The sequence below is a fragment of the Anaerotruncus sp. G3(2012) genome (assembly GCF_000403395.2).
In the GTDB taxonomy this organism is placed as follows: Bacteria; Bacillota; Clostridia; order Oscillospirales; family Ruminococcaceae; genus Anaerotruncus.
The window spans coordinates 5,001-62,671 of the sequence record NZ_KE159680.1 but is presented as its reverse complement, the minus strand read 5'-3'; the positions used below and the strand labels follow the sequence as shown (position 1 = coordinate 62,671).

At 53.2% G+C, this 57,671-nt stretch carries 50 protein-coding genes and 2 tRNA genes (2 of these 52 cut by a window edge); 19 read left to right on the top strand and 33 right to left on the bottom strand.

Features of this window, described 5'->3' with window-relative positions; translation table 11 throughout:
• The 18 genes from C814_RS21445 to rpmH form a co-directional block, all read right to left on the bottom strand.
• Positions 1 to 820, bottom strand: the beginning of a protein-coding gene (locus tag C814_RS21445) for an SPASM domain-containing protein (RefSeq protein ID WP_016317556.1). 962 nt of this gene lie to the left of the window's left edge; the window shows 820 of its 1,782 coding nt (coding positions 1–820); its start codon is at positions 818 to 820; its stop codon lies off the left edge, out of view.
• Positions 821 to 998: 178 nt separating this feature from the next.
• Entirely contained in the window at positions 999 to 1,559 is a 561-nt protein-coding gene (locus tag C814_RS21440; RefSeq protein ID WP_016317555.1) for a YdeI/OmpD-associated family protein, read from the bottom strand.
• Between the two features lie 99 nt (positions 1,560 to 1,658).
• Positions 1,659 to 3,407: a Na/Pi cotransporter family protein gene (locus tag C814_RS21435; RefSeq protein ID WP_242829035.1), complete on the bottom strand. Its 1,749-nt coding sequence runs from the start codon at positions 3,405 to 3,407 to the stop codon at positions 1,659 to 1,661.
• Between the two features lie 429 nt (positions 3,408 to 3,836).
• Positions 3,837 to 3,911 (bottom strand) — tRNA-Glu (locus C814_RS21430).
• Positions 3,912 to 3,950: 39 nt separating this feature from the next.
• Positions 3,951 to 4,027: transfer RNA gene (locus C814_RS21425), tRNA-Met, on the bottom strand.
• Positions 4,028 to 4,110: 83 nt separating this feature from the next.
• The gene (locus C814_RS22705; RefSeq protein ID WP_016317553.1) at positions 4,111 to 4,842 is read right to left on the bottom strand and encodes an acyl-[acyl-carrier-protein] thioesterase; all 732 of its coding nucleotides are present in this window, start codon (positions 4,840 to 4,842) and stop codon (positions 4,111 to 4,113) included.
• A 226-nt stretch (positions 4,843 to 5,068) separates the two neighbouring features.
• Positions 5,069 to 6,361, bottom strand: a complete 1,293-nt coding sequence (serS, locus tag C814_RS21420; RefSeq protein ID WP_016317552.1) for a serine--tRNA ligase — start codon at positions 6,359 to 6,361, stop codon at positions 5,069 to 5,071.
• A gap of 27 nt (positions 6,362 to 6,388) precedes the next feature.
• A complete protein-coding gene (locus C814_RS21415; protein ID WP_016317551.1) occupies positions 6,389 to 7,243 on the bottom strand; it encodes a ParB/RepB/Spo0J family partition protein in 855 nt (284 codons plus the stop codon).
• A gap of 126 nt (positions 7,244 to 7,369) precedes the next feature.
• Positions 7,370 to 8,137, bottom strand: coding sequence for a ParA family protein (locus C814_RS21410; RefSeq protein ID WP_016317550.1), 768 nt, complete (start codon positions 8,135 to 8,137; stop codon positions 7,370 to 7,372).
• A 388-nt stretch (positions 8,138 to 8,525) separates the two neighbouring features.
• Positions 8,526 to 9,359, bottom strand: coding sequence for a ParB/RepB/Spo0J family partition protein (locus C814_RS21405; RefSeq protein WP_016317549.1), 834 nt, complete (start codon positions 9,357 to 9,359; stop codon positions 8,526 to 8,528).
• A gap of 113 nt (positions 9,360 to 9,472) precedes the next feature.
• On the bottom strand, positions 9,473 to 10,186 hold the full coding sequence (gene rsmG / locus C814_RS21400; protein ID WP_016317548.1) for a 16S rRNA (guanine(527)-N(7))-methyltransferase RsmG: 714 nt from the start codon (positions 10,184 to 10,186) through the stop codon (positions 9,473 to 9,475).
• On the bottom strand, positions 10,183 to 12,072 hold the full coding sequence (gene mnmG / locus C814_RS21395; protein ID WP_016317547.1) for a tRNA uridine-5-carboxymethylaminomethyl(34) synthesis enzyme MnmG: 1,890 nt from the start codon (positions 12,070 to 12,072) through the stop codon (positions 10,183 to 10,185). Before mnmG ends, rsmG begins: the two co-directional genes overlap by 4 nt.
• 14 nt (positions 12,073 to 12,086) lie before the next feature.
• On the bottom strand, positions 12,087 to 13,454 hold the full coding sequence (mnmE, locus tag C814_RS21390; protein ID WP_016317546.1) for a tRNA uridine-5-carboxymethylaminomethyl(34) synthesis GTPase MnmE: 1,368 nt from the start codon (positions 13,452 to 13,454) through the stop codon (positions 12,087 to 12,089).
• Between the two features lie 197 nt (positions 13,455 to 13,651).
• On the bottom strand, positions 13,652 to 14,902 hold the full coding sequence (gene jag, locus C814_RS21385) for an RNA-binding cell elongation regulator Jag/EloR (protein WP_016317545.1): 1,251 nt from the start codon (positions 14,900 to 14,902) through the stop codon (positions 13,652 to 13,654).
• Between the two features lie 54 nt (positions 14,903 to 14,956).
• Positions 14,957 to 16,027: a membrane protein insertase YidC gene (yidC, locus tag C814_RS21380; RefSeq protein WP_016317544.1), complete on the bottom strand. Its 1,071-nt coding sequence runs from the start codon at positions 16,025 to 16,027 to the stop codon at positions 14,957 to 14,959.
• The gene (gene yidD / locus C814_RS0105900) at positions 16,028 to 16,297 is read right to left on the bottom strand and encodes a membrane protein insertion efficiency factor YidD (RefSeq protein ID WP_196809963.1); all 270 of its coding nucleotides are present in this window, start codon (positions 16,295 to 16,297) and stop codon (positions 16,028 to 16,030) included.
• Positions 16,291 to 16,626, bottom strand: coding sequence for a ribonuclease P protein component (rnpA, locus tag C814_RS21375; RefSeq protein ID WP_016317542.1), 336 nt, complete (start codon positions 16,624 to 16,626; stop codon positions 16,291 to 16,293). Before rnpA ends, yidD begins: the two co-directional genes overlap by 7 nt.
• A gap of 102 nt (positions 16,627 to 16,728) precedes the next feature.
• Positions 16,729 to 16,863: a 50S ribosomal protein L34 gene (gene rpmH / locus C814_RS21370; protein WP_016317541.1), complete on the bottom strand. Its 135-nt coding sequence runs from the start codon at positions 16,861 to 16,863 to the stop codon at positions 16,729 to 16,731.
• 745 nt (positions 16,864 to 17,608) lie between these two features.
• On the opposite strand from rpmH, the gene dnaA reads away from it, so the two are divergent.
• The 8 genes from dnaA (at position 17,609) to gyrA (ending at position 27,487) form a co-directional block, all read left to right on the top strand.
• Positions 17,609 to 18,931, top strand: a complete 1,323-nt coding sequence (dnaA, locus tag C814_RS21365; protein ID WP_016317540.1) for a chromosomal replication initiator protein DnaA — start codon at positions 17,609 to 17,611, stop codon at positions 18,929 to 18,931.
• A 370-nt stretch (positions 18,932 to 19,301) separates the two neighbouring features.
• A complete protein-coding gene (gene dnaN, locus C814_RS21360; RefSeq protein WP_016317539.1) occupies positions 19,302 to 20,408 on the top strand; it encodes a DNA polymerase III subunit beta in 1,107 nt (368 codons plus the stop codon).
• Positions 20,409 to 20,472: 64 nt separating this feature from the next.
• A complete protein-coding gene (locus C814_RS21355; protein WP_016317538.1) occupies positions 20,473 to 20,688 on the top strand; it encodes an RNA-binding S4 domain-containing protein in 216 nt (71 codons plus the stop codon).
• Between the two features lie 6 nt (positions 20,689 to 20,694).
• Positions 20,695 to 21,798, top strand: a complete 1,104-nt coding sequence (recF, locus tag C814_RS21350; RefSeq protein WP_147407936.1) for a DNA replication/repair protein RecF — start codon at positions 20,695 to 20,697, stop codon at positions 21,796 to 21,798.
• 89 nt (positions 21,799 to 21,887) lie between these two features.
• On the top strand, positions 21,888 to 22,163 hold the full coding sequence (remB, locus tag C814_RS21345) for an extracellular matrix regulator RemB (RefSeq protein ID WP_016317536.1): 276 nt from the start codon (positions 21,888 to 21,890) through the stop codon (positions 22,161 to 22,163).
• Positions 22,164 to 22,207: 44 nt separating this feature from the next.
• Positions 22,208 to 24,154 carry a DNA topoisomerase (ATP-hydrolyzing) subunit B gene (gyrB, locus tag C814_RS21340; protein ID WP_016317535.1) on the top strand — a complete coding sequence of 649 codons (1,947 nt, stop codon included), beginning with the start codon at positions 22,208 to 22,210 and terminating at the stop codon, positions 24,152 to 24,154.
• Between the two features lie 12 nt (positions 24,155 to 24,166).
• Positions 24,167 to 24,853, top strand: coding sequence for a YcxB family protein (locus tag C814_RS21335; RefSeq protein WP_016317534.1), 687 nt, complete (start codon positions 24,167 to 24,169; stop codon positions 24,851 to 24,853).
• Positions 24,854 to 24,937: 84 nt separating this feature from the next.
• The gene (gyrA, locus tag C814_RS21330; RefSeq protein ID WP_016317533.1) at positions 24,938 to 27,487 is read left to right on the top strand and encodes a DNA gyrase subunit A; all 2,550 of its coding nucleotides are present in this window, start codon (positions 24,938 to 24,940) and stop codon (positions 27,485 to 27,487) included.
• 55 nt (positions 27,488 to 27,542) lie between these two features.
• On the opposite strand, the gene C814_RS24365 is transcribed toward gyrA, so the two are convergent.
• The 5 genes from C814_RS24365 to C814_RS21310 all read right to left on the bottom strand — a co-directional run bounded on the left by C814_RS24365 (position 27,543) and on the right by C814_RS21310 (position 32,165).
• Complete coding sequence (locus C814_RS24365) at positions 27,543 to 27,800, bottom strand: hypothetical protein (RefSeq protein WP_196809960.1); 258 nt, start codon at positions 27,798 to 27,800, stop codon at positions 27,543 to 27,545.
• 3 nt (positions 27,801 to 27,803) lie between these two features.
• Positions 27,804 to 28,274: an FUSC family protein gene (locus C814_RS21325; protein ID WP_016317532.1), complete on the bottom strand. Its 471-nt coding sequence runs from the start codon at positions 28,272 to 28,274 to the stop codon at positions 27,804 to 27,806.
• A 52-nt stretch (positions 28,275 to 28,326) separates the two neighbouring features.
• Positions 28,327 to 28,950: a hypothetical protein gene (locus C814_RS21320; RefSeq protein WP_016317531.1), complete on the bottom strand. Its 624-nt coding sequence runs from the start codon at positions 28,948 to 28,950 to the stop codon at positions 28,327 to 28,329.
• A 240-nt stretch (positions 28,951 to 29,190) separates the two neighbouring features.
• The gene (locus tag C814_RS21315; RefSeq protein ID WP_016317530.1) at positions 29,191 to 30,678 is read right to left on the bottom strand and encodes a UxaA family hydrolase; all 1,488 of its coding nucleotides are present in this window, start codon (positions 30,676 to 30,678) and stop codon (positions 29,191 to 29,193) included.
• Entirely contained in the window at positions 30,675 to 32,165 is a 1,491-nt protein-coding gene (locus C814_RS21310) for a tagaturonate reductase (protein ID WP_016317529.1), read from the bottom strand. Before C814_RS21310 ends, C814_RS21315 begins: the two co-directional genes overlap by 4 nt.
• A gap of 626 nt (positions 32,166 to 32,791) precedes the next feature.
• On the opposite strand from C814_RS21310, the gene C814_RS21305 reads away from it, so the two are divergent.
• From C814_RS21305 to C814_RS21285, 5 genes are all read left to right on the top strand, one after another.
• Positions 32,792 to 33,784, top strand: a complete 993-nt coding sequence (locus C814_RS21305) for a LacI family DNA-binding transcriptional regulator (protein WP_016317528.1) — start codon at positions 32,792 to 32,794, stop codon at positions 33,782 to 33,784.
• 50 nt (positions 33,785 to 33,834) lie between these two features.
• Positions 33,835 to 35,244 (top strand): glucuronate isomerase, encoded by a 1,410-nt coding sequence (gene uxaC / locus C814_RS21300; protein WP_016317527.1) that lies wholly within the window; start codon positions 33,835 to 33,837, stop codon positions 35,242 to 35,244.
• A gap of 288 nt (positions 35,245 to 35,532) precedes the next feature.
• Positions 35,533 to 36,915, top strand: a complete 1,383-nt coding sequence (locus C814_RS21295; RefSeq protein ID WP_016317526.1) for a carboxyl transferase domain-containing protein — start codon at positions 35,533 to 35,535, stop codon at positions 36,913 to 36,915.
• Positions 36,916 to 36,993: 78 nt separating this feature from the next.
• Entirely contained in the window at positions 36,994 to 37,389 is a 396-nt protein-coding gene (locus tag C814_RS21290) for a biotin/lipoyl-containing protein (protein WP_016317525.1), read from the top strand.
• Between the two features lie 14 nt (positions 37,390 to 37,403).
• Positions 37,404 to 38,804: an oxaloacetate decarboxylase subunit alpha gene (locus C814_RS21285; RefSeq protein ID WP_016317524.1), complete on the top strand. Its 1,401-nt coding sequence runs from the start codon at positions 37,404 to 37,406 to the stop codon at positions 38,802 to 38,804.
• Positions 38,805 to 38,994: 190 nt separating this feature from the next.
• Here the strand turns inward: C814_RS21285 and C814_RS21280 are convergent, their stop codons facing one another.
• The 3 genes from C814_RS21280 to glsA all read right to left on the bottom strand — a co-directional run bounded on the left by C814_RS21280 (position 38,995) and on the right by glsA (position 42,740).
• A complete protein-coding gene (locus tag C814_RS21280) occupies positions 38,995 to 40,065 on the bottom strand; it encodes an alanine/ornithine racemase family PLP-dependent enzyme (RefSeq protein WP_016317523.1) in 1,071 nt (356 codons plus the stop codon).
• A gap of 45 nt (positions 40,066 to 40,110) precedes the next feature.
• Entirely contained in the window at positions 40,111 to 41,523 is a 1,413-nt protein-coding gene (locus C814_RS21275) for an alanine/glycine:cation symporter family protein (protein WP_016317522.1), read from the bottom strand.
• Positions 41,524 to 41,804: 281 nt separating this feature from the next.
• Entirely contained in the window at positions 41,805 to 42,740 is a 936-nt protein-coding gene (gene glsA, locus C814_RS21270) for a glutaminase A (protein ID WP_196809961.1), read from the bottom strand.
• A 301-nt stretch (positions 42,741 to 43,041) separates the two neighbouring features.
• Here glsA and C814_RS21265 point away from each other — a divergent pair, with 301 nt between their 5' ends.
• A complete protein-coding gene (locus C814_RS21265) occupies positions 43,042 to 43,974 on the top strand; it encodes a LysR family transcriptional regulator (RefSeq protein WP_022788616.1) in 933 nt (310 codons plus the stop codon).
• Positions 43,975 to 44,141: 167 nt separating this feature from the next.
• Here C814_RS21265 and C814_RS21260 read toward each other — a convergent pair whose 3' ends face one another.
• The 6 genes from C814_RS21260 to C814_RS21240 all read right to left on the bottom strand — a co-directional run bounded on the left by C814_RS21260 (position 44,142) and on the right by C814_RS21240 (position 50,259).
• Positions 44,142 to 44,969 (bottom strand): metallophosphoesterase, encoded by an 828-nt coding sequence (locus C814_RS21260; protein WP_016317518.1) that lies wholly within the window; start codon positions 44,967 to 44,969, stop codon positions 44,142 to 44,144.
• Positions 44,966 to 46,120, bottom strand: a complete 1,155-nt coding sequence (gene hemW, locus C814_RS21255; RefSeq protein ID WP_155846460.1) for a radical SAM family heme chaperone HemW — start codon at positions 46,118 to 46,120, stop codon at positions 44,966 to 44,968. The genes C814_RS21260 and hemW overlap by 4 nt, the downstream gene beginning before the upstream one ends.
• A gap of 194 nt (positions 46,121 to 46,314) precedes the next feature.
• Positions 46,315 to 48,129 carry a translation elongation factor 4 gene (gene lepA / locus C814_RS21250; RefSeq protein WP_016317516.1) on the bottom strand — a complete coding sequence of 605 codons (1,815 nt, stop codon included), beginning with the start codon at positions 48,127 to 48,129 and terminating at the stop codon, positions 46,315 to 46,317.
• Between the two features lie 563 nt (positions 48,130 to 48,692).
• Positions 48,693 to 49,223 (bottom strand): Chromate resistance protein ChrB, encoded by a 531-nt coding sequence (locus C814_RS22700; protein WP_016317515.1) that lies wholly within the window; start codon positions 49,221 to 49,223, stop codon positions 48,693 to 48,695.
• Positions 49,224 to 49,341: 118 nt separating this feature from the next.
• Positions 49,342 to 49,740, bottom strand: coding sequence for a GNAT family N-acetyltransferase (locus C814_RS21245; protein ID WP_016317514.1), 399 nt, complete (start codon positions 49,738 to 49,740; stop codon positions 49,342 to 49,344).
• 30 nt (positions 49,741 to 49,770) lie between these two features.
• Positions 49,771 to 50,259: a hypothetical protein gene (locus C814_RS21240; RefSeq protein WP_016317513.1), complete on the bottom strand. Its 489-nt coding sequence runs from the start codon at positions 50,257 to 50,259 to the stop codon at positions 49,771 to 49,773.
• A gap of 187 nt (positions 50,260 to 50,446) precedes the next feature.
• Here C814_RS21240 and asnA point away from each other — a divergent pair, with 187 nt between their 5' ends.
• The 5 genes from asnA (at position 50,447) to C814_RS24360 (ending at position 55,914) form a co-directional block, all read left to right on the top strand.
• Positions 50,447 to 51,460, top strand: coding sequence for an aspartate--ammonia ligase (gene asnA, locus C814_RS21235; RefSeq protein ID WP_016317512.1), 1,014 nt, complete (start codon positions 50,447 to 50,449; stop codon positions 51,458 to 51,460).
• A 312-nt stretch (positions 51,461 to 51,772) separates the two neighbouring features.
• Positions 51,773 to 53,878, top strand: a complete 2,106-nt coding sequence (locus C814_RS21230; protein ID WP_016317511.1) for a glutamine synthetase III family protein — start codon at positions 51,773 to 51,775, stop codon at positions 53,876 to 53,878.
• Between the two features lie 77 nt (positions 53,879 to 53,955).
• Entirely contained in the window at positions 53,956 to 54,273 is a 318-nt protein-coding gene (locus C814_RS21225) for a PH domain-containing protein (RefSeq protein ID WP_158604978.1), read from the top strand.
• Between the two features lie 78 nt (positions 54,274 to 54,351).
• On the top strand, positions 54,352 to 54,534 hold the full coding sequence (locus C814_RS21220) for a DUF4177 domain-containing protein (RefSeq protein WP_016317509.1): 183 nt from the start codon (positions 54,352 to 54,354) through the stop codon (positions 54,532 to 54,534).
• Between the two features lie 120 nt (positions 54,535 to 54,654).
• The gene (locus C814_RS24360) at positions 54,655 to 55,914 is read left to right on the top strand and encodes a hypothetical protein (protein ID WP_016317508.1); all 1,260 of its coding nucleotides are present in this window, start codon (positions 54,655 to 54,657) and stop codon (positions 55,912 to 55,914) included.
• An 882-nt stretch (positions 55,915 to 56,796) separates the two neighbouring features.
• Here the strand turns inward: C814_RS24360 and C814_RS21215 are convergent.
• Positions 56,797 to 57,671 carry the 3' portion of a PH domain-containing protein gene (locus C814_RS21215; RefSeq protein ID WP_016317507.1) on the bottom strand. Its footprint extends 694 nt past the window's final position, so only the last 875 of its 1,569 coding nucleotides appear in the window; its start codon lies beyond the right edge, outside the window — the gene reads right to left on this strand; the stop codon is at positions 56,797 to 56,799.

Sequence of the window (57,671 nt, the reverse complement as noted above, 5' to 3'; positions counted from 1 at the left end):
GACCGAGATGGATTGCTCTGGTTACCACTACAAAGGAAATACTGCTTTCCCTTGATTCGAGCAACCGGTAGTCTTGCTCAATGAACGTGCTGACCCTATCCGGATTTGTACAGGATTTACATACATCCGGACATCTTTCGAGATCCAAAAGAGGCTGGTTTACAGATGCCTCGAAGTTCAGGAAAGCCTCTGATTGGATAATCTCGCTCAATGGGGTTTCTTTAATATTTCCGATGCGATAGGTATTATCCCAGTCCCTACAGCACAAATGCACATCCCCATAACAATCAATGGGCAGTTCAATATTGATTGGCCTACAGCAGCCATATTTGTTTCTCACCTCGTTTGTATAGATTTCCTTCCGATCATCCAGATCGTCTAAAGACTGATAATTGATAATTCGAGTGATATTGGGGTATCTTTTTTGCAGCTCACAGTAGAAACGATAGCGGCTTTCCCCTCCGTAATTGGAAATGACGATACTGTGAAACAAGTTTAAATACGCATTCTCCTCTATATCGTCTTTTAATAATTCCCCATTTGTCCACAAAAGATAGTCCATCTGCGGTCTTGCTTCGATGATGCTCTGTATCTGATCCAGATATAATAACGGTTCATTATAATAGTGGAATGCAATTTCTCCGGAAAAATGGTGTTCCGCCACGTCGTCAATCACCGAAAGAATTTGATCCATCGTTATGATCTCTGTTTTGTCTTTTTTTAACCGGGCTGATGAAGGACATTTTTGATGCTGATTACTAAGATTGCATTTTTCACCCAATTCTATAGAGATGATTTTTACTGTACTGAAATCCTTCATCTGATAAACTTCCTTTCTTTCATGGAAGTTTTACTGCTTTCTTTTGAAAGCAGTAAAACGGACGTCCGTTTTACTGCTTTCTTTTGAAAGCAGTAAAACGGACGTCCGTTTTACTTTTTTGAACCATATTTTTCGCCGGGACAAAAAGGTAAAAAACTACCAAAGGTGCGCCTAACAGCTACATCGGTTTGAGATTCTGATTGAGCCTATCCACCATCCAAGCGATCCGTTTTTCCCGTCCGGCATCTGTTTTTGCGTCAAGATATGCCCGCGTATAGGTTTTCTTGACAGATAAGGGCATCGCCTGAAAATTCGTGCAGGCAGGCTCATACTCCTCCAGCTGTGCGGATAGGCAAGCAATCTGCTCCTCTGTAATCTCTGTGGGTTTGGGAGCGTACCACTGGCCATTTCTTTTGGCTTCCTCTATTTTCCTTCTGCCGAAGTCGGTCATAAGCCCCTGCTCTTCGAGGCTTTCAGCCAATCTCTTATTTTTCTCTGACCACTTGCTCTTCTCCCTGCGCATAGAAAAATATTTCTTGTACGCTTTGTCATCAATACTTTGCATCTGCCCGTCAATCCATCCAAAACAGAGTGCTTCTTCAAGCGCTTCCCCTGCTTTTATCGTTTTCGGTCCGCCAGCCTTCCCAAACAAAAGCCAAATCCCGGCATTTGACAGACAATGATCAGAAAGCCATTTTCGAAATGCCTCCCTGTTGGCAAACTCTATAATATCATCCATCGTGCGCCCTCCTCTGGCTTACCCTGTCCACCGAAGGCGAAAAAACACGCAATGCGTTTATCCCACTTTCTCTGCCAGAAGTGAAAGCAGATTGACCCTTTATTTTTTAATCCGGTTCAGGTACTTGGTGGTATAGACAATATATTTGTCCTGATAGCTCTCACTCTGTACCTGTGCCTTTTTATAGAGATGCCGGTCGATCGACTTGCGGTCACCGTCATAGGTGCCCACCGACTCCGCCACGTTGGAGCAAAGGTCCGCGATCCGCTCGATATTGCTCAAGGCTTCAACGAACGGGAACGCTGAATCCAGGGTACACTTTCCCTTGCGCAGACGCTCAAAATGCTTGTCCCGCAGAATCTGCTCCATCTCATCGACCACCTCTTCCAGTGGTTCCACGTTCTGTGCTACCTGCACATTCGCCTTTTTGAACGCCTCTATTGCGAGGTCCAAGATTTCCTTGACAGCCTCACTGATCACATGCATCTCTTCAGATGCACGTTTGGAGAGGTTTGACTTGCTCTGGAACAGCTTTTCAGCACATTCCGCGATGTTCTGTGCATGGTCTGCAACCCGCTCGAACTCACCGCAGGTGTGCAGCAGCTCTGAGATTTCGCGGCTCTCGCTTTCGGAAAGTTCCTTCTCCGAAAGGGTCAGCAGATAGGTCTCCACCCGGTTTTCCAGCTTATCCACGACATCTTCGTTTTCATTGATCCGGTCAACGGTCTTGGGGTCAAACGCATCCAACAGGGACACTGCGTTGATAAAATTATGCCGGGCGACCACTGCCATCTGCACCACTGCCTCCCGCGCATGCTCAAGCGCAAGTCCAGGGGAAACCATCAGGCGGTCATCCAGGGTGACAGTTGTAATGTCGATCTCGTTGCTCTGCGGATCATCTTTTACAACTGTGCATGCGATCTTTTCCAGTATACCGGCAAACGGGATAAACAGGAAAGTCGCCACGACGTTAAAAATCGTGTGGAAATTCGCAATGCCGCCTTTATCAATCGAAAGGTCCCAGAACGGGAACCCGATCGTATACTGGATCGCATAACAGCCGATCAGGAAGATCACTGTACCCAGAATATTGAAGGTGATATGCACACAGGCCGCACGCTTCGCATTCTTGGAGGCGCCGATCGACGCCAGAATCGGGGTGATCGTCGTACCGATGTTCTGGCCCATGATAATCGGGAACGCCATCGCATAGGTGATCTGCCCGGTAGAAGAGAGCGCTTGCAGGATACCGACCGATGCGGACGACGACTGGATCACCGCAGTGACCACCGCACCGACAATCACGCCGAGCAGCGGGATGCTTCCAAATGCCGCGAACATCTGCGAAAAGGCAGGCAGGTCTGCAAGCGGCTTGACCGCTGCCTCCATTGAGAACATCCCGGTAAACAGGATGCCAAATCCAAGCAGAATCTGCCCAATATCCCTGCGGCGCGCACGCTTGGACCCCATAAACAGCAGGATGCCGATGAGCGACGCGAGCGGCGCAAGGGCTGTGGGCTTCAGGATACTGAGGATAAAGTTGGAGGACTCCAGATCGGTCAGCCGGATGATGTGCGCGGTAATCGTTGTACCGATATTCGCGCCCATGATCACCCCGATTGCATTGCGCAGTTTGAGCACCCGGGCGTTGACCAAACCAACGACGATAACCGTTGTCGCTGAGGAGGACTGAATGGCAGCGGTGACCAGTGCACCGAGCAAGGCTGCCTTAAAGATATTGCTTGTCAGTTTTTCCAGCGTACTTTCAAGCCGTCCTCCTGAAATCCGCTCCAGGCCAGAGCCAAGGATTGACATACCATAGAGGAAGAGCGCGAGTCCGCCAAACATTGAAATCAAACTAAATACATCCATTCACATTCACCATTTCTTTTTTTACATTCTTTACTCACTTCTTTTACGCCTATATTATATCGGATTGGCCCGCTTTTGTATACCCTCTGTCCGCAAATTTGCAGTTTGTTACAAACCAGTTCCCCTAACACAGGCTGTATTGGGGGAATCTACCAACTTTTTCTGTTTTCTATTCCGATGTTCTTTCAGATTTTCCACCGGCCTGCCCTCAAAATGGGGAAAACTATATGCCTTTGGTCAGGCTTGATACACGCAGATTTTATGTGCTCCTGAACGTCCCTGCCGGATAACCCTACGCGAACGGAGCCTGCTTACGCAGCCAAAATGGAAAGCAGCCAGCCCACTGTTTCGTCTGAGTCTTGCATGGAAAATAAAAAAGTTGCTGAAAACATTTCAGCAACTTTTTGGTGACCTGTACGGGATTCGAACCCGTGAACCCGCCGTGAAAGGGCGGTGTCTTAACCACTTGACGAACAGGCCTTTTATTCAGAAAGCCTCACCTCTCGGTGAGGCTTTCGCTGGTAGCGGTAACTGGATTCGAACCGGTGACACTTCGGGTATGAACCGAATGCTCTAGCCAACTGAGCTATACCGCCATCTTTCGCTCACCTGTATATCATAAGTGAGCGAATATAATTATATCCGACGATTCACAATTTGTCAAGCCATATTCTGCATTTTATCGGAATTTTATTTCAGATTCGAAACAGCGTGCCTCACCGAGCCTGCCTCCCACATAAAATGTGTCCCCGTCCTCTGCGCAGACCAGTTCCAGGTCGATCACCTGGCCGGCCCTCGCTTCCTTCTGGTAAAGGATTCCGAAACTTGCGATCTCCCGTTCGAGCAGGATCTCGAGCGGGACCAGATCACAGACGATGTTGGAGTAAATCGCATTGTTGACATGGAAGTTATAATCAAGATCGCTGTATTTGACCTGGCGCAGATGCCTTTCCCCCGGCCCTTCCGGACGCCTGATCCGATACCCGGTGATGTATTCGCCATCGTTGGGGAACATCTCGATTCCATAGCGGTCAAACTTGGACGGACGCAGGATTTTATGTTCCTGCGGATCGACCAGCAGCCACGCGATACTTACTTCCACCAGCCGCTCCCCTGATATGGTGTCAAAATAGGTGTCGCGGATAAACTGCGCGCCTTTCGGTTTTTTCGGAACAGTGGTGAGCAGGAGCGGTTCGTCGAATCCAGGGCGGCGGTGAATGGTAATCAGCATCTTCGAAACGATGAATACCATCCCGTCCTCATACATCCTGTTGTATCCAATCCCGACCTCATGCAGGTGATAACTGCCCATCTGCTGGGCATGGCGCATGATATTCGCCAGCGACATCCGTTTCGTGATGTCGCACTCCGGCTCGATCACCGTGATCTGTTTTGTAAATTCTCTGGGCAAACAACCCCGCCCCTTCTGAAATTTTTGGATGGAACACGGATCAAACACCAAGGCCGCTCCGCTTCACAAACGCTGCCCCAGACCATTGCAGGTCTAAAAAGCTGCCTGCAATGGTCTCCCAAACTGTGGACATAGCTTTCTTTCAGAAGCCACCCTGTTCAATCCCTGAATGGCATTCTGCATCCGTGTATCCCACATCTGGCCTATTGACGCGAAAACCTCTTTTTTATTTCTCAGCCGGAATGAGCTTTTCCTTCCCACCCATGTACATCCGCAGCGGCTGGGGAATATTCACCGAACCATCCTCATTGAGGTTATTCTCCAAAAAAGCAATCAGCATTCTAGGCGGTGCAACCACCGTATTGTTGAGGGTATGCGCGTAGTAGTTGCCGCGCTCCCTGTTTTTGACACGGATGCCCAGCCGGCGTGCCTGTGCATCACCCAGGTTGGAGCAGCTCCCGACCTCGAAATATTTTTTCTGTCTGGGCGACCATGCCTCGACATCGATGCTCTTGACCTTCAGGTCCGCCAGATCACCGGAACAGCATTCGAGTGTCCGCACCGGAATATCAAGCGAACGGAAAAAATCCACCGTATTTTTCCAGAGATTGCAGAACCACTCCGCACTTTCCTCCGGCTTACAGACCACTACCATCTCCTGTTTTTCAAACTGGTGGATACGGTAGACGCCGCGCTCCTCGATCCCATGCGCACCCACCTCTTTGCGGAAACAGGGCGAATAGCTGGTCATTGTCTGCGGGAGCTGGCTCTCATCCAGGATCGTGTCAATAAATTTGCCGATCATCGAATGTTCGCTCGTACCGATCAGATAAAGGTCCTCCCCCTCGATCTTGTACATCATATTTTCCATCTCGGAAAAGCTCATCACACCGGTGACTACATTGCTCCGGATCATATAGGGAGGAATATAATAGGTGAAGCCGCGGTCGATCATGAAATCACGTGCATACGAAAGGATCGCCGAATGCAGGCGAGCAACATCCCCGCGCAGATAATAGAACCCGTTGCCGCTCGTCCTGCGCGCGCTGTCCAGGTCGATCCCGTTGAGACGTTCCATGATATCCACATGATAGGGCACCTCGAAAGCCGGGACAGCCGGATCCCCAAACTTCTCGACCTCAACATTTTCACTGTCGTCCTTCCCGAGCGGTACGGACGGGTCAATGATGTTCGGAATCACCAGCATACGCTCGCGGATTTCCCCTTCCAGACGGGCTTCCAGCTGCTCAAGCTCCATAAGCTCCTTTGCCATCTCCGCAACCTTTGCTTTTGCCTGCTCCGCTTCTTCCTTCTGCCCTTTTGCCATCAGCCCGCCGATCTGCTTGCTGATCGTGTTGCGCTGCCCGCGCAGATAATCCCCGCGGGTTTTGGCATCTCGGTATTGCTGGTCTTTTTCGATCACTTCGTCAACCAGCGGAAGTTTTTCGTCTTGGAATTTTTTTCTAATATTTTCCTTTACTGCCTCCGGGTTCGCACGTACAAATTTTATGTCCAACATGGTTTTGTCCTCCTCATGGTATGGTTTCTATTCTTTGGAAATAGATGCGACGATCTCTTTGAGGTCCGCCTCATCATAAAATTCAATAATCAGCCGCCCTTTGTTTTTCTCCCCCTCAATTTTGACCTTTCGGGAAAGGCTCTGGCTCAACGCAAGCTGCACCTCTGCAAAATAGCTGTTGTCCCAGGCCGTGGGCGGGGCTTTGGGCGGTTTTACCAGCTGCTTGCTTTTTTTGACAATCGCTTCGACCTGCCGCACCGACAACCCCTTCTTGATGATCTCGCGTGCGAGCACCCGGATCATCTCCTCATCCTCGAGCGAGAGCAATGCGCGGGCATGTCCTGCGGACAGCCTGCCGTCCACCACCATCTCCCGCACATCCTCAGGCAGATTCAACAGCCGCATCGCATTGGTAATCACCGGGCGGGATTTGCCCACCCGCTGTGCAACCTGCTCCTGCGTCAGCCCAAACCGGTCCATCAGCTCCCGGTAACCGGCAGCTTCCTCAATGGCATTGAGGTCTTCACGCTGCAAGTTTTCGATCAGCGCAAGTTCCATCGCCTGGGAGTCGGTCAACTCACGGATAACCACCGGCACCGACGAAAGCCCCGCCATCCGCGACGCTCTCCATCGGCGCTCCCCTGCTACCAGCTGATAGGAGCCATCCGGAAGCGGACGTACCACCAGCGGCTGCAACACCCCGTATTCTTTGATCGAATCTGCCAGTTCGGACAGCGCTGTCGGATCGAACTGCTTTCGGGGCTGGTCCCGATTCGGCTCGATTTCAGTGATCGCCAGTGTCGAAATCTCCGCCTGGTCAGTACTGTTATCTACAAACAGGGCTTCCAATCCTTTTCCAAGTCCACCCTTTGCTTTTGCCAATCCTGTTCCCCCTTCTGAAAAATCTGTTTCTATCTCCCTATGGCTTTTCAAAAAATTCCGGGACTGATTCGCTGAAGAGAAAACCGAAAAAGGAGGACGGTTTCGACTCTTCGGGCAACTTCCAGTCTATCGTTTGTTTTTCTCTAAAAACTCCTGGGTCAACTGCTCGTACGCTGCGCACCCCTTGGACGCCCGGTCATAGTATATCACCGGCTGTCCAAAGCTGGGAGCCTCCGAAAGACGCACGTTGCGCGGGATCACTGTCCGGTAAATCTTCTGGGGGAAGTATTTTTTCAGCTCCTCCACCACCTGGACGGTCAGGTTCAACCGGCTGTCATACATGGTGAGCAGGACACCCTCGATGTCAACATTAGGGTTATAGAGCCGCTTGACCTGCCGGAGGGTTGCCATCAGTTGGGAAAGCCCTTCCAGTGCATAATATTCGCACTGAATCGGGATCAGGAGGGTATCGCATGCCGTAAAGGCATTGAGGGTGATAATCCCCAGGGAAGGCGGGCAGTCTATCAGGATAAAATCATAAACCGATTTCATCTCTATGAGCGCCTTTTTCATCTGCATTGCCCGATCCTGCATCTCCACCAGTTCGATCTCCGCGCCCGCCAGCTCAATATTGGAGGGCAACAGGTCCACATTCTCAAATTCGGTCTGCACGAGCATCTTTTCCGCCGGAGTATCTCCAACCAGCAGATCGTAGGTGGAAAACTCCAGACCACGCTTGTTGATCCCCAGCCCGGAGGTGGAGTTGCCCTGCGGATCAACATCCACCAGCAGCGTCCGGAACCCCTTTGCGCCGAGCGCAGCAGTCAGGTTGACAGCCGTCGTCGTCTTGCCGACGCCCCCCTTTTGATTCGCAATCGCAACTATCTTTCCCATAACTTCCTCCGTTAAACCAGCACTTCTGTCCTTCTCATCCGTTTTTTCTGTCCCCTCAAACAAGGCTTTCCTGCACTATGAAAACCGCACGATGTGCGGTTTTCAGGTCATTGTTGTATCTTTGCCCAACCTTCCCTATCGTCAACACGCAGAGCGCGCTTGACCGGCAGGATCAAAATCATTTTTTTGAGTATTTCAATTATAGCACAGCTTATCCTGTTTGTTAAGAGATTTTTTGAAAATCGCAGATGTTTCACATGAAACATTTCCCCGGAACGCCAAAAAACCTCCGGAAAGGAGGTTTTTTGACAGGGAAACGTGTATAAAATTTATTTACCAACCTGTATGCAGCGGGTGTGCTGTTTCACCGGCCGCATACAGGGATTGGTCACGCAGAATGCGAGCTTCGATAAGCGCTCTTCTTTGGAATCTTCACCAGATAGTGAATGTACTCTTCGTCTTCTTCCTTGCTGGTATCCACCTCGATCCCCGCAAGCCGCATAGTAGAAACCGCTTTGGTGATCGTGTTCATAAAAATTCGCAGGTCTTTTACAACAAACAGGCGGGTGGCGGGTTTGCTCGGCGGCTTCTCCGGTACTGCGGTGAGCAGCGACTCAATATAGCTCTCGCTTTCCCCCACATTCAGCCGCTCTGCAACAATGTACTGGATCGCCTCATTGACCAGCCGTTCATTTGGCAGGCGGAGCAGAGCGCGTGCATGACGCTCGGTCAGCCCATTGTCAAGCATCTTTTGCCGCAGGTCTTCTCCAAAGAAGAGCAGTCGGAGTTTATTGGCAACCGTTGACTGCGCCTTTCCCAGCTTTTTGGCGACCTCCTGCTGGCTCATACCGCTTGTCTGCATCAGGGTTTGGATTCCCTGCGCTTCCTCGAAATAGTTGAGGTCCTTTCGCTGAAGGTTCTCGATCAACGCGAAGACCGCAGATTTCTCATCATCCACCCGGTTTACGATCGCGGGAATCTGTTCCATGCCCAGCATCTTGCAGGCCATCAGCCGGCGTTCCCCGGCTATCAGCTGATAGCCGTTTTCCCATTCGCGAACTGTGACCGGCTGGAGCAGCCCATTCTGGGAGATACTGTCCGCAAGCTCCTGCAAAGCTCTTGGTTCAAACTGGCTGCGCGGCTGGTAAGGATTCGAAGAGATTTCCCGGATGTTGAGCAAAAGAACCCTGCTGATGGTTTTCTGTTTTGTAAACATCCCCATTTTTCCACGTCCTTTCCTCGACCTCCTTGACCTGTCACCATCTTACCACGAATTATTCGGTTTGACCAGCTTTTTTCATCGCAGAAATCCCCATAAAATCCACAAATCTCGGATCAGATCAACGGGAATTTTGCTATTTTGGCATGGGGACGGGGATATTTTGTCAAAGTCTGCGATATTTTCTCAATCACAACGATTGTGCGGGCGCTTCCGTCCGGCAGAGAAAACTGTCGCACTCCAGCGATTTTCCCACCCATCTCCCGGACCGCCTTTTCAGACTCGGTAAGCTCCTGTTCGATCTCGCCGCCTTTCAACGCTGCAAACCGGCCGCCAACGCGGACAAGCGGCAGGCAATATTCAGAAAGCTCCCGCAGATGCGCAACCGCCCGCGCAGTCGCGAGGTCATACTGTTCCCGATAGGCCGCACTTTTCCCTGCTTCCTCCGCTCGGATATGGACACAGTGGTTCTGCTGTCCCAAGGCGGCGGAAAGCTCCTTTAGAAAAAGAATCCGCTTATTCAGGCTGTCCAGAAGGGTCAGTTCCAGCTGCGGGCGGGCAATCTTCACCGGAACCGATGGAAACCCTGCCCCTGTCCCCACGTCAACCAGTCTGGCACCCTCCTCCAGTGAAACCGCATTGAGCAGCATTAAACTGTCCAGGAAATGCTTGACCACGATCTCTTCCGGCTTTGTAATGGCGGTCAGGTTGATCTTCTGGTTCCATTCAACCAGCATCTGCGCATAGAGGTCAAACGTTTCCAGCTGGGCCTGGCCAAGCGATAAACCGATCCCTTCGGCGTAACTGCTTAATTTTTCTGTGTCGATCATCTTATTTCCTCCCGTCTGTGTTGTTCCAGCCAGATTAGAAGCACCGATATATCCGCAGGGCTGACCCCGCTGATCCGGGATGCCTGCCCAATATTTGCGGGGTGCAGCCTGTTCAGCTTTTCAATTGCTTCAAGCCTCAGCCCTCGGATTTCCCGGTAATCAAGTGTTTCCGGCAGCGCTTTCCCTTCCAGTTTCCGCATCTGTGCGACCTGAACAAGCTGTTTTTGTATGTAGCCTTCGTACGAAATGGTGATCTCAACCTGTTCCTGTACCTCCGGCGGCAGGTCAGGACGGGATAAGTCAAATGGTGCGAGGTCAAAATAACTGATCTGCGGCCTGCGCAGCAGCTCATAAAGCCGGATTCCTGACGTGATTGGAGCTGTTTCACGTGAAACAAGCAATGCATTCAGCCCTTCCCCTGGTGGGACTGTGGTCTTTTGCAGGCGTTGGATCTCCTGCTCAATCTGCTTCTGCTTTTCCTGACACCGGGTAAACCTCTCTTCACCGATCAGCCCGATTTCGTATCCGATTGGAGTCAGGCGCGCATCCGCATTGTCCTGCCGGAGCAACAGCCGGTATTCTGAACGGGAAGTCATCATCCGGTAGGGATCGTTGCACCCCTTGATAACCAGGTCATCAAGCAGCGTCCCGATGTAGGAACTGGCGCGGTCGAGAATCAAAGAGGGCTTTCCCTGTACCTGACGCGCCGCGTTGATCCCTGCAATCAGGCCCTGTGCGGCTGCTTCTTCATAACCCGAGGTGCCGTTGAACTGCCCCGCCCCGTACAACCCTTTCACCGAACGGAATTCCAGTGACGCCTTGAGACAGGTCGGATCAATGCAGTCATACTCGATCGCATAGGCGCTGCGCATGATTTCAAGCCGTTCAAATCCCTCGATGGTGCGATAAAATTTCGTCTGCACCTCTTCCGGGAGCGAGGAGGACATCCCCTGTAGATACATTTCGTTGGTGTCCAGGCCCATCGGTTCCACAAAAAGCTGATGCCGGGGTTTATCCTGAAAACGGACCACCTTATCCTCAATACTTGGGCAGTAGCGCGGGCCGACCCCTTCGATCTGCCCGCCATAAAGCGGCGATCGGTCCAAATTGTCGCGGATCACCTGATGTGTGCGCTCATTGGTATAGGCCATGTAACAGCAAACCTGATTCTGCAAACCATCGGGATTCGTTTCGAACGAAAATGGAACGATCGGGTCATCTCCCTCCTGCTTTTCGAGCTTTGAAAAGTCGATCGACCGCCGGTCTACCCGCGCAGGGGTGCCGGTCTTGAACCGCCGCAGCTGAATCCCCAGCTTTTCCAGCGAATCCGAAAGCCGCCGCGCCGGATGCATTCCATCCGGTCCGCTCTCGGCAACATACTCCCCCACAAAAATTTTTCCTCTCAGGTAGGTTCCGGTTGCTAGGATCACCGCCTTTGCACCATAAACAGCACCCATTGCAGTTACAACTCCGGTGATCTTCCCATCCTCTGCCCGAAGTTCCACAATCTCCGCCTGCTTGAGTGACAATCCTTCCTGTGTTTCCACCGCCCGTTTCATATATGCGTGATATGCCCTGCGGTCGGTCTGTACCCGCAGGCTGTGCACCGCGGGACCTTTTCCACGGTTCAACATCCGGCTTTGCAGAAAGGTGGCATCCGCGGCTTTTCCCATTTCTCCGCCGAGTGCATCCACCTCCCGCACCAGATGCCCTTTTGCAGTCCCGCCGATCGAAGGATTACAGGGAAGGTTTGCAACTGCATCGAGCGAGATGGTGAACAGCACCGTCCTGGCGCCCAGCCGCGCCGACGCAAGGGCAGCCTCTATCCCCGCATGGCCTGCACCAACCACCGCGACCTCATAATCATCCGCATGATAATATTGCATCCTTTTTTCTCCTTTCACTTCCCAACACAAAACCGGGAAAAGACCTGCTGCACCACCTGTTCGGAGGCACGTTTTCCAGTAAGGGAAAGCAGCGCATCAATTGCCGCCTCGATGCAAACGCATACCGCATCATAAGATACCCCAGAGGAAAGCGCATCCACCGCCTGCCGCACCTCTTCGCAGGCATTCCGCACCTCGCCGCGCTGCCGTTCATTGGCCACTGTCGCTGCACCCGCATCAAAACTGCCAATCGAAAAAAGCTGTTCAATCTCCCTTTTGAGCAGTTCCAGATCGTCCGGCTGATCCGCAGAGATCACCAGCAGCCTTTCAAATCTCTGCTTGAGCGGTTCCAAATCCATCTTCCGGGGAAGGTCACGCTTGTTGACCAGAGCAATCACAGGAACTTCCTTACAGGCCTCCGCGATCAGCAGATCATCCGCATCAAGCGGTTCGGACCCGTCAAATACCGCAAGTACAAGCTGCGCTCGTGCAAGGCGGTCGTGCGCCATCTGCACCCCCTGCCGCTCGATCGGATCGTCGGTCGAACGGATACCAGCAGTATCCGAAAGATGGAGCATCAGGTCTCCGAGCTGCACCGTATCACTCACCACATCCCGGGTTGTCCCGGCAGAATTCGAAACGATACTCCGCTGAAATCCGGAAAGCAGATTCATCAGGGTCGACTTGCCGACATTGGGACGGCCAACAATCGCAGTGTCGATCCCTTCCCGGATCACCCGTCCAGTATCGTAGGTCGCGGATAGCTTCTCCAATGCTTCCACACAACCGCACAGTCCCGCTGCCAGCGCATCCTGGTCAACTTCTACAATTTCCTCTTCCGGATAGTCAATCCATGCCGCGAGATGCGCCGCATATCCGGTCAGTTCGCCGCATATCCGCTCTGCTTCCCGATACAATGCACCGTCCCGCGCCGTAAGCGCAGCACGCGCTGCCTGCCTTCCCCGCGCAGAAATCAGGTCGGCTACCGCTTCCGCCTGTGTGAGATCAAGCTTCCCGTTCAGGAACGCCCGCCGGGTAAACTCACCCGCCTGTGCAGGACGTGCGCCTTTCAAACAACAAGCGCGCAGAATCCTTTCGAGCAGATAGATTCCGCCATGCGCTGCAATCTCAACCACATCTTCCCCCGTATAACTGCGTGGTGCACGAAAAAGCGTCAGGACCGCCTCGTCGATCTCACCGTCGCCATCAAAAACCCGCCCATAAGCGCAGGTGTACCCTTCCATTTCAGAAAGCTGTCTCCCATGTGAAAGCCGTACCATCCGTTTGGCTACCCGGATTGCCTCTGGGCCGGATAACCGAACCACCCCGATTCCTCCCACTCCATAAGGGGTGGCGATTGCCGCTATTGTATCATTCTCCATATATGTCCTCCATAGTTTCAGAATCCGGCGATGCAAACATATTTTACGAATACTGTCAACCTCTCTGCGGGGTCAAAGCACAATATCTTCGACATTCCACATGAGGCATGAAATTTTTGCAAAGAAAAGGCAGAACAAAACTTGTCCTGGTCAGAAAAAAGAGGAAGTGTTTCACGTGAAACCCCTCCTCTTTTGTGTTACAGTTCTATTTTCCCATAGAGCGGCAGGTCAGCCCCTTCGCCCGATGTCCGGGTGCGCGATGTGGAGAGATTCTCCCGCACCGGTGCAGCCGATTTTTCCGACGGGTCAGGCTTGACAAACGATGGCGCCTCCTGTTCGATCTCTTTCAAATACTCCCGGTCTATACTGGTAGGCGTCGGCTTTATCGTTTCTTCGCGACGGCTATCCCTCCGTCCGCGGTCGCTCCGGTCGCGTCTGCCGCTGTCCCTGTCCCTTGGAGGAAATTCCCGGCGTTCCCCCGAACGCAGTCCATCCCCTCTGCGGGGCGGCTTCCCACCGCGCGTTCCACCTTTTCCGCCTCTTCTGCCCTGCTGGGGTCTGAGGTTGTCCGGCGTGATCACAACACGGCGGTTCGGCTCCTCTCCAATCGAGGTAGAGGAAACCCCTTCAATCTTTGAAACCGTTGCATGGATAATCCGCCGTTCATACGGATTCATCGGTTCAAGGGTGGATGAACGTCCATAGCGGATCGCCGATGCAGACAGCTTCTGGGCCAGATGTTCGAGTGTCCGCTCCCGTTTTTCGCGATAGTTGCCCGAGTCGATGGTGACCCGCATATAATCGCCTTCCTCACGGTTAGCGACCAATCCGCAAAGATACTGGAGCGAATCGAGGGTTTCCCCTCTGCGCCCGATGATGACGCCCAGACCTTCCCCCGCAAGGCGAAGGATTACCCCGTTCTCAGTGCGTGCGACTGTGATTTCGGGATGAACGTTCATCTCCGCCAGAACCCCTTTCAGGTAGGACACGGCGGTTTTTGCCTTCCCTTCGACCTCATCCGCACCCACAAAGACAAGCGGCGCAGATTCCCGCTTTTTGGCCTCCTCGGGCTTTTCTTCGGGATTCTCCTTTTTTTCCGGTTTCGGCTCTTTGCGGACAGGAGGCTCCTTCACCAACTCCCGCACCGGCTGCCGTTCCTCACGCAGCGGCCTTTCCGGCTTTGCCGGACGGGCAGATCTGGCGGGTTTTGTATCCTGTGCCGGCTTCGGTTCGGGCGCTCTTGCCGGCTTTTCCGGCTTTTTCTCCTCTTTCACCGGCTCTTCAAAATAAACCCGTACCCGGGCAGGGGTATTGCGAAGCCCGAAAAACCCGCGCTTCGGCAGATTGATAATCTCGAATTCGATTGCGTCCCGCTCGACGCCAAGTTCTTTACATGCAAGGCTGATCGCCTCGTCAACACTTTTGGCTTCTTTGATGCACTCTCTCATAATGCCCTCCTATTGCAATCCCACTTAAACAGCTCTTTTGCATCACTACGGCAATTATTTCAAATCATCATCGGTGACTTCTTTATATATGTCCCCATATTTTTCCGCATCCCGCTTGCGCGCTGCCGCGAGCTTCATCCGGTTGATCTCTTTCTGGGACAACGCCTTATCAATATCCAGCTCCCCGTTTTCCCGGGCGCGTTTTTTCGCTTCGATCTTTTCCTTGCGCTGCTGTTCCCGTTTGGCCTCATATTCCAGCTTTGCCTGCTCCGCAAGCTTGACAGGGTTCATAAATTTGTTCAGCAGGAAGGTTTGAATTGCCATCAGAAGATTGGAGATGATCCAGTAAATGCCGACGCCCGCCGGGAACATAAAGCCGAAATAGGCGGACATCAGGGGCATCATCAGCATCATGCCTCTGGTCATGCCGGCAGCCTGCGCACTGTCCCCCGCAGAAGCCGCTGTCTGTTTCATCGTAAACATCGACAGTGCAAGCGAGGTCAGGCCGGAGAGAATCGGGATCAGCAGCAGCCAGTTCAGTGCAAATGTGGGGGTCTGGGTCAGGTCAATCGGGCCGATCGTGAGATTGATGCTGTTTACCTTGTCCACAAAATCCCCAAGCGAGGCAAACGCCTGCGGGTTCTGCTGCACCGCACCCATGACCTTGAGCTGGGCTGTCATATCCTTGGAAAGCATCTCCGGCGCAACGTCGAGGATCGGCGCAGCGATCGTATATGCCTGTGAAAGAACCTCCTGCCCGATGCGCAGAATATGGCTCATTGGTTTATAAATAACGTCGATCAGGCCGAACAGAATGGGGAACTGGATCAGCATCGGGAGACATCCCGACATCGGATTGTAGTTCTCCTCCTGATAGAGCTTCATCATCTCCTCGTTGAGACGTTCTTTATTATTCCCATATTTTTTCTGAAGTTCCTCCATCCTGGGGCGGAACATCTGCATCTTAACCATCGACTTCTGCTGCTTAATCGAAAACGGCACCAGGAGAACACGCATAATCAGGGTAAACAGGACCAGCGCAACGGCGTAGACCGGGACCACCTTATAGCAGGCCCACATAATCCAGCCAAGCGGCCAGCCAACGATCAGATAAATCAGTTGCATCTATTTCTGTTTCCTCTCTTTTCCATTTTTTGCGGGCTCAAACAGGGAAAACACCTCCGGTACATGGTCAACTCCCCCCGGATGAAACGGATGGCACTTTAAAATCCGTTTGAGCGCCAGCCATCCCCCGCGCAGCGCTCCAAAGCGCGAAACCGCGGTATAGGCATAGATCGAACAGGTGGGGTAAAAACGACAGGTCGGACGTGGTTTCAAAGGCGAGATCCATTTCTGGTAAAGGCGGATCAACCAAAGGAGTAATCGCCTCATGATTTCTGAAACAGCCGCCTGTTTGCCTGCCGAAGCGCTCTGATCAGGTCATTGGTGGAGGCGTGCACTGTCCTGGTGCGGGCAACGAGTACAAAGTCCCACCCAACAGGAAATTCTCCTTCCAAAAGCCGGTAGGCCTCCTTCATAATCCGGCGTGCGCGGTTGCGCTGCACCGCTTTCCCAATTTTCCTCGAAGCAGTCAGGCCAAGACGGTTGCATCCCATCCGGTTTTTCACCGCATAAACCACAACAAGAGGGGTAGCAGTATTCCGCCCCCGGTAATAAGCCCGCTTAAATTCCTTGTTCAGGGTAAGCGCAGTCGTATGGAGCATACCGATCCCTCCTGCCGCAGATCATTCCCGGGCATCCGCCCCAGTTCCCAACATCCTAAAAATAAAGACCACAACTCAAGCTGTGGTCCTGTATTTTCCGGATCAGTGGGTCAGACGCGCTCTGCCTTTTGCTCTTCTGCGCGCGAGGACCTTGCGCCCGTTTCTGGTTGCCATACGTTTACGGAAACCATGCTCTTTCTTTCTCTGAAGCTTCTTCGGCTGGTAGGTTCTTTTCATTCTTAACCCCCCTCTCATCGTGGTCACTAAATTCCATATAATGGAATAGATCTGCTGACACGGATGCAATTATCCTTTTATACCTTGCAGATTAGCATTATAACCCATTTCATGCAGTTTTGTCAAGCCTTTTGCCCGATCCTTTCCGCAATGCGGTTACGGGGGCAGTGAGACAGCATCAGTTTGGTTCCAGACCAAACTGACAAGCACAAGCCCCACCCCGGCAAGCTGCGCGGATTTCTTCTTTCTTTCATAATTAAGAACCCGCATTCACAACCATTCGACACCGTCTGATTATGAATACAGGTTCTAAAGTTTTACTCAATTTTTTTCAAAAAATTGCAGTTTCCAAAGGCAGAGCCTTTGGTCGCTCATCGCAATGAGCGAAATACTTTATCCTGTGAAGCGCTTTTTTCGGGTGAATTGCCGCGAAGCGGTAAGAGGGGGCTTTTTGCAAGAGAAAAAGCCCCCTTAGGGGATTTCGAAACAAGAAGGGGCCCACATTCAAAAATCTGGTTTGGAACCACTCTTCCACAGTTTCAACTGTGTTTCTGTCTGCGGCGGGAAAAGTGGTGGCATACTATTATATAATTATATCAACATAGCCTGTTGAATACTTGAAACTTCCTCTAATTTGTGGTACAATATCGAAGTTACCGAATCTGGGGAAAGTTCGTGGAAAACCATCGTCTCCACCGGTTTTTTTCATGGATTTCACCTGTTATCCACCAAAGGAGCTGCATACATGGAATCATTTGCCGACCTGTTTGCCCTTGTTTTGGAAAACTGCAAGGGAAAAATGTCCGAAGTGGCGTTCAGCCTCTGGCTGAAAGATATCGTACCTCTGCGCTTGGACGGATCGACCGCCTTTCTCAAGGTGAACTCCGAATTTAAAATGAACATCGTAAAGGAAAAGTATACCTCAATTTTAAAAAACTCGTTTGAAGAGGTACTTGGGTTTATGGTCAATGTAGAAATCACCTGCGACCAGCCCGCGCCAGCACCCGTGGAACCGGCCCCATCTGTCGATCCGGATGGCTTCGCAATCGGTGGGGAATACGATTTCACCTTCGATACGTTTATTGTCGGCTCCTCCAACAAATTTGCACACGCAGCGTCTCTCGCGGTCGCCGCCAACCCTGCCAATGCCTATAACCCTCTTTTTATCTATGGGGCGTCCGGGCTGGGCAAGACGCATCTGCTCTACGCGATCCGCAGTGAAATCCGCAAAAACCGCCCCGATTATACCATCATCTATGTCAAGGGCGATGAATTCGCCAACGAGATGATCGAATCGATCCAGGACCATACTACCCCTCAGTTCCGGGAGAAATACCGGCAGGCAGATGTTCTGCTGGTCGATGACATCCAGTTTATCGGCGGTAAAGAGAGTACACAGGAGGAGTTCTTCCATACCTTCAATACCCTCTATGAGTCAAACAAGCAGATCGTACTCGCATCCGACCGGCCACCCAAAGAGATCAAAACACTGGAAGACCGTCTGCGGACCCGCTTCGAATGGGGACTGCTTGCAGACATCCAGACGCCTGACTTTGAAACCCGAATCGCGATCATCCGCCGGAAAGCGCAGCTGATGGACATCAGCGTACCGGATGACGTGTCCGAATACATCGCAAACCGGCTGAAAACCAACATCCGGCAGTTGGAAGGCGCAGTGAAAAAACTCAAAGCATATAAACTGCTTCAAGGGACCAGCCCTTCCATCGTAATTGCACAGAACGCAATCCGGGACATCCTGAACGACAGCCAGCCTGTGCCCGTAACCGTTGAACGGATCATCGCAGAGGTCGGCCGCACCTATGGGATCAGCCCACAGGATATCCGGTCCACCAAGCGCAACGCACAGATCTCCTCCGCGCGCCAGATTTCAATGTATATTGTGCGGGAGATCACCCAGATGTCGATGTCGATGATCGGGGAAGAATTTGGAGGGCGGGACCACAGCACCGTCGTTTATGCAACCCAACAGGTTGAAAAAAATATGGCAAACGACCTGCGTTACAAGGAAACCGTCGAGGATATTATCAAAAATATCCGGGATAGCTGAACAAGTTTTCCACCTTTTCCCCAGGTTTTCCACTTTCAACAATCCACAATCTGTGATTTTTGTGAATGAAAAAATCACTCTTCAACATTTTCCACAGAGTTTTCCACGTTTTCTCTACTTTCCAATGGGTTTTCCAACCATCATGTGAAAAAATCTGGCTTTCCAATCCTTCTCCACAACTTTTTCACCCTGCCCTTTTTTCCACTTTGATTCGTCAACCCGCTTCCCATGCGGTTCTTCAGATTTTTTCACATTTCCAGCCCATCTACTACTACTACTATTTTTATCTATCTATCTTTATAAGCAGCGGTACCGATTTCTCCCTGTGGAAACCACAAACCCAATCAAACGATAAACGGAGGTCGTTTTTATGCATGTCATCTGCAACAAACAACTGCTGGTAGAAGCCGTTTCAAACGTATCTCGTGCAGTCTCTTCTAGAAATACGCTCGCAGCACTTGAAGGCATATTGCTTAAAACGGCTGCGGGAACCATCTCCCTAACCGGCTATGACCTCGAACTGGCAATCACCACCGAAATCGAAGCCGACATCCGGGAACAGGGAGAGATTGTTCTGCCCGCAAAACTGTTTTTAGATATGATCCGCAGGATGCCAAGCGAACAGGTCAGCATCAAAACCGATGAAAAAATGCTCACAATTATCAAAGGAGATGTCACCGAATACACTATCCTGGGGATTCCTGCATCTGAATTTCCTGAGCTGCCATCCATTTCACAGACTACAGGACTCAACCTCCCTCAGCGCATCCTGAAAAACATGATTGGCCAAACCCTTTTTGCTGTCTCGACAAGCGATAGCAAACCGGTCCATACCGGTTCCCTCTTCGACATCCGAGGCGGAGAATTATATGTCGTATCGGTGGATGGCTACCGGCTGGCAATGCGCAAAGAACCGACCGGCTATCAGGAGGATTTGATGTTCATTGTACCGGGCAAATCACTTTCAGAGGTCGCCAAACTCCTGAAAGAGGAGGATGCCGACGTAGAACTGACCGTTTCAAAGCGGCATATCATCTTTCAGATCGGCAGCTATCATGTGGTATCCCGCCTTTTGGAAGGGGAATTCCTCGACTATAAAGCGGCGATCCCAAACGGATCACAAACCACAGTCCGGATCAATACCCGGGAACTGATTGGTTCGATCGACCGTTCTTCCCTGCTGATTTCAGACAATATCAAAAGCCCTCTGCGGCTCTATTTCCAGGAAGGGATGATCCGGATTTCCTGCTCTACCGCAATCGGTAAAGCATACGACGAAATTCCCTGCAAGCAGGAGGGCGCAGACGTAGAAATTGGATTTAACAGCCGGTATATGCTCGACGCATTGAAAGCATCCGAGGGAGACGAAATCCAGTTGATCCTCAACGGCCCGCTCTCCCCGCTCAAACTAACCCCGGTTGAGGGGGACAGCTTCACATTCCTCGTGCTTCCGGTCCGGCTCAAATCTGAATCCTGAAAATATTAGAGGCAATAAAAACCAGATCGTTTTATTATAAAAAAGGCTTTGAAAAGGAAATAAGATGGAACAAAAGATCAAAGTAGAAATCCATACCGATTACATCAAACTGGACGCCCTGCTCAAATATGCAGGAGCGGCGGAAACCGGAGGCCAGGGAAAAGAGATGGTCACTTCAGGGGAAGTCCGGGTAAATGGTGAACTGTGCAGGATGCGCGGCAAAAAAATCCGCCGGGGAGACCGGGTACAGATTGGCGGGAAAGAGATCGAGGTTATTTAAGTGAGGGTGAGCCGGATTAAGCTCTGTGATTTCCGCAACATCCGTTCGATGGAGCTGGAGCTTTGCGAAAACGCGAATATCATCTATGGGGACAACGGACAGGGGAAAACCAATTTTATCGAAGCAGTCTGGTTGTTCACCGGCGCAAAGAGTTTTCGCGGTGCAAAGGACAGCCAGATGATCCGGTTTGACTGCCCACAGGCTGCGTTAGAGCTGGATTTTTTTGGTTCTGGACGGGAACAGCAGGCAATGATTACGGTAGAAAGCCGGCGCAGCGCCTCGCTTAACGAGATACCGCTCCGGTCCGCCGCCGAGCTTGCGGGGCATTTTTGTGCGGTGGTATTCTCCCCCGCACATCTCACCCTGATTAAAAACGGCCCACAGGAAAAACGGCGGTTTATCGACACTTCAATCTGCCAGATCAAGCCCAAATATGTTCATATTCTGAACCAATATACACGTGTGCTCGACCAGCGTAACCGGCTGCTCAAAGATATGGCCTATGAGACCAGCCTGTTCAATACGCTGGACATCTGGGATGAACGCCTGGCGTCATTTGCGGCGGTGGTCATCAAAACAAGGGCGAGCTTTCTTGAACGGCTCAAACCGTTTTCACAGGAGGTTTATGCAGGGATTTCACGGGAACGGGAGACGCTCGATTTTCATTATGTCTCTTCCCTGCCCTGTGAACCCGGGTTGGGGATTCCGGAGATCGAACGGCAGCTTCTCGACCGGCTGCAAAACCAACGCAGCGAGGATGTAAAAGCACGAGTCACCATCTGCGGCCCGCACCGGGACGACATCGAAATCACCCTCAACGGGAAAAGCGCGCGGTCCTATGGCTCGCAGGGGCAGCAGCGCAGCTGTGTGCTTGCGCTCAAGCTGGCAGAATGTGAGCTGATCCGGGAGACCGTTGGGGAATACCCAGTCGTGCTGCTCGATGATGTGATGAGCGAGCTGGATGTTTCCCGCCGGGATTATCTGCTCAACAACCTGCGGGACCGCCAGTTGATTATGACCTGTTGCGACAAAGCCTATTTCAAAACGCTCGGGAGGGGGATTGGGGCGCGCATCCAAAATGGGGAGGTTGTGTCCTATCGGAACTATTAGTATCCCTTCTCTGGGTCAAATCATAAATTCAGTAATTGAAAAGCCGGGGACAGCTGGTGGGCAGCGCTTCTTCCCCAAAGGAGGAAAAGATGTATCTGCATCTTGGACAGGACACAGTCGTGCGTTCCAGGGAGGTCGTCGGGATATTTGACCTGGAGAACACGACTATATCCAAGCTGACAAAGGAATTCCTGACACAGGCAGAGAAGCAAGGCAGGGTGCGCAACGTTTCTTATGAACTGCCAAAATCATTTGTGATCTGCGCCTGGAAGGGGAAGCAGACGGTTTATATCACGCAGATTTCTTCCGCAACGCTCAAAAAGCGGGCGGGTTTCATTGATGGTATCGCAAATATCAGCCGGTAAACAGATACCGGCGGTTTTTTCGGAAAACGGAAAGGAGTAGTTTGATGGAAGATGTAAAGAATCTGCCTCAGCAGGAACAGGAATACGATTCCTCTCAGATACAGGTTCTGGAGGGGCTGGAGGCGGTCCGCAAACGGCCGGGCATGTATATCGGTTCAACTGGGGAAAAGGGTCTTCATCATCTGGTATATGAGATTGTAGACAACTCGATCGACGAAGCACTTGCGGGCCACTGTGATAAGATCACAGTCGAGCTTCTGCCGGGAGAGATCATCCGTGTGCGGGACGACGGGCGCGGTATCCCGGTCGGCATCCAGTCGCAAACCGGGCTTCCTGCGGTCACGGTTGTATTTACCATCCTTCATGCAGGCGGTAAATTCGGTGGAAGCGGATATAAGGTATCCGGCGGCCTGCATGGGGTAGGCGCTTCGGTCGTAAACGCACTTTCCGAATGGCTGGAGGTCGAGGTCTGCGACGGTGAACACCGGTATTACCAGCGGTTTGAATATGGAAAAGAATGTGAGCCGCTCAAGATCATCGGTGATACCTCCGAGACAGGCACACAGGTTGCATTCAAGGCAGACCCTCTGATCTTCCAGGATACGACCGTTTACCATTTTGATACGCTGTTGACCCGTCTGCGGGAGCAGGCATTCCTGAATGCAGGCGTACGAATCGAGGTGCGCGACCTGCGCGGAGAAGAACCGGTCGATGTTGACCTGCACTATGAGGGTGGAATCCGCAGTTTTGTCGAGTATATCCACCAGCGCAAAGGGGTGGAGCCGGTTCATAATGAGGTGATCTATCTTTCGGCGCGGGACGGGGATACGACCGCTGAAATTGCAATGCAGTATAACGACAGCTATAATGAGCTGCTGCTCTCATTCGCAAATAATATCCATACCACCGACGGCGGTACCCACGAGGACGGTTTTAAATTTGCGCTCACTCGGGTGCTGAACGACTATGCACGCAAAAACAACATCTTGAAGGAGAGCGATAAGAACCTGAATGGCGAGGACGTCCGGGAAGGACTGACCGCGGTGATCTCGGTCAAACTGACCGATGCGCAGTTCGAAGGGCAGACCAAGGCCAAGCTCGGAAATACCTCGATGCGTGCAATGGTAAGCGCGCTGGTAAGCGACAAGCTGACCACCTATTTTGAAGAAAACCCATCGGTTGCGCGGGCAATCCTTGAGAAGTCGATCAATGCGGCGCGCGCGCGGGAGGCTGCACAGAACGCCCGCAAGATGGCACGACGCAAATCCGCGCTCGAGACCGCTTCCCTGCCGGGCAAGCTGGCTGACTGTTCCCAGCGGGGACAGGAGGGTACCGAAATTTATATCGTCGAGGGAGATTCGGCGGGTGGCTCTGCGAAGATGGGGCGTGACCGTAAATTTCAGGCGATCCTGCCGCTTTGGGGAAAGATGCTGAATGTGGAAAAGGCGCGCCTGGATAAAGTCTATGGCAATGACAAGCTGATGCCGGTCGTCACAGCGCTGGGCACCGGGATTGGGGACGAATTCGACCTTTCCAAGCTGCGGTATGGCAAGATCATCATTATGGCGGATGCGGATGTTGACGGTTCGCACATCCGGACCCTGTTGCTGACCTTCTTCTTCCGGTTCATGCGCCCGCTGATCGAGAATGGCCATATCTGCATCGCACAGCCTCCGCTCTTTAAGGTCAGCCGCGGCAAACAGGTTCGGTATGCCTTCTCGGACGAAGAGCGTGACAAATGTATCCAGGAGCTTGCGCCGGATGGCAACGGAAAATGTGATGTTCAGCGGTATAAGGGCCTTGGTGAGATGGATCCGGAGCAGCTTTGGGAAACGACAATGAATCCCGCCAACCGGACAATGCTGCGGGTTTCGATGGAGGACGCGGTCAAGGCGGACGAAATTTTTACCATCCTGATGGGGGATAAAGTCGCGCCGCGTAAGGAATTCATCGAGCAGAATGCAAAATACGTGAAGAATCTGGATATTTAAGGAGGCGAACAGATGAGTGAGCAGGATTTTGACACCGAGATTGTGAGCGATACCTCCGAAGAGATGATGCAGGAGCTACTTGATGAAGCCGCCGCCGGGGATGTGGAAGTTTCCGAAATCCGGGAAACGGAACAGCGGCTGGCGAAGCTGTTCACCCTTACCTACCACATCCCATTTGAGGATTATGTCACATTCCAGATGATTATGGGCAGGGAATCAATCGAAAAGGGGAGGAAAAGGACCATCCTGCTTGGTTCTATCCAGCTGGCGTTCGGGATTATCTATCTGGCTGCACTCTGGTTTATGAGAATCCCTATGAATGGGCTTTCCTGGTTTATCGTTGCAGTGCTGATCGGGTCTGGTATCTATGGGCTTTGCTACTATCGGTTTTTTTACGAAAAAGCCCTGCGCAAGATGCTGAAGAAGCAATATGAAAGGGTTACCTATCTGCGCAGCGAGATTACAGTGGATTTCTATCCAAACCGGTTTATCGAACATGTGGGGGATCAGAAGGCGGAAACCTTCTGGCACACCATCCAGTCGGTCAGGACCAGCGAAAATCTTTATATGATTATGCTGGACGAAAAACGATGCCTCCTGATCCCAAAACAGGAGATACAGGCACAGGCCGGCGCGCTCAACGCGCTGCTTGAAGAAGTCTGCAAAAACTTTGAAAAGCCCCATCAGATCGTCAGTTAGGGCCTGCAAGCGGCAGGATTTACCCAAAAAACTGCCGTTGGACGGTTCGTTTGAAACTGACGCATCGGAACAGGAGATGAATACATGAGCAAAGAGAGAGGAAACGACAACGAAAAGGACGCGCTGTTTGTCCCGGACATTGTCGAACAACGGATACAGCAGGTGGACATCGAAAGCGAGATGAAAAAATCATTCCTTGATTATTCGATGTCGGTCATTGTCAGCCGCGCATTGCCGGATGTACGTGATGGCCTGAAGCCGGTACACCGGCGGATTCTCTATACCCTGCACGAAAACGGGCTTACTCCCGATAAGGCATACCGCAAATGTGCGGATACGGTCGGATCGGTGCTGGGCCGGTACCATCCGCATGGGGATGCATCGGTCTATGACGCAATGGTGCGCCTGGCACAGGATTTTTCTATGCGTTATCCGTTGGTCGACGGGCATGGGAACTTTGGTTCGGTCGATGGTGACCCGCCGGCTGCCTACCGTTATACCGAAAGCCGGATGAGCCGGATGTCGCTTTCGATGCTGACCGATATCGACAAGGATACGGTCAATTTCACCAATAACTACGACGACCGCCTCAAGGAACCGGTTGTCCTCCCCTCCCGTTTTCCGAACCTGCTGGTCAACGGTTCTACCGGGATCGCGGTCGGCATGGCAACCAATATCCCACCCCACAATCTTGGTGAGGTAATTGACGCAGTCAACCTGCTGATCGACAATCCGGATGCGGGATTGGATGAGCTGATGCAGCATATTAAAGGGCCGGATTTCCCGACAGGCGGGGTGATTATGGGCCGGGCCGGTATCCGGGCAGCATATGCGACCGGACGGGCCAGACTGATGCTGCGCGCCCGCGCCGGGATTGAGGAGATGAACGCCGGGCGGGAACGGATCGTTGTGACCGAGATTCCCTATATGGTGAACAAAGCGCGCCTGATCGAACACATTGCCGAGCTGGTTAAAAACAAGCGGATCGAGCAGATTTCTGACCTGCGGGACGAGTCCGACCGGGATGGTATGCGCATCGTAATTGAGCTGAAACGGGATGCAAATGCACAGGTGGTGCTGAACCAGCTCTACTCCTACAGCCAGATGCAGGATACGGTCGGTGTGATTATGCTTGCCCTGGTTGACGGGATACCCAAGGTCATGCCGCTCAAGGAGATGCTGACCCACTATATCGACTTCCAGGGAGAAGTTGTCACCCGCCGGGTTAAATACGACCTGCGCAAGGCAAAAGAGCGGGAACATGTGCTGGAAGGGTTGAAGCTGGTCTGTGACCATACTGACGAGGTTATCTCGATCATCCGGCATTCAAAGGATTCCAACGATTCCAAGGTCAACCTGATTGCCCGGTTTGGGATCACCGATATACAAGCGTCGGCGATCGTTGCCATGCAGCTTGGGCGGTTGTCCGGTATGGAGCAGATCAAAATCGAAGAGGAACTTGCCGCTCTGATCGAACGGGTGGCAGGTTACGAGGAGATCCTCGCAGATTATGGAAAGGTGATGCAGATCGTCAAGGACGAACTTTCGGTGATGCGGGAGAAATACGCCGATGAGCGCCGGACCGAGATTGTATCGGTCAGCGGAGAGGTGGATATTGAGGATTTGATCCCGGTCGAAGACTGTGTAATTACCCTCACCCATTTCGGCTACCTGAAACGCCAGCTGATGGACTCTTATAGAACCCAGCGGCGCGGTGGACGCGGCATCTCCGGCATGACCCGGCGAGAAGAGGATTTTGTCGAGGAACTGTTCGTCTGCTCGACCCACGATTATGTTATGTTCTTCACCAGCAAAGGACGTTGTTTCCGGCTGAAAGGATATGAAGTCGGGGAGGGATCCCGTACCTCACGTGGGACCAATATTGTCAACCTGCTCCAGATCGACGCGGATGAAAAGGTCACTTCGATGATCAAAGTCAGCGAATTCGATGAGGACCAGTTCCTTGTGATGGTCACCCGCAAGGGAATTATCAAGCGCACCCCGCTTTCTCAGTATAGAAATGTGCGCAAGGGCGGCCTGATTGCGATTGGGCTGGACGAGGATGACGAGCTTGCATGGGTTCGCCTGACTGACGGCAGCAGTGAACTGATCGTCGCAACCCGCCAGGGCATGGCGATCCGGTTTGACGAGCAGGATGCGCGGCCGCTTTCCCGTACAGCGCGCGGCGTGAAAGCGATCACCCTCGATGAAGGGGACGAGGTCATCGGTATGGCGCGGGTCCGGGATGGCGCTTTGGTTCTCACCGTTTCGGAAAACGGTCTGGGGCGCAGAAGCGATATTGGCCAATATCGTTTGCAGTCCCGCGGCGGTAAGGGGATCCGGAACTATTATGTTGAGAAAAACGGTATGGTTGCAGGGGTCAAGATGGTGGATGAGGATGACGACATCATCATGATTACCGATGACGGGGTCATTATCCGGATTCCAGTCAGCGAAATTACTGTGCAGTCGCGGTATGGCGGAGGCGTGCGCGTAATGCGGGTGGCGCAGGACAGCCGGGTGGTAACACTGGCACGCACCCCAAAAGATGAAGAGATTGCGGACGAAACCGGGGAATCTGATTCTGAAGGGCAGGAGGATACTGTGGAGCCGGAAGGCAAAACCGAATCGTAGTTCCTGAAATAGAAAAACCGCCCGATGCATAAAATGCATCGGGCGGTTTTATCTGTTATATCCTGAACTGTGATGGCGAGGTTGTAACAGGAAGGATTTCAGCCATATCAAAGGCGGGAGCTTGGTTCTTATGCAAGGGGGCTTTTTCACTTGCAAAAAGCCCCCTCTTGCCGCATCGCGGCAATTCACCCGAAAAAAGCGCTTCACAGGATAAAGTATTTCGCTCATTGCGATGAGCGACCAAAGGCCCTGCCTTTGGAAACCGCAATTTTTTGAAAAAAATTGAGTAAAACTTTTGATCTGCACCTTGCATTTTTTATTTTTCCGGTTGATCTGTTCGGGCTGGTGGGCGGATTGCAAGGTTGATTCCGACTGCCACCGCGATGCCAACCGTATTGTTCAGCGTCCTGCCCAGAGCATAGAGCCAGGGGTTCCCTACTGCGGTGGAAAGTACGATCACCAGATAGGTCACACAACCCATTACCGTGGCCCCGTTTTTTCCGATCACATTACAAAGCATAATCAACAGGGTGACTACTGCCGCTACCAGAAGCAGATGCAGCAGGTCGGAAGAATGGTAACGCCTGTCCAGCAGGACAAACAGTGCGCCAAAAATGCCTCCGATTACCGTCCCAATGATTCGGTTGACACCCGCCAGAAGGGAGTCCTCGATGGTGGGCTGCATCGCAATTACTGCCGCGATGCAGGCGAATGCCGGATCGCCGGGAAGAAACTGGTACAGCAGCAGGCAAATAAAGATTGCCAATGCGGTTTTGAGGTTGCGCATACCGACATGCAACTGTGGAATTTTACGGATTGGGCTTCCTCCTTTCAATCTTTCAAACAGCTTTCAGTGTGATCCGATCCCCTTCCTGAAGGATCGATGCGGTTTTCTCTCCAGCGGACAACGTAATCTCTACGAATGATGCTACGTCGCAGTCAGCTGCTCGATAAACAGACAGTGTCCCGTTCTCATCCACTGCAAGAACCGAATCATGGTCAATGTCGGAAAAGTCGAACAGGATCATCTGCCGATTTGCGGAGTCAAAATATCCCGCCTGGGAGCGGTGGAGTCCAGATCCCCAGGAACAGGTAAAATATAACTCGGACTTTCCATCCCTGTTCAAGTCGGCGACCGCAAAGGAAGTCAACCCATATCCTCCGAACCATTCTCCAAGCGGGTAGACAACATCTTCATACAGCAGATAGCCGGCGCAGGAGCTGTCAAACTTGAAAAGATGGAAGCCGTACTGGTCTGAAACCGTTTGCGGGGATATGCGGTAGCATCTGCCGGACTTCTCATAGCTGGTATTCTCCAGAAGTTCCAGAAACGGTTCCACTCTGTCCCCGGAAGGTTCCATCTGAAAGGTTACGATCTCTGTGGAATTTTGCTCCCCAACCTTTCCGCACCCTACGGACAAAATCAAAACAAGGATCAAAAATGCGGATAAAATCCTTTTCATAGATACACCTTTCTGTTTTCAGTTTATCCTGAAATGAAAAATACTAAGTTTATCATACCATTCTGATTTGTTTTTTTCAAGGGATCGTTCAAGAAAGAAATACCCGCGTTTTTCTAAACTGCGAATACATGTCAGAAAAGCGCGGGAAATGTTCGATTTTTTGGGTTCCCCGCTGCACGTTTAAGGCCAGTGTGACAGCTGGGAGAAAACAGATGAATTGTGAGAGGCAATCAGGTACTATTACAGGGTAACACCATCTTTAAAGATTGCGAGATCACGCATCCCATGCTGCTCACCGACCGTCCGTTCCCCACTCGCGACCCGCAGCACATAGTCAAAAAACGTCTTTGAAAGCTGATCCATCGGGACGCCTTCGATCGACTGCCCTGCATTAAAGTCGATCCATCCCGCTTTTTTCCGGCTGAGTGCACTGTTGCTGGCGATCTTCACGGTGGGCACCGGACATCCAAACGGGGTGCCGCGTCCGGTTGTAAAGAGCACGATCTGTGCGCCTGAAACAGCCAATGCGGTCGATGCTACAAGGTCGTTTCCCGGTGCTTCAAGCAGATTCAGCCCGTGTTCGCAGATTGGGTCGCCATAAGAGAGCACGTCGACCACGGTGCCGCTGCCGCCTTTCTGGGTACATCCAAGCGATTTGTCCTCAAGGGTTGAAATGCCGCCCGCCTTGTTTCCCGGGGAGGGATTTTCATAGATGGTCTGATGGTAACGGATGAAGTAGTCCTTGAATCCGTCGATCAATGCAACCGTTTTCTGAAATGTTTTTTCATCCCTGCATCGGTTCATCAGGATGGTTTCCGCCCCAAACATCTCAGGAACTTCGGTCAGGATCGAGCTGCCTCCCTGTGCGGTCAGCATATCCGAGAATACCCCGACCAGGGGATTTGCGGTGATGCCCGAAAGCCCGTCTGAACCGCCGCATTTCAGGCCAATCATCAGCTCCTGCGCAGAGCAGGTCTGACGCTTGAAGCTCCCCGCATAAGAGGCAAGCTGTTCAAGCAGGGAGAGCGCATCGGCGATCTCGTCATCGCTCTCCTGGCAGACGAGAAATTTTACCCGGTTCGGGTTGGTTTCACCGAGCACCTTTTTGAACGCGTCGAGATTGTTGTTCTCGCAGCCAAGCCCGAGCACCAGCACACCGCCTGCATTGGGGTGGCGCACCAGCCCGGCCAGCGCTTTCTGAGTGTTGAGATGATCCCCACCAAGCTGAGAACAGCCATACGGATGTGGAAATGCATAAATCCCGTCGATGCTTCCGCTCACCAGAGCTTGTGCCTTTCGTTCGATCAGGCGGGCAATCGAGTTGACACATCCTACTGTCGGGAGAATCCAGAGCTCATTTCGCACACCGACCCTTCCGTCCTCCCGCAGAAACCCTTCAAAGGTGGCGGGCGGCAGGGGTGTAGGCGGAGTGAGCGCAGGCTCATAGCGGTATGCCAATTTATCGTTCAGGTTGGTTTTCAGATTGTGGGTATGCACCCAGCTCCCCGCTGAAATATCGGATTTTGCCGAACCGATCGTGTAGCCGTATTTGGTCACGCATTCGCCTGCGGATATTGGACAGATTGCCATCTTATGGCCGGTTGCGATCTCTTCACATGCAGTCACGAATTTTCCGTTTGCTTCGACCGTTTCCCCTTTTTCGATTGTCCGAAGCGCAACGCCGACATTGTCCGCCGGGTTGATAACCAGGAATTTCAGCAGATTCATCCGACCGTCAGCCCCTCTTTCTGTTCGACCAGCGCATGGATGGCCGCTTTCATCCCCTTGGTTTTGATCTCATCAAGATACCCGGCAGCCATCGGGACAAACCCATCATATCTGGTCAGGTCCTCACCCCAAAATCCGGTCTGCGAGGCCAGCGCCTGTACAAATTCATTGGAGGACAGACGGGTGGAATGTTCCGCAAAAAATACGAGAGCAGCTGCATCATCCTTAATTTCGTAGGGCTGTCCATCCCGATTTCCCTGAAGGACGCCGTTTTCCAGCTTGTCCGAGGTATAAAATGCCATCAGGGCCGCAAAGGAGAAGGTCAGCAGATGTGGGAGCCTGCCGGATGTGTTGTAATAGTCACGCAGCGAAGGAAGGATACGCGATTTCCATTTTGAAACCGAGTTGAGGGAGATATCGAGCAGGCGGTGTTTGATGAACGGATTTTCAAAGCGTTCAAATACCGAATTGGCGAATGCAAGCACCTCTTCCCGCGGCAGCCTGACCCCCGGTACGATCTCCTCCATTACCACTGTATTCATGAAGGTTCTCAGGTCTGGGTCCTTCATGATCTCCCCGACAATCTCGAATCCGGCAAGATAACCGGCCAGGACAGTCGAAGTATGCGCGCCGTTCAGAATACGGACCTTGCGTTCCCGATAGGGGGTCTGGTCATCGGTGAAGATAACCGGGAGGCCCGCTTTTTCAAGTGGAAGAATATCTGAAATATCCCGCCTGCTCTCGATCACCCACAGACCGAACGGCTCCGCAGTGTCCACTAACTCGTCGATATATCCGAGCTGTGCGGTGGTTTCTTCGAGATTGTCGCGGGGGTAACCGGTTACAATCCGATCAACCAGTGTGCAGCAGAAAGTGCAGGATTCTTCTACCCAATTCCGGAACGTCTCCCCCAGCCCCCACAGCGAGATATACTGGTTTACGCAGTCATGAAGACGGTCCCCATTATGCTCGATCAGCTCGCATGGGATAATGGCAAGACCTTTGCCGGCATCGCCTTCAAATTTTTGGAACCGTTCAAACAGCAGTTTGGTCAGCTTGCCGGGATAGGTGGACGGAGGCTCGCTCTCAAACCGGTCGTCCGCATCAAATACGATACCAGCTTCAGTGGTATTGGAAATGATAATCTGGAGGCTTTCCAGGCAGGCGGTTTCAACCAGTTCCCCATAGGATTCGTAAGCGTCGATGGTTTTCTGTATGCTGGTAACAATCCGGGCATCATTCACAACCTTGCCATCCATCTGTCCCCGGAGGATTACGGTATAAAGGTTGTCCTGCTGGCGAAAACGCTCCAAATTTCCGAACGGGATCGGTTTGACCACTGCGATGCCAATATCGGAGACGCCTTTTTCATTGGAAATATCAACCATATAGTCCACAAATGCACGTAAAAAGTTGCCTTCACCAAACTGCATCAACCTCAGAGGGCGCTGCCTGACAGCGGCCATCTCTTTGTTAAGCGTTTTCATCCATCTATCCCCTTTTCTGCAAAATTCTTTGATTAAATGGTAACGTAAGCGCTTACATAACCATAATAATTGCAAATTTTGAAAATGTCAAGATAAAAGATATATTTTGTCTTTTTTCTTTCATAATATCGCTGATTTCTATAAAAAAAGACGGTAAAGTAAAGTTTTCTATTGAATTTATCAATAAAGTGAAAAAACTATTGTAAAGCGCTTACGATTTCCGTATAATGCTACTATAAGGACAAAAAGCCAGAAATCTGTTTGGTATCTACGGCAAAGAGCTTTTCCCTTGTGAAAAGCCTTTCTGGCTCTGTCTTGCAGACAGAGCCAATCCCCTTTTAATGTACTTTCGGACGGAGCAAAAAGACTTCTTAAAGCGTTTGGTTGAAAACAGATTTTCGGATGCTAAGGGATGGATACAGGAACCTCTGGGGTTACCCGTCATCAGTCAAAGCGTCTGGAAGGGATCAGCGTGATTCTTTCCGGGCCTGTGGTGGGGGTCGCCGCAGGAAACCTGCCTTGGGCTGCATGACCACTCTGCACGCTCTGTTTGATGGAGGGTTTTTGTCTGCTGTTTAAAAACAGTTCCTTGTTTTTAAGTGTGTATACAACAGGAGGCTTGCAAAATGACAATTTATGATATTTCCAAAAAGTCAGGCGTTTCAATCGCAACCGTTTCGCGGGTCATCAACGGAAAAAAGGGGGTCAGCGATGCGACCCGCCGCCGGGTACTGAGCGTGATGAATGAGAAAGGCTATACCCCGAATGCATTTGCCCGGGGTCTTGGCCTGCGTTCGATTAAGACCGTTGGCGTCATGTGCATGGATGTTGCGGACATCTATCTTGCCGCCGCAGTTTCGTCGATCGAGCGGGAGCTGCGCCGCCGGGGTTACGACTCCCTGCTCTGCTGTACCGGCAATGAACCGGAGGACAAAAAGAATGGCTTCCGGATGTTGATTTCCAAAAAGGTCGATGCGATTATCCTCGTAGGGTCGCATTTTATGACCAGTGATACGGTCTTTATCGGGCAGGCTGCCCAGCAGATCCCTGTGATTCTGATTAACGGCTATCTCAAGGCGCCCAATGTTTACTGTGTGCTCTGTGACGATTTTGGCGCTGTCTATGGTGCGGTCAGCGCGCTGCTCGAAAAAGGCCGGCGCAGGGTCCTCTATCTCTACGATTCAGCCACTTATAGCGGCCAGAAAAAGCTGGATGGCTACCGGTTCGCGCTCGGACAGGCGGGTATCCCGTTTGACTCGCAGCTGGTCTTCCGCTGCCCCCGGCAGATAGACCAGGCGCTTCCCGCGATCAACCAGCTTTATGAATCCAATCTGCTGTTTGACGCGGTGATGGCTTCAGAAGATGAGCTGGCGGTTGCAGCGATCAAATCTTCACTTGCACATGGGCGGATGGTTCCGCGGGATGTGGATATCATAGGATATAACAATTCCCTGCTTTCCCGCTGTTGTGAGCCGGAGCTGACAACGGTTGACAGCCGGGTAGAGGCGCTTTGTATGACTGCGATTTCGACCCTGTTCGGGGTGATCGAAGGGAAGGACTTCCCAGATCAGACCCTGCTTTCAGGCCAGCTCATCAGGCGCAGAACCACCCGTTTTTGAAAACTGATTCTGTATCAAAAGGTTTGCTTTGAAAGAGAGGTTTTGCCACAATGAAAAAGCCGTTTATGGACGCTGATTTCCTGCTGACCAATGAGGCAGCTAAGGATTTGTTCCACAACCATGCAGAAAAGATGCCGGTGGTCGACTACCACTGCCACATCAACCCCGCTGAAATTGCCGAGGACAAGCGGTATGAAAACATTGCTCAGCCGTGGCTGGCCGGGGACCACTACAAATGGCGGCAGATGCGCACCAATGGGGTACCGGAAGAGAGCATCACCGGCAGCGCGGGTGACCGCGAAAAATTTCAGGCATGGGCCGAAACACTTGACCGGGCGATCGGAAACCCCCTCTACCACTGGTCCCACCTCGAATTGCAGCGGTATTTCGGCTATAACGGCCGCCTCGGGAAGGAAACCGCCGAGGAGGTCTGGGAACTCTGCAACCGCAAACTGGCTGAACCGGGGATGGGTGTGCGCGGAATCATCGAACAGTCAAACGTCCGGCTGATCTGCACCACAGATGATCCGATCGACGATCTGCGTTATCATAAACAGCTTCGGGAGGACCCCTCCTGCAAGGTCAAGGTTCTCCCCGCCTGGAGGCCGGACCGGGCGATGAATATTGAACAGCCTTTTTACGCGGACTATCTCCGGCAGCTTTCCGAGGTTTCGGGGGTCGAGGTCAGCGACTTTGATTCGCTCTGTGCGGCGCTCTCCAACCGGCTCGATTATTTCGCCCAAAATGGCTGCTGCGCGTCTGACCACGCGCCCGACTGTGCGTTTTACTGCCCTGCCCCCAGGGAGAAACTGGACCGGATCATTGCGGATGCGTTGTCTGGAAAACTGGTGTCTGATGAGGATGTACGGAACTATAAGACCGAATTTCTCCTCTTTCTGGGCCGCCAGTACGCCAAACGCGGCTGGGTGATGCAGCTTCATTTCGGGGCGGTCCGCAATACCAATTCCAGAAGGTTTGCGCAGCTCGGCGCGGATACAGGGTTTGACTGTATGGGCAATCCTCTCGATGCATCGGCGCTCGCCTGTTTTCTGGATGCGCTTGACAAAACCGGCGAACTCCCAAAGATGGTTCTTTATTCGCTCAATAACAGCGACAACGAGATGATTGACACTGTAATCGGCTGTTTCCAGGGGGAAGGCATTGCGGGCAAACTCCAGCATGGTGCAGCGTGGTGGTTCAACGACACCAAAACCGGCATGGAACAGCAGCTGACCAGCCTTGCAAACCTTTCTCTGCTCGGGAATTTCATCGGGATGCTGACCGATTCCCGCAGCTATCTGAGCTATACCCGCCACGAGTATTTCCGCCGCATCCTCTGCAACCTGATCGGCAGATGGGTTGAGGAGGGGGAATTCCCGGACGACCGCGCGCTGCTTGGCCAGATGGTGGAGGACATCTGCTATAACAATGTAAAACGCTTTTTTGGCTTCGAGGTTTGATTTCACAGTTTTTTAAGAACCCGCTGGTTTTTTCCGGCGGGTTTCTCATAGAAAGCCATGGGACAGTTTTGCCGCAGAGGCCCGGCCCGGATATTTTTGTAAGAAATTGGTGCGAAACCGTTAAAAAAGTATCAGTAAAAGGTTCCAACCATCTTGTTATTTTCGGGAAAAGCGTGTATACTTTATTATGGTTACATCTTGACCTGCGGTCCGCGCTTTCTGTGGCGGCAGGATTTGGGATGGGAAACGTCTTTTGGTATTTTTATATTCAGATAGGAGGAAACAATCATGAGTGACAAGGTTATGTCACTGGCCGACGCTCGGGAAGACGCTCTGAAGGCGACTGCTGCGCGCGAACGGCTGGTCGCGCTCTTTGACCCCGACAGCTTCGTCGAGGTTGGAACCCTCGTCCAGACCGGCTGCGGCGGCGCAGGGGTCATCACTGGCTATGGCCTTATCGAAGGCAGCCCTGTTTATGCGTTCTCTCAGGACAGCACCCGGAAATCTGGCGCGGTGGGCGCTGCTCACGGCTCCAAAATCAGAAAGATCTATGACTTGGCCTACAAAACCGGGGCGCCGGTGGTCGGCATCTATGATTCGAACGGTGCGGCCCTCTCCGAAGGGCTTGACGCGATGGCCGCTTATGGCGAGATGCTCTGCTGGGGCAACAACCTTTCGGGTGTTGTACCGCAGGTTTCGCTGGTTCTGGGCGTGTGCGCGGGCGCAGCGGCAATGGTCGCGGCTTCGGCTGATTTTGTCGTGATGAGCGGCAAAGGCGAGTTCTTCCTCAATGCGGGTGATACCCAGTCCAGCTCCGCCGAAGCGTGCGCAAAGGCCGGTGTGGTACATCTCGTGGAGGAGGACGAATCGTCGGCGATCAAAGCGGCGCGCAGGCTTGTTTCGCTCCTGCCCTCCAACAACCTCTCCGCTGCCCCGATCTGTGGGTTTACCGCTCCCGAAGGCGCAGTGAAAAAGAATGCTGACAACCTGCTGGATACGGCAGCCGGCATCGTGGATGCAGACAGCCTGTTTGAGCTCCAGCCCGCATTCTGCGCCCAGACAGCTAAAGTTGCGCTGGCAACCGTTGCAGGCTCGACGGTGGGTGTCGTCGCGGCGTCCAACAGCGGTTACCTCTGCTCCAATGCCTGCTCTAAAATTGCGCGGTTTGTTTCGATCTGTGACGCATTCCAGATTCCGGTGCTGACCCTCGTCAACTGCGAGAAGTTCGCGGTTGCGGTTGAGGGCCACGGATTCCGCGGCGGCGTGCGCGAGGTTGCGAAGCTGGCGCATGTTTACGCCGAGGCGACCACCCCGAAGATTGCGGTCATCACCGGTAAGGCTTACGGTTCCGCTTACATCGCGCTTGCGGGCCGCGGCGCGAATGCCGACTACACCATTGCATGGCCGGATGCGGTTATCAGTGCACTCAGCCCGGAAACTGCGGTTGCATTCCTCGCCGGGGACAAGATCACGGCGGAAAAATCCCGCGAACAGGTGCAGGCGGAGTACATCGCGAACGAGGCGACCTCTCTTGCCGCTGCTGAGAAAGGCCATATTGACGAGGTGGTTGATCCGGATGCAACCCGCGCCGCAGTGATCTCTGCCCTCGATATGCTGGCCGGCAAGCGGGTTTCGACCCTGCCCAAGAAGCATGGGAACATTCCGCTTTAATAGAGTTTGCCGCAATTCCAGACTGGTCCGACCCTGTTCTTTTATAGATACCCGATGATTTTGAAGGAGGATTTTACCATGAGAAGATTTAATATCACTGTGAACGGCAAAGCATACGACGTTCAAGTGGAAGAACTGGCCGCTGGCGCACCGGCTCCAGCTCCAGCTCCGGCACCTGTTGCCGCTGCCCCGGCTCCTGCACCGGCAGCAGCGCCCGCCCCGGCTCCAGCTCCGGCCCCCGCCCCTGCCGCCGCTGCGAATGCCACCAAGGTCAATTCCCCGATGCCCGGCAACATCCTTGAAGTCAAGGTCAAAGAGGGCGATCAGGTCAATGCAAACGACATGCTGCTCGTGCTCGAGGCGATGAAGATGGAAAACGAGATCTTTGCGCCGGTTTCGGGTACTGTGGTTGGCGTCCATGTGAAAAAGGGTGACGCGGTCAACTCGAACGACCTGCTGATCTCGATCGCATAAGGGAGGCTATATAGATGGCACAAAAGGTGAAAATCTGCGAAACCATCCTGCGTGACGCGCATCAGTCGCTGATCGCCACCCGCATGAGCATGGACGAGATGCTCCCGATCCTTCCTGCGATGGATGAGGTCGGCTTCTATTCCTGCGAGTGCTGGGGCGGTGCAACATTTGATTCCTGCATCCGCTTTTTGAGCGAGGACCCGTGGGAGCGTCTGCGTCTGATCCGCAAAAATATGCCGAACACCAAGCTCCAGATGCTTTTCCGTGGGCAGAATATGCTCGGCTACCGCCACTATGCGGACGATGCAGTGGAGTACTTCGTCAAAAAATCGGTTGACAACGGCATCGACATCATCCGTATTTTCGACGCGCTCAACGATATCCGCAACCTTGAAACCGCGATCAAGGCGACCAAAAAGACCGGGGCGCATATGCAGGCTGCGATTTCGTATACCCTTAGCCCGGTGCACAGCATCGAGTATTTCGTCAATTATGCCAAGCAGCTCGAGGATGCGGGCGCGGATTCGATCTGCATTAAGGATATGGCCGCGCTTATCACCCCGGCGGCAGCATTTGAGCTGACCACTGAGCTGAAAAAAGCGGTCAAGGTTCCGATCGACCTGCACACCCATTACACCTCCGGACTGGCTTCGATGGCGCTGCTCAAGAGCATTGAGGCGGGTGTTGACATTATTGATACCGCGATGTCCCCGCTGGCAATGGGTACTTCCCATGCAGCAACCGAGTCGATGGTTGCGGCGCTCCAGGGCACCCCGTATGATACCGGGCTTGACCTGAAGAAACTGGATGTTGTGCGTGCGCATTTCGCCAAACTCCGCCAGAAATATCTGGACAGCGGCCTGCTCAGCCCGAAGGTCATGGGTGTCGATGCGAATACCCTTACCTATCAGGTTCCTGGCGGTATGCTCTCCAATCTCGTTTCCCAGCTGAAACAGGCGGGCAAAGAGGATAAGTTTGAGGATGTGCTCAAGGAAGTCCCGAACGTCCGTAAGGATTCCGGTTATCCGCCGCTCGTCACTCCGACCTCTCAGATCGTCGGTACACAGGCTGTGTTCAACGTGATCCTCGGAGAGCGGTATAAGATGGTCACCAAAGAGTTCAAGGCAATGGTTAAGGGTGAGTATGGGCGTACGCCTGCGCCGATTGACCCTGCGTTCCGCAAGAAAATCCTGGGCGATGAAGCGCCGATCGAGTGCCGCCCTGCCGACCTGATCCCGCCCGAGCTGGATAAGCTGCGCGCAGAGTTCCCGCGTGAATTCTACGAGCAGGAAGAGGATGTCCTGACGATGGCAATGTTCCCGCAGGTTGCCCCGAAATTCTTCGAGGCCCGCAGGGATAAAAAGTACGGCGTGGACAGCCATGGCGATAAGGAAAATAAAGTGCATCCGGTCTGATCCCGTATCAACCGGTTCGTCAACCGGAGAAGGTGCGTCCAGATGGGCGCATCTTCTTTCGTTTGTTTGCAAAAAACAGACACCGCAGACAGCGGTGCCCGTTTTGATCTCTTGCAGTTTTTTATCTGAAACAGGTCTGCCGTATGGGAAGTCCAGACGGCATCGTCCTGCGGCGGAACGCCTGTGTGGGTTATCCGTTCAGATAGACCTTCTCCACATACTGCGAGGTAAACGCCCGCATGGTGGAGAAGTAGCCCAGCTGCAGGCGGACGATGTCCCCGACCTTGTATTCCTGCTGGCTGTCGGTCACATCCAGCATCAGATGGTCGGAGCTGGCGCCCAGCGGGATGATCCCCGGGTCCACCGGTGTGGTGGTTTCCAGATCGAAGTCCTGCTTGCCCAATGCACACACCGCTTTCCGGCGGCAGCTGCCCCGATCCACAAAGGTGGGCTTTTTGCCGTAGGAGTCGGTACCCACCACGCCCCACGGCAGCGAAGGCTTATCCTTTAGCTCGACGATCTCACATTCCAGCGTAAACACATCCCGGTGGGTGCCGGGCAGATACTGGTATTTGGCCCGCTCCTTGCCGAATAAAAGGGACTCCCCCAGCCGCAGATGATTGACCCCCTGCGGGATGCCATTCCGCAGCATCAGGTCGATGGTGGCAGAGTTGCCCCCGCTGACAATCGACAATGGGTGGCCAGCGGCCTCCCCCGCGCGGCGGGCAAGGTCTGCCAGCAGACCCAGCTTTTCGCTGTCCGACTGGATAAACGAGAAACAGGTCAGGTTGACACCTACGCCGTACAGCTCTGCACCCGGGAGCTTTTCGACTCTGGCGGCTACATCCAGCAGCTCGTCATAGTCCACATAGCCCTCCCGGATGTCGCCCAGGTCCGCCATCAGAATTACTTTGTGTCTGCGTCCCTGGTGGTGTGCGGCATCCGCCACCGCCCGGATGACCTCCCACTCCGAGTGGAGGGCAGCGTCAGCATACCGGGCGGTGTCCTCCGCTTCGCTGCGCATCGGAGGGCGGATGAGCCATTTTTCCGCGGGAAGATTGTTCAGACGTTTCAGATTGGATACCCGGGAATCTCCCAGCATGGTCAGCCCGCCGTCCAAATAGGCTTTCGCGATCTTGGGATCGCCGCAATACACCTTGGTTACGCCGGTAATCTGGATGCCATGCTGATCGCAAAGCCCTTTGACCGTTTTTACATTCTCTCTCAAATGCTCCAAATCAATAGATACACGAGGATACATAACTGTCCCTTCTCCTTTGCCAAGAGATTCCCGGTTGCATGACACTTAGTTCCAGTAATCGGTCTTGCCCTGCAGGCCGACAGTGGATGCCTTGAAGGTCGGGTTTTTGCCCTCTTTTTTCTGGTTTGCATAGTCGACCAGCGCTTTGATTGCAGGGGTACCCAGCAGGCAGATGACCGGGATGTTGATGATTGCCATGATGCCCATGAGAACATCCGCCAGATCCCAGACAAGGCCCATGCTCAGGCCCGCGCCCACAAAGATCACCAGGGATGCGACAATTCGGAAGCAGAGCATAAACTGTTTGGATGGGACCTTGTTCATGATGTAGATGAGCAGGTTGTCAACATAGTAGAAGTTGCCCAGCAGGGTAGTGAAAGCGAACAGGACCATCGAGATGGTGATGAAGATGGGGCCAAAGCCGCCCAGCGCGTTCTGAAGCGCAGCCTGCACATAGGGGGCACCCGCCAGCTCCGCGGTCGGCTCCACGCCGGAGCACAGGCACATCAGAGCGGTGCAGGTGCAGAGCAGCAGGGTATCAATAAAGACCGAAAGCATCTGGACCAGGCCCTGTTTGACCGGGTGGCTGACCTCAGCGGCAGCAGCGGCGTTCGGAGCCGAACCCACGCCCGCTTCGTTCGAGAACAGGCCGCGCTTGATGCCGTACATCACGCAGGAGCCGGAGAAACCGCCGAAGATCGCGCTGAAGTTAAACGCCTCGGCAAAGATTTTGACCAGCACGCTGGGGAGCAGGTTGATGTGGAGCAGGGTAACGATCAGCGCCACCGCAATATAGAGGATACCCATGAACGGGACAACCGCAGAGGTGACATGAACGATACGTTTGCCGCCGCCCATCAGGCAGTAGCCAACCAGAACAGCCAGGATGCCGCCGATGACCCAAGGGGTAACGGTGGGATTGTAGAAGCTGTAGCCGCTGAAAGTAGACTGGAGGTTGTAGGACGCCAACATGTTGAAGCCGCCGGCATAGGTGAGGGTCATACTGACTGCGAAAAGCAGGGCCAGTGGACGGTTATGCAGGGCCGCTTCGATATAGTAAGCCGGGCCGCCGTAGCTGCTGCCATCCGGATGGCGTTTTTTGTAGATCTGGGCCAGTGTGCTCTCGATGAATGCGGACGCTCCGCCGAGGATGGCGATGACCCACATCCAGAACACCGCACCATAGCCGCCAAGGCAGACCGCGGTTGCGATACCGACGATGTTGCCGGTACCTACGCGGGAGGCGGTGGAAACCATCAGCGCCTGGAAGGAGGAAACGCCGCCTTCCTTATCTGGTTTTTCCATAACGACCTTGATGGATTCCTTGAACATACGGAACTGGACAAATTTCGTGCGGAAGGTGAACCAGATTCCGCCGCCCAGCAGGATGATAATCAGGATATAGCTGTACATAAGGTTGCTGATCTGACCGATCAAGCCGGCAAATGCATCATACATAATCAATTCTCCTTTATTCTTTTGTAGGAGAGATGAGAGACCCTCCTCAGGATCTGCGCATCCTATATCTGGAAATTGCGATTCTACAGCACGCCGCACAGTTTGTTTACATAGTCATCCAGCACAGAAAGCTTACCAGCGGGTTGTTACCCGCCCTTTCAAAGCAAGCCCTTGTTTTTATAAATCCGAATCAGATTTTCATTAGAATTCGCGTGCTGTTATTACAGCACGCAACCCCAAAGCCCTTTGGGGTTGCGGAAAAATGCGGTTTGGGTGTGATATTACCCAGCAACGGTCTCGGGTTCAGAAAACATATGCAGTCCCATCCGCTGGGAGAGGAACTCGAGCATGCGCACGCCTCCGATACTGTTGCCCTTTGCGTCGAGCATGGGATGGAACACCCCGATGCCCATACGTTTTTCTACTGCTGAGAGGATACCACCGCCGACGCCGCTCTTGGACGGGATTCCTACCTTGACTGCAAACGCCCCTGAACTGTCGTAGAGCCCGCAGGTGACCATAAACGTTTTGGCGATCCGTACCTGCCAGCCCTCTGCAACCCGTTCTCCGGTTACCGGGTTGACGCCGTTGTTGGCGAGCACCATTCCCATCCGGGCGAGATCCGGCGCGGTGACGGAAACCGAGCACATGCGGAAATACTGGTCGAGATAGTACTCCACATCGACGTCGCTTGGCAGAATCCCTTCGCTCTGCATAAAATAGGCCATTGCGCGGTTGCGCTTGCCTTCCTTCTTTTCCGAAAGATAGACCGCTTCGTTCAGTTCGATCTGGTCGTTGCCGCAAAACTTTCGGGTTAGTTGGAGCATAGCCTCAAACGGGTGTTCACACTGGATGCAGCTTGCTACTACAATTGCTCCCGCGTTGATCATTGGATTGGAGGGTTTGGCGGTATTAGTCTCCAGCCGGATGATCGAGTTGAAGGCGTCTCCGGTCGGCTCCATCCCCACACGCTTGAACACTGCGTCGTAACCAGAGGTTTGAAGTGCAAGGATCAGCGAAACCACCTTGGAGATACTCTGCATCGTAAACGGGACATCCGTATCGCCTGAAATCAGCGTTCTGCCGTTCGGCAGGGCGATTGCCGCGCCATAACGCGTAGGATCAGCCTTGGCAAGTTCAGGGATGTAGGAGGCAACCGCGCCGGTCTTTGGAAAAGATTTTGCGTAGGTAACCGAGTCGTCCAAGAGCTTCTGCATCAGGCTGATGTCCTCCACAGTTTGTACCATAGACGCTCACTCCTTTCTTTGTCGTATTTCATGAATTTACCTGGATTTTTTGACTTGACTTTTGTGCGTTTGTGCTGTATCTTGTCTGTATTATACCATAATTTTGTGCAATGCGCTAATAATTATTGTAAATATCCTTATTTCAAATTCCGATAATAGAAGTTTTAAACAAATTATGCAGAGCTTATTTGATGTACTATATAAAAAAATTGTAGAAACAAACGAAATCCTAATCAAAAGCTTGGGTAAAATGATGATGGGGGGAACGATCATGAACCTGAAACAGCTTGAGTATTTTTCCGTAGTCGCGCAGTACGGGTCCATCAATAAAGCTGCGCAGGCGCTTTACGTCTCGCAGCCGCATCTGAGCCACATCCTTCAGGACCTTGAGGAGGATATTGGTACCGCACTGCTGACCCGCACCAAGAAAGGGGTGCAGCTAACCGAAGAAGGCAGACATTTTTTACAGCATTCTCAAAAAATTCTGGGCGAAATGAACCAGCTACAGGGATTGTTCCACAAGCAGGAACGGTCGGGAAATACCTTTCGGGTATCGATGACCAAATTTTCCCATACAATGGAATCTTTTATCGACATTCTAAACCAGTGGTCGCAGGAACCGGAACTGTCTTTCCGGCTCAACGAAGGCTCTTCGATGGACGTGATTGCTGATGTGGAAAGTGGATATTCCGATCTGGGGGTGCTCCACTTCGAGTACACACCCGATTCCCCATTCCCACGGATTTTTGAGGAAAAAAAGCTGGAATACCGGCATCTTTCAGAGATCCGTCCGCATATCGTTTTAAGCCAGAACCATCCGCTGCTCCGTGTAGGACATGCCCCCACCCTCGGGGAGTTCCGGCCATATGGATTTGTCCGGTATATCGGGGAATATGAGGATTTTACCTACAACCTTTCGATCAACGGTGTACACTATGATCTGGACGATTCGCCCAAGATTGCCAGCGTCTATGGACGTGCGTCGTTGCTCCATCTGATCTCGGCAACCGACTTCTACACAATCGGGATTCAGGAGTTCGGCCGGCAGGCTGGCTGCTATGGATGCACCTCGATTCCGATCCCGGATTGTGACAATAAGCTGGAGTTTGGATATATTGTCCGCCTTGGCACGCCGCCATGCCGGGCTGCTGCGGAATTCATCAAAAACCTCTCCGGCCGCCTCAACGGCCAGCTTCCCCGATAGGGGCAGAACCTGTTTTATGATCTTTGCACAAGTTTTTTTCACGTAAGAGAACCCTTGTCGCCGCGGACCACAAACTGGCGTGGCTGAGAGGCGCCTGCATGTGGAGATACCTCCTAATCAAACAGTCTTTTTGCAAGAGATGAGAAACAGTCCCCTCTTCCGTATAGCTACTCCCTGCATACAGTGATGATCACGACTTCCGGCCGGTTGCACACTCGCGGCAGGAGCATATAATGCGAAACACCGCGGCTTACCACATGGGTAAAGGTAGGATGTCGATACATCCCACCCGCATACGGTGGAAGCAGCCCCTGATTTGGGGCGTAAAGGCCATTGAGCAGGCCGGGAATGCGTACCTGCCCGCCATGCGCATGCCCTGACAGCACCAGATCAAACGGCATTGCGCGGTATGCAAAGACCTTTTCGGGACGGTGGGAGAGCAGTATCCGCAATCGGTCCGACTGCTCAAGGCTGGAAAAAACCGTCTGTGCATCGTGCAGCCATCCTCCCGCGAACTGGTAGGAGGGATGTTCGGGGTCATTCAGCCCGCCGATGCAGATGGGGACCCCGGCAACTGTCACCTCCTCCCAGCTGTTGCACAGGCAGTGCACTCCGTACCGCCCGAGCAGGCGGGGGATCGTCGCGAGCTGCTGGGAGCGGCACTCATGGTTTCCGAGCGAAAAATAAAGCGGTGCAATCCCCTGCACCCGCTGAAGGAGGTCTGCGGCGCCGTATTGAGGCCGGATGTCATCCACAATATCCCCTGGCATCGCGATCAGGTCGGGGTGCTCCTGCTGCAGCAGGGCAGCAAGTGCTTCCCGCCGTTTTTGGGACAGCTCGCTGTGCAGGTCGGAGACAACCGCCAACCGCAGGGCTTTCCCTTTGGGAACGCGCGAGGTTTTTATCGTATATTGCCGCACAGTAATCCCGCTGTGACAGGCAGCATAAGCGGCGGTACAGCCCACCAGCGCGGGCAGAAGCAGTTTCCGTTTCATAACAGCAGTTCTCCGATCACGAAATTTGATAACAGAAATCCGGATGGCGTCAGACGCAGACCATCCTCATCACAGAACAGCAACCCGCCCTTTTGCAGGGGGCGGGCTTTTTCATGCAGGGGCGTTGGATCAAAACCGGGAAAGCGGCTGGCGAGTGCATCCCAGGTTACCCCCTCCGTGAGCCGCAAGCGCAGCATCAGATATTCCTCTGTATCCCCGCCAGGACCGTCATCCCGCAGAAGCGCGAATTTGTCCGGCGCCTCCAGGAATCCCCGCAGATCCCGCGGAAAATACCGTCTGCGCCCTCCAATAAACGAATGTGCAGACGGGCCGATCCCGAGATATTCCCGGCAATCCCAGTATTTGCAGTTGTGGCGGGCGATCCGCCCGTCCCGCGCGAAGTTGCTGATTTCATACTGCTGATAGCCGCGCTGCTCAAGTGTTTCCACCGCGTGCAGATAAGCATCCGCCTGCCCATCCTCGTCCGGACAGCGGGAGGCGGCTCCCTCCCGGCCGAATGGGGTATCCGGTTCGATCTTGAGCAGATAGGCCGAGACGTGTTCCGCACCAACCTCTGCACAAAGATTGGCCGCGCGGTCGATGTCGGGCAATGTTTGTCCGGGGGTGGCAAGCATCAGATCGAGTGAAAGATGGGAAAATCCTACCCGGTATGCCGCATCCACCGCATTCCGCACGCCGGCGATGGTGTGCATCCGTCCAAGCCGGGCAAGCTGCTGGTCGTCAGCGCTCTGTATCCCCAGCGAAAGACGGTTGGCGCCCGCATCCCAAAGGTGGGCAAGGGTGTCCGGCAGGGCGGAACATGGGTTGCACTCGACCGTGATCTCGGCATCCGGCCGGATGCCGAACCGGCTGCGTACCCCATTGAGCAGGCGGGCAAGCCGTTCTCCGCCCAGAACCGACGGGGTTCCCCCGCCAAAATAGACGGTATCGAGCGGTGCAAGGTCGAACGGGACCTGCGCCAAGGCATCCAGAACCGCCCTGGTATAGGCATCCATCAAGGATGGGTCGGCGCCCACCGAGTAAAAATCACAATAGGGGCACTTGCGCAGGCAAAATGGAATATGAAGATAGAGCGCATCGCACAGCATACGCAGCTCCCCTTCCTTTGTGGTATAAGAACCCGTATTCACAACCGTTCGACACCGTCTGAGCGGGTCTTTTGCCGGCCTGCCGCGTTGAAAAATCTTGTGATTATGAATACAGGTTCTAAAAAGAGGAATCGGAGGGACTTCCGATTCCTCCCGGTCTGCCGGTTAGAATGATAGGGGTTGGGCAGCGCTTCGGCTGGGACAAAGGCTGTCGAATGAAAACAGGCTTTAAACCATCAATCGTTCCGGTCCAGCTTGAGCACTGCGGTAAACGCTTCGGGCGGCACCGAAACCGACCCGAGCTGGCGCATCTTTTTCTTGCCTTCCTTCTGCTTTTCAAGCAGCTTCTTTTTCCGGGTGATATCGCCGCCATAGCATTTCGCAAGCACGTCTTTGCGCAGCGCCTTAACCGTTTCGCGGGCGATCACCTTGCCGCCGATCGCCGCCTGAATCGGGATTTCAAACATCTGGCGCGGGATATGCTCCTTAAGATTTTCGGCCATCCTGCGGGCGCGCGGATAGGCTTTTTCGGCATGGGCGATGAACGAAAGCGCGTCAACGATCTCGCCATTTAACAGGATGTCGAGCTTGACCAGTTTGGAGGGCTGGTAGCCGCACAACTCGTAATCAAAGGAGGCATACCCCTTGGTACGGGACTTGAGCGCATCGAAAAAGTCGTAAACAATCTCGTTGAGCGGCAGCTCATAATGCAGCTCAACCCGGTCGGTATCGAGATATTTGGTATCCAGATAAACCCCGCGCCGGTCCTGGCAGAGGTCCATGATATTGCCGATGTAGGCGGTTGGCGTGAAGATATTCGCTCTCACGAACGGTTCCTCCGCCGAGGCAATCAGCGCCGGGTCTGGGTAGCTGGTCGGGTTGTCAATCCAGCGCTCCTCCCCGTTGGTCAGCTTGAGCTTGTACACAACGCTCGGCAGGGTGGTGATAATATCGAGATTGAACTCCCGCTCGAGCCGCTCCTGTATGATCTCCATATGCAGAAGCCCGAGGAACCCGCACCGGAAACCAAACCCCAGCGCAACCGAGGTTTCGGGTTCAAACGAAAGGGAGGCATCGTTGAGCTGCAACTTTTCAAGCGCATCCCGCAGGTCGGGATATTTCGCACCATCGAGCGGGTAGATACCCGAAAAGACCATCGGCTGCACCTTGCGATAGCCGGGCAGCGGTTCCGCAGCGGGATTTTGTGCATCGGTGACCGTATCGCCGACCGCCGTATCCCGCACAGTTTTAATGGAAGCCGCGAGGTAGCCGACCTGCCCTGCAAAAAGCTCCTGCCGGGGGACAAGGGTGGTCGCGCCCATAACGCCGCATTCGACTACGGTAAATTCGGCCCCGGTGGCCATCATGCGGATCTGCATACCTGGACGTACGGTTCCCTCCTTGACCCGCACATAGACGATGACCCCTTTATAACTGTCATAGTAGCTGTCGAAGATCAAGGCACGCAGCGGGGCTTCCTCCTCTCCGGACGGAGCCGGGATATCGGATACAATCCGCTCGAGCACTGCATGGATATTCTCCCCGGTCTTGGCGGAAATACGCGGCGCATCGAGGCAGGGCAGCCCGATCACGTCCTCCACTTCATGGGCAACCCGTTCCGGTTCAGCCGCCGGCAGGTCGATCTTGTTGATGACCGGCATCACTTCCAGGTCATGCTCGATCGCAAGATAGGTGTTGGCGAGGGTCTGCGCCTCGATCCCCTGCGATGCATCGACGATCAGCACCGCACCTTCACAGGCGGCCAGTGACCGGGAAACCTCATAGTTAAAGTCAACGTGTCCGGGGGTGTCGATCAGGTTGAAATGGTAGTCCTCACCATTGTCCGCGTGATAGGTCAGAGAAACCGCCCGCGCTTTGATCGTGATGCCCCGTTCCCGTTCGATCTCCATATTATCGAGAATCTGTGCTTCCATATCCCGCTTGGCGACCGTCTCGGTCTGCTCAAGAATCCGGTCTGCCAGCGTGCTCTTCCCATGGTCGATGTGCGCAATGATGCAAAAATTGCGGATATTTTGTCTTTGATCTGCCATATATCTCCTGCCGTTTCCACCCATTCAGACGGGCTGTTTTTCATTTCTTATAGTATTGTCAAAACACTGAAAGACAAGCGCCTGTTTTTAGAACCTGTATTTATAATCAGAGGATGCCGGATGGGCGAGGGATTTTGCTGCCCTGCAAGGCGAAAAAACGCAGACAATACTTTGTGTATTGCAAGATTTTTCAACGTGGCAGGCCGACAAAAGACCCGCTCAGACGGTGTCGAATGGTTGTGAATACGGGTTCTTAAACAGTTCAATTATAACATACGCTTTTGTAAGGATGCAAGAGCAGTCCGGTACAGCCCGGGGATGAAAAAGGATAAAAATGAATTGCGAAAGAGGCTTTTAAGGAAAAGTCCCTCTTTCGCAATCTTTCATCCAACGAATCATACTGGTGATGGACAGACTGTTCATTCCTAAAAGCCCTCTTTGCCGCTCTTGCAGCGGTTTTTTCCAAAAATGAGAGATTTTAGATGTTGGCTGTGTGCACGCGGCGGCAAGGACGCCAGCATTCGATCTTGCCCCCTTTTTAAGAAGGAGGGACAAATCTTCCGTTATTTTTCCATCAGCGATCGGAGCTGTTTGCCGAGGTCATCTGCGAAGCCCTTCACACAGTCGATCATCTCGTTGAGCCCGGCTTCGATCTCGTTGGTATCCGTTTCCTGGAAATAGTCCTTTGAACGGGTTTTGCAATACCGCTTCACCATCTGTTTCATTCGTTCGGCCTGTGGCTCGGTCAGCCGTTTCCCGGCCAGACGCAGTTCGTGCAGGGCGTTAGCGCAGTCATCAAGCAGCTCCTGATATTCATTTTCAACCTGCTTACGAAACCGGGCGGTCATCTGCGCCTCATCCACCGGGTCGATAAACCGCAGCTCGACGATCGACGCTTCCCCGCCCATCTGCCGGATTTTCTGGGCCAGCATCGAAAACTGCTGCATCGACTGGGAGAAGTTTGGCAGCACTGCGACCCCTTGTTTAAAATATTCCGCCCCGCATTCCTTGAGTTTGCGCCAGATATAGACCCGCGCCTTGGAGGGGCTGACCGGTACCGTATAGCCCAGAGCGAGCCAGCTTTTGCGATGCATATGCCCACCGCCTTTTCTCTGTTTTTTCTGATTAAATTGTAACGGCCGTTACGTGGATTGTCAAGAGATTTTCCGGCTGGCGGGCTTTTTCCCGCCGCTCAAAAGCAACGGGTTTGATTTAAGCAGGTGGGCTGTCACGGTGCTCTTTTTCGATGATGTAGGACGGGAGGCTTCGTTGGCACCCATTTTTTTCATAGAACAGCTCCACACCCGGTTGCGCGCCAAAATACAGCATGGTTGGGGTATCCCTTTTTGCGAGTTGGAGCAGTCTGCTGCCGATCCCCCGCTTTTGGTATTCCGGAAGGACAAGCAGTTCGGTGATGGTTCCAAAATAATATCCGTCAGAAAGAATCCGCAGGCAGCCCACAAGCGTCCCGTCATCGTAGGCGGTTATGTTTATGGTTTTTGAGAGCGCGAGCTGTGTTTTATCCATGTCATAGTTACCGGGCCATATCTTGTTGACAAATGGTATAAATAATGATGAGTTTAACTGTTTGTCATCTTCTCTGTATTCCATTCTTTCCCCTCCTATACAGATTCCGGCTTGTCAATCCTGTGCATGTAAGATTTCACGCAGAAATTCGCCAATGGTGCTGGGAAGGGACTCTTTGGTTGCTTTGCAGGACAGGAAGATGCGGAACCAGTCCGCCGCCACAAGCACCAGGCCCGACAAAAGCGCGGCCCGCAGATAGAGCAGCAGTTTCCCAGCCATGAGGCTGATCGGACCGATACAAAGCGCGAAAAAGATGAACGCACATATCATCAGATATTTGAGAGGATCGGCAAGGCTTTGGAACTGGTAGCAAACAATTGATGTCCGGTCGTTTTCCCCTGCTTTCATGGTGCCATAGACAGTATAAATGATTCTCGAACGGCCATCAGCTTCAAAATATTCTGACTGCGCCAGACGAAACCAGCGGCCCCATAGAAAACCGCGGGGTGCATCGCTGTCCTTGCCCCCAGAGGTCGCCCCCTGTAGTGCTGCGCGGCACTGCCCCGGGGTGTAATCGCTTGTCAGAGTAAAACGGTGAAACATAAAAGCTCGCCTCTTTCTGTCAAAAATGGTTTGGGCAGGATTAAGTATACCATGTCCCCGCAGGCAGTTCAATTCTTTCGGTCAAATAACGCCAAATAACAGGTGAATTTTGCTTGCAATTTACCACGTTAAATGGTAGAATACTATATTATCTTTTTTATATTTTTGGGAAAGAAGATGGTATACCATGTCTGTGAAAAATCTGATTCTGCCGTCCCACTATTTTTCCAAGCTCGACATCATGGAAACCGAGGTTGCAATTAAGCTGGCCAAGGATACCTTCGAGCGGGAACTGGCGGAGGCGCTTTCGCTTACCCGTGTTTCGGCGCCGCTTTTTGTGCGCCCCGAGACCGGCCTGAACGACGACCTCAACGGGGTGGAACGCCCTGTCCGGTTTGATATTCTGGAGCTCCAGGCTGATGTTGAGATCGTCCATTCGCTGGCAAAATGGAAGCGGATGGCACTCGGCAGGTATGGTTTCGCGCCCGGAACCGGCCTTTATACCGATATGAACGCGGTTCGACGGGATGAGGACCTGGATAATATGCATTCGGTCTATGTGGATCAGTGGGATTGGGAAAAGGTGATTACCCGGGAGGAGCGGTCGTTCGAGACGCTGAAGTCCGCTGTTCGGTCGGTGATGTATGCGCTGCGCAAAACACAGGATGTGCTCTGCCACCAGTTTACTGCGCTCGAACGGTATCTGCCGGAAGGAATCCATTTTATTACCAGCCAGGAGCTAGAGGATCTTTATCCGGAAAAGACGCCAAAACAGCGGGAGGACGCGGTCGCCGAAAAATATGGGGCGGTGTTCATCTCGCAGATCGGTGGGGCGCTCCGATCGGGCAGGCCCCACGATGGACGCGCGCCCGACTATGATGACTGGTCGCTAAATGGGGATATCCTGATCTGGTATCCGGTGCTTGGCCATGCGTTTGAGATCAGCTCCATGGGCATCCGTGTGGATGCCGAAGCGCTGCGTCGGCAGCTTGCAATCGCCGGATGCGAGGAACGTGCTGCGCTGCCGTTTCACAGGAAACTGCTGGAAAACCAGCTTCCGCTCACGATGGGCGGCGGCATCGGGCAGAGCCGGATCTGCATGGCGCTGCTTCAAAAGGCGCATATCGGAGAAGTACAGGCGTCGGTCTGGTCGGATGAGATGCATGATGCCTGCGCAGCTTCGGGAATTCACCTGCTGTAACGAAATGGCTATCTCTACGGCTTTTTAAAGTTTTACTCAATTTTTTTCAAAAAATTGTGGGGTCAAGGGGCAGAGCCCCTGATGCGCTCCGCACTGCGAGCCGCAGCGAAGCGTTTCGAGCGCAACCCGCCGAAGGCGGGCTCTTAGCGCGAGATGAGCGCGGAACGCTTTATCCTGTGAAGCGCATTTTTCAGGTGAATTGCCGCGAAGCGGCAAGAGGGGGCTTTTTGCAAGAGAAAAAGCCCCCCTGTCGAAGGCACAGAACAGACTAAAAAATTGGCTTTGGCTCGAAAGAGATAGAGGAGGAGTTTTATGGAAACCTATGCGGAAAAGTCCCGGGATCTGAACAAACTGTTCGGTTCCCGGGTGTTCGGAGATGCAGCAATGCGTGAGTACCTCTCCAGAGAGGTTTATGAGGGGCTGAAACATACGCAGAACAGCGGCCAGCCGCTTGACCCGGCGATGGCAAAAGCAGTGGCGTCCGGGATGATGAACTGGGCGCTCTCGCTCGGCGCCACCCATTATACCCATTGGTTCCAGCCGCTGAGCAATATCTCGGCCGGCAAACACGATGCGTTCATCGAGCCGACCGGCAATGGAGAGATTGTACTCGACTTTTCGCCCAAGGCGCTGGTCAGGGGGGAGCCGGACGCATCCTCCTTCCCGTCGGGCGGGCTGCGCGCCACCTTCGAGGCCCGGGGATATACCGCGTGGGACCCCACTTCCCCGGCGTTTGTCAAGGACGGCACCCTCTATATCCCCACCGCATTCTGTGCCTATACCGGTGAGGCGCTCGACCAGAAAACCCCGCTGCTGCGGTCGATGGAGGCGGTCAACCATGCGGCTGTGCGGCTGCTGCGGCTGCTCGGCAACACCACCTCAAAATGTGTCATCCCGACGGTGGGCGCCGAACAGGAATATTTTTTGATCGACCGCGGGCTTTATGAACAGCGGCTCGACCTCAAAATCTGTGGACGGACCCTGCTCGGTGCGAAGCCCCCAAAGGGACAGGAGCTGGATGACCACTACTGCGGGCGGATCCGCCTGCGGGTGGCCGAATTCATGAACAAGCTGGATGAGGAGCTTTGGGCGCTCGGCGTGCCCTCCAAGACCAAGCACAACGAGGTTGCGCCTACCCAGCACGAGATGGCCCCGGTCTACGACCAGGCGAACGTTGCCTGCGACCATAACCAGCTCACCATGGAGACGATGCGCTCGGTCGCCAAAAAGCTGGGACTGGCTTGTCTGCTCCATGAAAAGCCGTTCAACGGGATCAACGGTTCGGGCAAGCACAACAACTATTCGCTTGCCACCGACGATGGGATCAATCTGCTTTCCCCTTCCAAAGACCCGATCAAAAACCGGCAGTTCCTGCTCCTGCTGGCTGCGTTTCTCCAGGCGGTGGACGAGCATGCCGACCTGCTGCGCGCCTCGGCTGCTTCGGCGGGCAACGACCATCGGCTCGGTGGTTTTGAAGCGCCTCCCGCGATCATCTCGATCTTCCTGGGAGAAAGCCTGACACAGTCGCTGCTCGATGCGGCAGAAGGGGCGGTTCTGGGCAAAGCACAGCGGGAGCTGCTCCGGACAGGTGTTTCTGCACTTCCGGAACTTGTAAAGGACGATTCCGACCGGAACCGTACCTCCCCATTTGCTTTTACCGGCAACAAGTTTGAATTCCGCATGGTCGGCTCGGCGCAGTCGATCGCGCTCACCAATGTGGTGCTTAATACCGCTCTGGCAGATGTATTTACCCAGTTTGCCAACCGCTTGGAGCAGTCCGAAGACCGGGACAGCGAGATCGGTTCGATCATCGCTGACACGGTCAGCCGGCATGGGCGGATCATCTTTAATGGCAATAACTACGCAGAAGCCTGGGTCGAAGAGGCCAAGCGCCGCGGGCTTCCGATCCTTGAAACGGCTGTCGAGGCGTTTGACCGGCTGATCCTGCCCGAAAATATCGCGCTGTTTGAGCGCTACGGGGTATTTACCCCGGCGGAATGCCAGTCCCGCCATGAAATCCTGCTCGAAAATTATGGGAAGATCATCAGCATTGAGGCAGCCACCATGATCGAGATGGTCCGGCAGCAGGTCTATCCGGCAGTGGTGCAGTATGCTGGACAGGTTGCGCACGCGGTCAATGAACTGAAACAGGCCGGGATGCACAGCCAGTCGGCCGAGACGGTGCTGAAAAGCCTCACCGCGCTGACCGACCAGATTGATTCCGAATTGACAGCCCTGCGGGAAGCGTATGCCCGCAGCCAGTCGATCGAGGATGTGCACGCGCACGCAACCTTCATGCGCGGCACGATCCGCGTCTGCATGGGGAGCCTGCGCACCTCCTGTGATGCTGCCGAAAAAATCATGTCCCGGGAGAGCTGGCCAATTCCAACCTATACCGATCTGCTGCTCCGCGTTTGAGCAAGCCCTTCAGGACTTGCTTTATAAAGAGAGGAATCTGTCGATTCCTCTCAAAATTAAGAAAGGGCTGAATGGAAATGGCAAAATTGAATCTGGGCGAAAACGAAAAAATGATCGCACAGGCTGCGGCTTCCCACATTGTGAAATTTATGATGCTGCCGCAGGCGAACCCGGGCACCCTGTATGTGACCAACCTGCGGGTGTCCTTTGACCCGTCACAGGGGAGAGCTTCTTCCGCATTTGAGTATGCGCTTGAAGAGATTGCATCGTTCTCGACCGGCATGGCGAACACCATCAATCTGCGGCTCAAAAATGGGGAAGAGCACAAGATTACCGGGATGTTCAACAAAAAGCTGATTGAGGCGCTCCAGAGCGCGGGCGTGAGCAGGGCATAAGCCGGACAGAGTCCAAATCAACAGGAAAAGGCAGCTCGGGTTTCCCGCGCTGCCTTTTGACCTTGGGAGGTTTTCAGGATGAGATATGAATATGTGGAAGTGCATATCAACAGGTTTTTGGGGGCAGGCTCAAAGGAGCACCGGAGGCTGATTGATGAGTATGCAGCCAAGGGATATCGCTATGTGGGGTTTATCCCTGTCAATATGACCGACTATGGGAAAATTAAGGATGTGGATTTGATTTTCGAGATAGAGGCATAGTTGACAATCGGCAGGCTTCCCGGTATGCTTTATAAAACAGATTTTAAATGAAAAGACGTCTTTTCATGATTCCCAGACTTCGTTCTGGGAATCATGGGGAATGTCGGGGAGAAGTGTCATATGGATTTCAGCGGTTTATTGTTAAAAGAGCATACAATCTGGGGCGGCCTGCGGTGGAACCTGTTGACCGAAAAGCGCCTGAAAAAAAGAAAATGTCTGGAGCAGTATGGATACAAGGTCTACTCCCAGAACGATGAGGATGGGATTATCCAGGAGATTTTCAGAAGAATCGGTGTGACCAATAAAACGTTTATCGAATTTGGCGTACAGAATGGTCTGGAAAGCAACTGCCATTATTTATTGTTCCAGGGATGGAACGGCCTGTGGATGGACGGGGATGGGGAAGCGATTCGGGAAATTCAGAAACGGTTTTATCCGGTGCTGAAAACCGGACAGTTGGCATGTAAACGCGCGTTCATCACGAGAGAGAACATCAACCAGTTGATTTCGGAGCAGGGGTTCAGCGGGGAGATCGATCTGCTGAGCATTGATGTGGACGGAAATGACTATTATATATGGGAGGCAGTCACGGCGGTATCCCCTCGTGTGGTTATCATCGAATACAATGGAAAGCTCCCGCCTGACTGTGACTGGAAGATGGCATATCATGCATATCATGTCTGGGAAGGATCGGACTGGCATGGGGCTTCTCTGAAAGCGTTGCAACGTTTGGGGGAGCGTTTGGGATACCAGCTGGTGGGTACCGGATTGGTCGGGGTGAATGCATTTTTTGTAAAAAAGGAGATCGCGGGAAACCTGTTCTACAAGCCCGCGACCGCAGAAGCCCTATATAACCCGCTCCGCCTGCTCATCTGCCACAAGTGCGGCCATCCCGCGCGCTATTGCCTGGCCGGGCAGCAGGAGGGGCTTGGACTGCTGAACTATGAGCCGGATGCGATTGCAGCCGCGGATTTTGGATTCCACGGACGCGAGTATCAGAACTCCGGGATGTATGCACAGTGGATGTCTGAGGTCAAAAGCCAGATCATTATCCGGGAAGATCAGGAAGCAATCCATGCGGTTGCAATTCCTTATAACCTCCCTGCTGAGGTGCTGAGATCGGTCAAAAAGCCTTACAGTGTCACCATTCAGGTGGAGCGGGAGGAACCGCAGGTCTTGCCGGTCGAACAGGAGGCAGGGGAATTTTGCATAGCGCTCCCGGACACAGGACAGGCTTTCCTGCGGATCACATTTACAGTTTCAGAGCTTTGGAGCCCGGCCGAAGTCTTGGGTACAGGGGATGGGAGATCTTTAGGACTCAATATCCATTTCAGTGAAATCCGGGCGATTGAGGATGCGGTTCCGGGTCAGGAGCCGTAAGAAGCTGTTTCGCATTTCTTGATGCAAGGGGGCTTTTTCTCTTACAAAAAGCCCCCTCTTGCCGCTTCGCGGCAATTCACCCGAAAACGCGCTTCACAGGATTAAAGTATTTCGCTCATTGCGATGAGCGACCAAAGGCTCTGCCTTTGGAAACCGCGATTTTTTGGAAAAAATCGAGTAAAACTTTGGCTTTGGGAAAAAGCGGCACCCGGCCCGGAAGGGAGGGGCCTGCGGGGAGGGGTCGCCGACCCCTCGCCCGTAAGGCAAACTGAGGGGGCGTCGCGGCGTATGCCGCGCTTCGGACCGCAGGTCCGAGAAGTCCCCCGAAGCAGGGCGCTTGCGCCCCGGAAGTTTGGGCTGGAACCCAAACTTCCGTTGCCTCACTGCCTTTGGAAACCGCGATTTTTTAGAAAAAATCGAGTAAAACTTTCGTTTTGGAAAAAAGCGGCACCCAGCCCGGAAGGGAGGGGCCTGCGGGGAGGGGTCGCTGACCCCTCGCCCGCAAGGCAAACTGAGGGGGCGTCGCGGCGAATGCCGCGCTTCGGACCGTAGGTCCGAGAAGACCCCCGAAGAAGGGCGCTTGCGCCCCGGAAGTTTGGGCTGGAACCCAAACTTCCGTTGCCTCACTGCCTTTGGAAACCGCGATTTTTTGAAAAAAATCGGGTAAAACTTTAGATGCTAAACAGGCTCTAAGACGCGCTGTTATCCGCAGTCTGTCTGGTATTCCTCGATTGCAGGCTTTTGGAAATGGTGCCATTCGCCAAATACACAGGCGGCTGAAACTGCAAAAAGAGCTGGGACCTTTTACGGTTCCAGCTTTTTTGACAAAACAGGCAGAAAATTTACCGGCAGGATGTGCGCGGCGGCTGTCGGTACGGCTTCCTATTTTAAAAAGGGAAGAAAGCGTGTTTTCAGCAGCGCGAAAAGGCGTTCGTACCAGTTGGGGATTCCGGCATCTTTTGGCGTCCAGCAATCGAGCGCGCCAAACAGCTCTGTGGTGGCATCCCAGTCGATGTTGCGGATGTGGTGTTTCCGCTGCCCTTCCGCGCGGGTCGAAACCACCAGGTCACAGCGGTTGTCCCCACGCTGTAAAATACTTTGCCGGATGTTCACCAGTGCAATTTTGTCGGAGGGAATCACTACTGTGTGTAGATAATATCCGCTTGAATAACGAAGGGTAAAAAAATCTTGGCTTTTTGAGACGCCGGAAGAGAAAAAATCCATCAGTCTGACCCCGAGAAACCAGTAAGCCGGGATGGAGAGCATCAGCCCCGCGAATTGCAGGATCGCTGCCCAGGCTGGCAGATATCGGGTGCCCAGAAAGGATGCCAGTGGGATCAGGATACAGGGCCATAGTGGTTCAATCAGAAATTTGAAGATTGCTCCGGCGTTGGGTTTCAGTGCGCGCGGGCTGGGCTGGAATTCCGGCAGCAGCCGGTCGAGCTGGCCCATCGCGTGTTTGCGGGTCGAAAACGGGATGACAGCCGCGATGTCAGACTGTTCCTTGCCAACTCCGATCCCGTCGAGAAACACCGAGTAGAGCCGAAACAGGCGGGTCAGGAGGCTTTGGCGGATATCGATAAAACTGATCTCTTTGATCTGAAGCTGATAGAATTTTTTTGTCAGCACCCCGCCTTGCAGATGGAGCAGTTCCGCTGTCCGGCGGGTGCAGAGCCCATGTGTTTGCAGCAGGCTCATTGTGAACGCCACCATCCATCCGCCGATCAGCGCCAGCGCAGCCCCTGCTGCAATCGGGG

Bases quoted from the DNA above. Each gene is read 5' to 3' on its own strand.
- asnA (WP_016317512.1), top strand. From the start codon at position 50,447: ATGTCTGTGAAAAATCTGATTCTGCCGTCCCACTATTTTTCCAAGCTC.
- yidC (WP_016317544.1), bottom strand. From the start codon at position 16,027: ATGCAACTGATTTATCTGATCGTTGGCTGGCCGCTTGGCTGGATTATG.
- C814_RS21325 (WP_016317532.1), bottom strand. From the start codon at position 28,274: ATGCGCAACCTCAAAACCGCATTGGCAATCTTTATTTGCCTGCTGCTG.
- C814_RS21335 (WP_016317534.1), top strand. From the start codon at position 24,167: ATGAGTGAGCAGGATTTTGACACCGAGATTGTGAGCGATACCTCCGAA.
- mnmE (WP_016317546.1), bottom strand. From the start codon at position 13,454: ATGGAGAATGATACAATAGCGGCAATCGCCACCCCTTATGGAGTGGGA.
- C814_RS24365 (WP_196809960.1), bottom strand. From the start codon at position 27,800: ATGCAAGGTGCAGATCAAAAGTTTTACTCAATTTTTTTCAAAAAATTG.
- C814_RS22700 (WP_016317515.1), bottom strand. From the start codon at position 49,223: ATGCATCGCAAAAGCTGGCTCGCTCTGGGCTATACGGTACCGGTCAGC.
- C814_RS21435 (WP_242829035.1), bottom strand. From the start codon at position 3,407: ATGTTTGGCGGACTCGCGCTCTTCCTCTATGGTATGTCAATCCTTGGC.
- C814_RS21405 (WP_016317549.1), bottom strand. From the start codon at position 9,359: ATGGGGATGTTTACAAAACAGAAAACCATCAGCAGGGTTCTTTTGCTC.
- mnmG (WP_016317547.1), bottom strand. From the start codon at position 12,072: ATGCAATATTATCATGCGGATGATTATGAGGTCGCGGTGGTTGGTGCA.
- C814_RS21275 (WP_016317522.1), bottom strand. From the start codon at position 41,523: ATGTATGATGCATTTGCCGGCTTGATCGGTCAGATCAGCAACCTTATG.
- C814_RS21260 (WP_016317518.1), bottom strand. From the start codon at position 44,969: ATGAAACGGAAACTGCTTCTGCCCGCGCTGGTGGGCTGTACCGCCGCT.
- rpmH (WP_016317541.1), bottom strand. From the start codon at position 16,863: ATGAAAAGAACCTACCAGCCGAAGAAGCTTCAGAGAAAGAAAGAGCAT.
- C814_RS21410 (WP_016317550.1), bottom strand. From the start codon at position 8,137: ATGGGAAAGATAGTTGCGATTGCGAATCAAAAGGGGGGCGTCGGCAAG.
- C814_RS21315 (WP_016317530.1), bottom strand. From the start codon at position 30,678: ATGAATCTGCTGAAATTCCTGGTTATCAACCCGGCGGACAATGTCGGC.
- rnpA (WP_016317542.1), bottom strand. From the start codon at position 16,626: ATGCTCCATACGACTGCGCTTACCCTGAACAAGGAATTTAAGCGGGCT.
- dnaN (WP_016317539.1), top strand. From the start codon at position 19,302: ATGCATGTCATCTGCAACAAACAACTGCTGGTAGAAGCCGTTTCAAAC.
- C814_RS21240 (WP_016317513.1), bottom strand. From the start codon at position 50,259: ATGTTTCACCGTTTTACTCTGACAAGCGATTACACCCCGGGGCAGTGC.
- uxaC (WP_016317527.1), top strand. From the start codon at position 33,835: ATGAAAAAGCCGTTTATGGACGCTGATTTCCTGCTGACCAATGAGGCA.
- C814_RS21320 (WP_016317531.1), bottom strand. From the start codon at position 28,950: ATGAAAAGGATTTTATCCGCATTTTTGATCCTTGTTTTGATTTTGTCC.
- C814_RS21220 (WP_016317509.1), top strand. From the start codon at position 54,352: ATGAGATATGAATATGTGGAAGTGCATATCAACAGGTTTTTGGGGGCA.
- C814_RS21310 (WP_016317529.1), bottom strand. From the start codon at position 32,165: ATGAAAACGCTTAACAAAGAGATGGCCGCTGTCAGGCAGCGCCCTCTG.
- serS (WP_016317552.1), bottom strand. From the start codon at position 6,361: ATGTTGGACATAAAATTTGTACGTGCGAACCCGGAGGCAGTAAAGGAA.
- lepA (WP_016317516.1), bottom strand. From the start codon at position 48,129: ATGGCAGATCAAAGACAAAATATCCGCAATTTTTGCATCATTGCGCAC.
- gyrB (WP_016317535.1), top strand. From the start codon at position 22,208: ATGGAAGATGTAAAGAATCTGCCTCAGCAGGAACAGGAATACGATTCC.
- C814_RS24360 (WP_016317508.1), top strand. From the start codon at position 54,655: ATGGATTTCAGCGGTTTATTGTTAAAAGAGCATACAATCTGGGGCGGC.
- C814_RS21355 (WP_016317538.1), top strand. From the start codon at position 20,473: ATGGAACAAAAGATCAAAGTAGAAATCCATACCGATTACATCAAACTG.
- C814_RS21285 (WP_016317524.1), top strand. From the start codon at position 37,404: ATGGCACAAAAGGTGAAAATCTGCGAAACCATCCTGCGTGACGCGCAT.
- C814_RS21280 (WP_016317523.1), bottom strand. From the start codon at position 40,065: ATGTATCCTCGTGTATCTATTGATTTGGAGCATTTGAGAGAGAATGTA.
- C814_RS21290 (WP_016317525.1), top strand. From the start codon at position 36,994: ATGAGAAGATTTAATATCACTGTGAACGGCAAAGCATACGACGTTCAA.
- C814_RS21245 (WP_016317514.1), bottom strand. From the start codon at position 49,740: ATGGAATACAGAGAAGATGACAAACAGTTAAACTCATCATTATTTATA.
- glsA (WP_196809961.1), bottom strand. From the start codon at position 42,740: ATGCAGAAGCTCTTGGACGACTCGGTTACCTACGCAAAATCTTTTCCA.
- C814_RS21230 (WP_016317511.1), top strand. From the start codon at position 51,773: ATGGAAACCTATGCGGAAAAGTCCCGGGATCTGAACAAACTGTTCGGT.
- C814_RS21225 (WP_158604978.1), top strand. From the start codon at position 53,956: ATGGCAAAATTGAATCTGGGCGAAAACGAAAAAATGATCGCACAGGCT.
- C814_RS21440 (WP_016317555.1), bottom strand. From the start codon at position 1,559: ATGGATGATATTATAGAGTTTGCCAACAGGGAGGCATTTCGAAAATGG.
- dnaA (WP_016317540.1), top strand. From the start codon at position 17,609: ATGGAATCATTTGCCGACCTGTTTGCCCTTGTTTTGGAAAACTGCAAG.
- jag (WP_016317545.1), bottom strand. From the start codon at position 14,902: ATGAGAGAGTGCATCAAAGAAGCCAAAAGTGTTGACGAGGCGATCAGC.
- remB (WP_016317536.1), top strand. From the start codon at position 21,888: ATGTATCTGCATCTTGGACAGGACACAGTCGTGCGTTCCAGGGAGGTC.
- C814_RS21295 (WP_016317526.1), top strand. From the start codon at position 35,533: ATGAGTGACAAGGTTATGTCACTGGCCGACGCTCGGGAAGACGCTCTG.
- gyrA (WP_016317533.1), top strand. From the start codon at position 24,938: ATGAGCAAAGAGAGAGGAAACGACAACGAAAAGGACGCGCTGTTTGTC.
- C814_RS21305 (WP_016317528.1), top strand. From the start codon at position 32,792: ATGACAATTTATGATATTTCCAAAAAGTCAGGCGTTTCAATCGCAACC.
- rsmG (WP_016317548.1), bottom strand. From the start codon at position 10,186: ATGATCGACACAGAAAAATTAAGCAGTTACGCCGAAGGGATCGGTTTA.
- C814_RS21265 (WP_022788616.1), top strand. From the start codon at position 43,042: ATGAACCTGAAACAGCTTGAGTATTTTTCCGTAGTCGCGCAGTACGGG.